49 protein-coding genes, 1 tRNA gene and 2 pseudogenes (1 of these 52 running past the window's edge) are annotated in these 57,671 nt (G+C 57.4%); 24 read left to right on the top strand and 28 right to left on the bottom strand.

From position 1 onward, the window contains the following. A partial coding sequence (locus B7444_RS17150) for a hypothetical protein (RefSeq protein WP_252365377.1) occupies positions 1-199 on the top strand: 199 nt, incomplete at its 5' end. Further along, a pseudogene (locus B7444_RS08890) lies at positions 135-1,556 on the top strand (FAD/NAD(P)-binding protein). The gene B7444_RS17150 and the pseudogene B7444_RS08890, both read left to right, overlap by 65 nt. 57 nt (positions 1,557-1,613) lie before the next feature. Here the strand turns inward: B7444_RS08890 and B7444_RS08895 are convergent. The 4 genes and pseudogenes from B7444_RS08895 to B7444_RS08910 form a co-directional block, all read right to left on the bottom strand. Then, a pseudogene (locus B7444_RS08895) lies at positions 1,614-3,147 on the bottom strand (carbohydrate porin). Between the two features lie 190 nt (positions 3,148-3,337). Then, positions 3,338-3,859, bottom strand: coding sequence for an inorganic diphosphatase (gene ppa / locus B7444_RS08900; protein WP_029495719.1), 522 nt, complete (start codon positions 3,857-3,859; stop codon positions 3,338-3,340). A gap of 158 nt (positions 3,860-4,017) precedes the next feature. Continuing rightward, on the bottom strand, positions 4,018-4,419 hold the full coding sequence (locus B7444_RS08905) for a hypothetical protein (protein WP_007281641.1): 402 nt from the start codon (positions 4,417-4,419) through the stop codon (positions 4,018-4,020). Between the two features lie 114 nt (positions 4,420-4,533). Further along, positions 4,534-6,672, bottom strand: a complete 2,139-nt coding sequence (locus tag B7444_RS08910) for an FUSC family protein (RefSeq protein WP_007281640.1) — start codon at positions 6,670-6,672, stop codon at positions 4,534-4,536. Positions 6,673-6,891: 219 nt separating this feature from the next. Between B7444_RS08910 and B7444_RS08915 the strand changes: the two genes are divergently transcribed. From B7444_RS08915 to B7444_RS08930, 4 genes are all read left to right on the top strand, one after another. Beyond that, positions 6,892-6,965 (top strand) — tRNA-Ile (locus tag B7444_RS08915). Between the two features lie 73 nt (positions 6,966-7,038). Further along, on the top strand, positions 7,039-8,718 hold the full coding sequence (gene ettA / locus B7444_RS08920) for an energy-dependent translational throttle protein EttA (RefSeq protein ID WP_007281639.1): 1,680 nt from the start codon (positions 7,039-7,041) through the stop codon (positions 8,716-8,718). A 74-nt stretch (positions 8,719-8,792) separates the two neighbouring features. Continuing rightward, positions 8,793-9,290 carry a GNAT family N-acetyltransferase gene (locus B7444_RS08925; RefSeq protein WP_007281638.1) on the top strand — a complete coding sequence of 166 codons (498 nt, stop codon included), beginning with the start codon at positions 8,793-8,795 and terminating at the stop codon, positions 9,288-9,290. 86 nt (positions 9,291-9,376) lie between these two features. Then, the gene (locus B7444_RS08930; protein WP_007281637.1) at positions 9,377-9,733 is read left to right on the top strand and encodes a pilus assembly protein N-terminal domain-containing protein; all 357 of its coding nucleotides are present in this window, start codon (positions 9,377-9,379) and stop codon (positions 9,731-9,733) included. 81 nt (positions 9,734-9,814) lie between these two features. On the opposite strand, the gene B7444_RS08935 is transcribed toward B7444_RS08930, so the two are convergent. Both B7444_RS08935 and B7444_RS08940 read right to left on the bottom strand, forming a co-directional pair. Next, a complete protein-coding gene (locus tag B7444_RS08935; RefSeq protein WP_007281636.1) occupies positions 9,815-10,411 on the bottom strand; it encodes an MlaC/ttg2D family ABC transporter substrate-binding protein in 597 nt (198 codons plus the stop codon). A gap of 10 nt (positions 10,412-10,421) precedes the next feature. Then, entirely contained in the window at positions 10,422-11,228 is an 807-nt protein-coding gene (locus B7444_RS08940) for an MlaA family lipoprotein (protein ID WP_035729404.1), read from the bottom strand. A 317-nt stretch (positions 11,229-11,545) separates the two neighbouring features. Here B7444_RS08940 and B7444_RS08945 point away from each other — a divergent pair, with 317 nt between their 5' ends. Continuing rightward, positions 11,546-12,706, top strand: a complete 1,161-nt coding sequence (locus B7444_RS08945) for an aldose epimerase family protein (protein WP_007281633.1) — start codon at positions 11,546-11,548, stop codon at positions 12,704-12,706. Between the two features lie 65 nt (positions 12,707-12,771). Here B7444_RS08945 and B7444_RS08950 read toward each other — a convergent pair whose 3' ends face one another. The 5 genes from B7444_RS08950 to B7444_RS16605 all read right to left on the bottom strand — a co-directional run bounded on the left by B7444_RS08950 (position 12,772) and on the right by B7444_RS16605 (position 20,715). After that, complete coding sequence (locus tag B7444_RS08950; RefSeq protein ID WP_007281632.1) at positions 12,772-15,717, bottom strand: TonB-dependent receptor domain-containing protein; 2,946 nt, start codon at positions 15,715-15,717, stop codon at positions 12,772-12,774. 246 nt (positions 15,718-15,963) lie between these two features. Next, a complete protein-coding gene (gene cysE / locus B7444_RS08955; protein WP_007281631.1) occupies positions 15,964-16,746 on the bottom strand; it encodes a serine O-acetyltransferase in 783 nt (260 codons plus the stop codon). Next, a complete protein-coding gene (locus B7444_RS08960) occupies positions 16,743-17,960 on the bottom strand; it encodes a UbiH/UbiF/VisC/COQ6 family ubiquinone biosynthesis hydroxylase (RefSeq protein ID WP_007281630.1) in 1,218 nt (405 codons plus the stop codon). Before B7444_RS08960 ends, cysE begins: the two co-directional genes overlap by 4 nt. 67 nt (positions 17,961-18,027) lie before the next feature. After that, positions 18,028-20,229, bottom strand: a complete 2,202-nt coding sequence (locus tag B7444_RS08965) for a TonB-dependent siderophore receptor (RefSeq protein ID WP_035729402.1) — start codon at positions 20,227-20,229, stop codon at positions 18,028-18,030. Between the two features lie 345 nt (positions 20,230-20,574). Continuing rightward, a complete protein-coding gene (locus B7444_RS16605) occupies positions 20,575-20,715 on the bottom strand; it encodes a hypothetical protein (RefSeq protein ID WP_155830630.1) in 141 nt (46 codons plus the stop codon). Between the two features lie 245 nt (positions 20,716-20,960). Here B7444_RS16605 and B7444_RS08970 point away from each other — a divergent pair, with 245 nt between their 5' ends. The 5 genes from B7444_RS08970 to B7444_RS08990 all read left to right on the top strand — a co-directional run bounded on the left by B7444_RS08970 (position 20,961) and on the right by B7444_RS08990 (position 27,114). After that, complete coding sequence (locus B7444_RS08970; RefSeq protein WP_007281628.1) at positions 20,961-23,486, top strand: TonB-dependent receptor plug domain-containing protein; 2,526 nt, start codon at positions 20,961-20,963, stop codon at positions 23,484-23,486. 149 nt (positions 23,487-23,635) lie between these two features. After that, the gene (locus B7444_RS08975) at positions 23,636-23,974 is read left to right on the top strand and encodes a P-II family nitrogen regulator (RefSeq protein WP_029495718.1); all 339 of its coding nucleotides are present in this window, start codon (positions 23,636-23,638) and stop codon (positions 23,972-23,974) included. After that, complete coding sequence (locus B7444_RS08980; RefSeq protein ID WP_007281626.1) at positions 23,974-25,317, top strand: ammonium transporter; 1,344 nt, start codon at positions 23,974-23,976, stop codon at positions 25,315-25,317. Before B7444_RS08975 ends, B7444_RS08980 begins: the two co-directional genes overlap by 1 nt. A 60-nt stretch (positions 25,318-25,377) precedes the next feature. Continuing rightward, complete coding sequence (locus tag B7444_RS08985; RefSeq protein ID WP_007281625.1) at positions 25,378-25,914, top strand: hypothetical protein; 537 nt, start codon at positions 25,378-25,380, stop codon at positions 25,912-25,914. Positions 25,915-26,070: 156 nt separating this feature from the next. Next, a complete protein-coding gene (locus tag B7444_RS08990; protein ID WP_231502816.1) occupies positions 26,071-27,114 on the top strand; it encodes a hypothetical protein in 1,044 nt (347 codons plus the stop codon). Positions 27,115-27,122: 8 nt separating this feature from the next. Here B7444_RS08990 and B7444_RS08995 read toward each other — a convergent pair whose 3' ends face one another. Then, positions 27,123-27,908 carry a meso-2,3-butanediol dehydrogenase gene (locus tag B7444_RS08995; RefSeq protein WP_007281623.1) on the bottom strand — a complete coding sequence of 262 codons (786 nt, stop codon included), beginning with the start codon at positions 27,906-27,908 and terminating at the stop codon, positions 27,123-27,125. A 73-nt stretch (positions 27,909-27,981) separates the two neighbouring features. On the opposite strand from B7444_RS08995, the gene B7444_RS09000 reads away from it, so the two are divergent. Continuing rightward, positions 27,982-28,257 (top strand): helix-hairpin-helix domain-containing protein, encoded by a 276-nt coding sequence (locus B7444_RS09000; protein WP_016737857.1) that lies wholly within the window; start codon positions 27,982-27,984, stop codon positions 28,255-28,257. Here B7444_RS09000 and B7444_RS09005 read toward each other — a convergent pair. Both B7444_RS09005 and B7444_RS09010 read right to left on the bottom strand, forming a co-directional pair. Then, complete coding sequence (locus B7444_RS09005; RefSeq protein ID WP_007281621.1) at positions 28,254-29,153, bottom strand: retroviral-like aspartic protease family protein; 900 nt, start codon at positions 29,151-29,153, stop codon at positions 28,254-28,256. The two genes, B7444_RS09000 and B7444_RS09005, sit on opposite strands and share 4 nt — an antisense overlap. Next, the gene (locus tag B7444_RS09010; protein WP_007281620.1) at positions 29,150-30,100 is read right to left on the bottom strand and encodes a tyrosine recombinase XerC; all 951 of its coding nucleotides are present in this window, start codon (positions 30,098-30,100) and stop codon (positions 29,150-29,152) included. The genes B7444_RS09005 and B7444_RS09010 overlap by 4 nt, the downstream gene beginning before the upstream one ends. 33 nt (positions 30,101-30,133) lie before the next feature. Here B7444_RS09010 and B7444_RS09015 point away from each other — a divergent pair, with 33 nt between their 5' ends. Together B7444_RS09015 and B7444_RS09020 are read left to right on the top strand one after the other, a co-directional pair. Further along, a complete protein-coding gene (locus tag B7444_RS09015; protein ID WP_035729400.1) occupies positions 30,134-32,374 on the top strand; it encodes a primosomal protein N' in 2,241 nt (746 codons plus the stop codon). Positions 32,375-32,484: 110 nt separating this feature from the next. Next, positions 32,485-34,686 (top strand): TonB-dependent siderophore receptor, encoded by a 2,202-nt coding sequence (locus B7444_RS09020; protein ID WP_231502814.1) that lies wholly within the window; start codon positions 32,485-32,487, stop codon positions 34,684-34,686. Positions 34,687-34,734: 48 nt separating this feature from the next. Here B7444_RS09020 and B7444_RS09025 read toward each other — a convergent pair whose 3' ends face one another. From B7444_RS09025 to ykgO, 3 genes are all read right to left on the bottom strand, one after another. Next, entirely contained in the window at positions 34,735-34,965 is a 231-nt protein-coding gene (locus B7444_RS09025; RefSeq protein WP_007281617.1) for a hypothetical protein, read from the bottom strand. Between the two features lie 64 nt (positions 34,966-35,029). Next, a complete protein-coding gene (locus tag B7444_RS09030) occupies positions 35,030-35,677 on the bottom strand; it encodes a tetratricopeptide repeat protein (RefSeq protein WP_231502812.1) in 648 nt (215 codons plus the stop codon). Positions 35,678-35,694: 17 nt separating this feature from the next. Then, complete coding sequence (gene ykgO / locus B7444_RS09035; protein ID WP_007281615.1) at positions 35,695-35,820, bottom strand: type B 50S ribosomal protein L36; 126 nt, start codon at positions 35,818-35,820, stop codon at positions 35,695-35,697. Positions 35,821-36,037: 217 nt separating this feature from the next. On the opposite strand from ykgO, the gene B7444_RS09040 reads away from it, so the two are divergent. From B7444_RS09040 to B7444_RS09060, 5 genes are all read left to right on the top strand, one after another. Next, positions 36,038-36,451 (top strand): hypothetical protein, encoded by a 414-nt coding sequence (locus B7444_RS09040; protein WP_007281614.1) that lies wholly within the window; start codon positions 36,038-36,040, stop codon positions 36,449-36,451. Between the two features lie 166 nt (positions 36,452-36,617). Then, positions 36,618-38,627: an FUSC family protein gene (locus B7444_RS09045; RefSeq protein ID WP_007281613.1), complete on the top strand. Its 2,010-nt coding sequence runs from the start codon at positions 36,618-36,620 to the stop codon at positions 38,625-38,627. Continuing rightward, positions 38,621-38,821 (top strand): DUF1656 domain-containing protein, encoded by a 201-nt coding sequence (locus B7444_RS09050; protein WP_016737852.1) that lies wholly within the window; start codon positions 38,621-38,623, stop codon positions 38,819-38,821. The genes B7444_RS09045 and B7444_RS09050 overlap by 7 nt, the downstream gene beginning before the upstream one ends. A 16-nt stretch (positions 38,822-38,837) precedes the next feature. After that, positions 38,838-39,788: an efflux RND transporter periplasmic adaptor subunit gene (locus B7444_RS09055; protein WP_007281611.1), complete on the top strand. Its 951-nt coding sequence runs from the start codon at positions 38,838-38,840 to the stop codon at positions 39,786-39,788. A 132-nt stretch (positions 39,789-39,920) separates the two neighbouring features. Beyond that, positions 39,921-41,108, top strand: coding sequence for an alpha/beta hydrolase (locus tag B7444_RS09060; protein WP_007281609.1), 1,188 nt, complete (start codon positions 39,921-39,923; stop codon positions 41,106-41,108). Positions 41,109-41,145: 37 nt separating this feature from the next. Here the strand turns inward: B7444_RS09060 and B7444_RS09065 are convergent, their stop codons facing one another. Then, positions 41,146-42,261 (bottom strand): CDP-glycerol glycerophosphotransferase family protein, encoded by a 1,116-nt coding sequence (locus tag B7444_RS09065; RefSeq protein WP_007281608.1) that lies wholly within the window; start codon positions 42,259-42,261, stop codon positions 41,146-41,148. Between the two features lie 227 nt (positions 42,262-42,488). Here B7444_RS09065 and B7444_RS09070 point away from each other — a divergent pair, with 227 nt between their 5' ends. Continuing rightward, positions 42,489-43,802, top strand: coding sequence for a lipopolysaccharide biosynthesis protein (locus B7444_RS09070; RefSeq protein ID WP_007281606.1), 1,314 nt, complete (start codon positions 42,489-42,491; stop codon positions 43,800-43,802). Positions 43,803-43,841: 39 nt separating this feature from the next. On the opposite strand, the gene B7444_RS09075 is transcribed toward B7444_RS09070, so the two are convergent. Further along, complete coding sequence (locus B7444_RS09075) at positions 43,842-45,953, bottom strand: S9 family peptidase (protein WP_197026266.1); 2,112 nt, start codon at positions 45,951-45,953, stop codon at positions 43,842-43,844. 233 nt (positions 45,954-46,186) lie between these two features. On the opposite strand from B7444_RS09075, the gene B7444_RS09080 reads away from it, so the two are divergent. Continuing rightward, positions 46,187-46,669: a hypothetical protein gene (locus B7444_RS09080; protein ID WP_007281604.1), complete on the top strand. Its 483-nt coding sequence runs from the start codon at positions 46,187-46,189 to the stop codon at positions 46,667-46,669. Between the two features lie 68 nt (positions 46,670-46,737). Here the strand turns inward: B7444_RS09080 and B7444_RS09085 are convergent, their stop codons facing one another. Next, positions 46,738-47,502 carry an SDR family oxidoreductase gene (locus tag B7444_RS09085; RefSeq protein ID WP_007281603.1) on the bottom strand — a complete coding sequence of 255 codons (765 nt, stop codon included), beginning with the start codon at positions 47,500-47,502 and terminating at the stop codon, positions 46,738-46,740. 105 nt (positions 47,503-47,607) lie between these two features. Between B7444_RS09085 and B7444_RS09090 the strand changes: the two genes are divergently transcribed. After that, complete coding sequence (locus B7444_RS09090) at positions 47,608-48,027, top strand: winged helix-turn-helix transcriptional regulator (RefSeq protein ID WP_007281602.1); 420 nt, start codon at positions 47,608-47,610, stop codon at positions 48,025-48,027. 40 nt (positions 48,028-48,067) lie between these two features. Here B7444_RS09090 and mdoH read toward each other — a convergent pair whose 3' ends face one another. The 7 genes from mdoH to B7444_RS09125 form a co-directional block, all read right to left on the bottom strand. Continuing rightward, positions 48,068-50,242, bottom strand: coding sequence for a glucans biosynthesis glucosyltransferase MdoH (gene mdoH, locus B7444_RS09095; protein WP_035729397.1), 2,175 nt, complete (start codon positions 50,240-50,242; stop codon positions 48,068-48,070). Beyond that, a complete protein-coding gene (locus B7444_RS09100; RefSeq protein WP_007281600.1) occupies positions 50,218-51,765 on the bottom strand; it encodes a glucan biosynthesis protein in 1,548 nt (515 codons plus the stop codon). The genes mdoH and B7444_RS09100 overlap by 25 nt, the downstream gene beginning before the upstream one ends. A gap of 165 nt (positions 51,766-51,930) precedes the next feature. Continuing rightward, the gene (bioD, locus tag B7444_RS09105; RefSeq protein ID WP_007281599.1) at positions 51,931-52,581 is read right to left on the bottom strand and encodes a dethiobiotin synthase; all 651 of its coding nucleotides are present in this window, start codon (positions 52,579-52,581) and stop codon (positions 51,931-51,933) included. Continuing rightward, positions 52,578-53,345 carry a methyltransferase domain-containing protein gene (locus B7444_RS09110; RefSeq protein ID WP_007281598.1) on the bottom strand — a complete coding sequence of 256 codons (768 nt, stop codon included), beginning with the start codon at positions 53,343-53,345 and terminating at the stop codon, positions 52,578-52,580. The genes bioD and B7444_RS09110 overlap by 4 nt, the downstream gene beginning before the upstream one ends. Further along, on the bottom strand, positions 53,338-53,964 hold the full coding sequence (locus B7444_RS09115) for an alpha/beta hydrolase family protein (protein WP_007281597.1): 627 nt from the start codon (positions 53,962-53,964) through the stop codon (positions 53,338-53,340). Before B7444_RS09115 ends, B7444_RS09110 begins: the two co-directional genes overlap by 8 nt. Then, positions 53,961-55,139 (bottom strand): aminotransferase class I/II-fold pyridoxal phosphate-dependent enzyme, encoded by a 1,179-nt coding sequence (locus B7444_RS09120; protein ID WP_007281596.1) that lies wholly within the window; start codon positions 55,137-55,139, stop codon positions 53,961-53,963. The genes B7444_RS09115 and B7444_RS09120 overlap by 4 nt, the downstream gene beginning before the upstream one ends. Next, positions 55,136-56,419 (bottom strand): adenosylmethionine--8-amino-7-oxononanoate transaminase, encoded by a 1,284-nt coding sequence (locus B7444_RS09125; RefSeq protein ID WP_029495715.1) that lies wholly within the window; start codon positions 56,417-56,419, stop codon positions 55,136-55,138. Before B7444_RS09125 ends, B7444_RS09120 begins: the two co-directional genes overlap by 4 nt. A gap of 195 nt (positions 56,420-56,614) precedes the next feature. Between B7444_RS09125 and B7444_RS09130 the strand changes: the two genes are divergently transcribed. Next, the gene (locus tag B7444_RS09130) at positions 56,615-56,818 is read left to right on the top strand and encodes a hypothetical protein (RefSeq protein WP_007281594.1); all 204 of its coding nucleotides are present in this window, start codon (positions 56,615-56,617) and stop codon (positions 56,816-56,818) included. Between the two features lie 4 nt (positions 56,819-56,822). Here B7444_RS09130 and B7444_RS09135 read toward each other — a convergent pair whose 3' ends face one another. Continuing rightward, positions 56,823-57,671: the 3' portion of a protein adenylyltransferase SelO gene (locus tag B7444_RS09135; protein ID WP_007281593.1), read on the bottom strand. Its footprint extends 606 nt past the window's final position; 849 of the gene's 1,455 nt are visible here — the last part of the coding sequence; its start codon lies beyond the right edge, outside the window; it ends in the stop codon at positions 56,823-56,825.

A 57,671-nucleotide genomic window follows, 5' to 3' on the forward strand; every position in this document is an offset into this window, starting at 1 on the left:
GGGTCGTGGGTTCGAATCCCATCACCCGCTCCAGTTTGAAAAAGCCGCCCTTGGGCGTCTTTTTTCGTTTCTGGCCTACTCTAAGGTCTGGATGCGGCGTTCTGTTACGATAAAAAATCGCATGGTCGCAGGAAATGCTGCGATCATCGGGGCCTTCTTCGGCTCTGAACAGGCAAGTCATCTTTGTGAAAAATTCTGATCCGGCCCGCCCGGTCATTGCCATTATCGGCGCCGGTGCCAGCGGTACGCTTCTCGCGTGGCGCCTTTGGAAAGTCGGGGTGGCGGCAAGGGGCGTCGTTATTGGAGATGGTCTGGAACCGGCGCTTGGTCTGGCGTATGGGACTCGCTGTTCCTCCCATTTTCTGAATGTCTGTGCTTCGGGAATGAGCGCAATGGCAGAGGACTCCGAGCATTTCCTGCACTGGGCACAATGCCATTATGACCCGGACGTTTAAGCTGAAAGCTTTGTTCCGCGAATGGTGTATGGGCAGTATCTGTCCAGCCTCTGGAAAGATACTGAAGCAGACTATGTGCATGGGCATGTTCTGACTTGCGACAAAGCGGCGTCTGGGTGGCGACTTACTCTGGCGGATGGGCAAATTCTGGGCGCATCATATGTTGTGCTCGCGACAGGGAATTTTGCGCCCGCCAGCCTCTCGGATCCACGGCGCCAGATACCAGGATACTACCCGTCTGCGTGGCAGAACGATCTTTATGCACGTATTCAGCCAGATGATGATGTGGCCTTGATCGGCACCGGTCTTACGGCGGTGGATGTTCTGATGCGTTTACGGGAGGAGGGGCATAGGGGGAGGATCACAGCCATCTCCCGGCATGGATGGTATCCGACGTCTCATGCAGCAGGTTTGTCGGGTGACTCTCACGTTGTCTTTGCCGAGACGGCTCCGACAGCGCGTGCCTATCTTGCCGCTTTCCGTCAATGCTTGCGGAGCGGCATTCCTTGGCGAAGCGTGGTGAATGCGCTGAGGTCTCATACGAATACCTTGTGGGATCGGCTTCCGTGGGAAGAGAAGCGGCGTTTCTCACGCCATCTCCAGCGACGCTGGGATATCGTGAGGCATCGTATGGCTCCGGCTCTTGGCGAGCAGCTTGATGTAGAGATTCGGTCTGGCACACTGACGACGCTTAAAGGGCGTGTGGAGCACGTGTCGGCAGTGGCGGATCGTGTGCAAATCGGGATTCAGGGCTCGAATGGGCTGTCGTCCCTGACGGTGGCTCACGCGGTGAACTGTACCGGCCCAAGCCGTGATTACAGGGCTGTGGGATCGGCCCTTTTAACAGGCCTGTTGGAGCAGGGAATTGTGCGGCAAACTTCTTTAGGGGGCTGGGTCTGCAATTCTGACGGTGCGTTGCAGGATAGAACCGGGAATTGGAGCACAACGCTTTATGCGCTTGGTCCCATGCGGTGGGGCACCCTGTTCGAGACAACGGCTATTCCGGAAATCCGTCAACAGGCTGCGGAACTGGCGCATATTCTGGCTGAACAGGTGGCTGGCCTCGGTGTGCGGTTTGAGGCCAGCAGCGGGACTGAATAAAAAACGGCCAGTCAGGAGAACCTGCTGGCCGCTTGTCCGGGACGTGTATGTCCGGCCTTAGAAGAACTGGATGTGGCTCTTGAAGCCAAGCATTGCTGCGTTATGCAGGGCTGACTGACCGCCTGGGCGGAAATAGTACTGGAAGTCAGGTGCGAAGGTCACGCCGCGCATCACATGGATACGGTAGTTCGCTTCAAGCACTTCACCGTAGTTCTGTATGCCGTAGGAGCCGTTCATCAGAGGCATTCCACGGGCAAGCTGAAGGCGCTGGGTGTCTGAAACGCTGCCAGCAACACGGACATTAGGTGAAGTTCACACCGATGCCATCCAGTGGGCGTGCGTTCCAGAAACCACTATCCACAAAGCCGATTTCGTACTGCTGGGCACGCGTCTGGGTGCGCGGGCTGTTGGCGTAGAAGCCACCCAGCACGATGAGGCCAGCATCCGGGTTGCCGGGTGTGTGGTGGCGCAGAAGCATCTGGTCGGCGAGGAACCAGGCTGCCCAGGAGTAGTTGACCGTCCGCTGGGGTAGGCCGGTTACGACATACGGATTTCCGTTGATGTCATAGTAATTGTCCTTGTGGGGAGCATTGTCGATGGCGTAGCCGACCTTGTAGTGGCCCGGCAGATGGTCCTTCCCGAACAGCGGTTCCCAGCCGGCTTCAACCGGCACGGCCTGACCATTGATGTCAGCGCCGTTGAACTTGAAGCCTGTCCGGTATTGGACGTTGTTGTAGATACCGGCCTGCGCAAAATACACACCCGTCTGGATGTAGGTGCTCTTGGTCGGGCGCACGCGGATACGCGCAGCCCAGACGGCGTCCGGGTATGAGGAATGGGTCGTGTTGTCAGACGATGCCTTCGGGTTACCGCAGAAGGCATTGTTCTGGAAGTTGCAATACAGTGGGTTGGCGGAGAAGTCGTTCAGGAACGGGATACGCCCGGCGGCGATATCAAAATGGCCGTTTCCGAGCGTTTCTTCACCGTAAGCATAAACAAGGTGAACGACTACGTTACCGCCTGCACCATAGATTTCGGAGCTGGGGTTGAGGTTGTCACCAAACATGCGGCTTGCGGGAATACCGTAACGGCCGACAACGACGGCATGGGTCGAGAAGCCGCGGATACCTGCGAGCTTTTCCCAGTCGATGTCATTTTCAAGACTGTACTGACCAGCATTGCTGCTACCCTGACGCAGTCCATAACCAGGTGTTGGTTTGGTAATTGCGCCGGTATATTCGTTTGTATTGTCCATCATCAGCGCAATACCACGGTCGCGCAGCCACTTGTTCCACCCGAAAGGATTGGTCAGCAGCGCTTCCGGTTTCGGAAGTGGCGGAACCTGTTCCTTGTCAAAGGATAGAATGGTGAGTGGTGTATTGACGCGCGCACTGGGATTTTCCGAGTTCTGATCTGGCCAGTCCATCACCGTGATCGGCGCCAGGACGTGGACTGTCGTGACCGTCTTTCCAGTCCCTGACTGGACAACGGTCGTGACAGGTGCAGGAGCTGTGGCCGCGCCTTCAGCAGCGGCGATAGCGGGCGTGAGCGAAACCGCACAGGCTGCGGCATAGAGATGCAGGCGAGACAAGTCTCTTATCCTCGGGTATCAGGTTGCGAGATCGTCGTAACACTTTATCGGGGATAAAGAACAGAGAATATGAGATAAAAATCTCAAAAATCACGTTCATATGATACGATTTGTGCTTTTTAAGGAACAAACACAGCTTGTACCAGAGAAAAGAAGTTGTGATCCGTATAAAACGGATCACAAAATCGTATTACTTTGCAGCTGCCAGTGCTGCTTCGATCACTTTACCAGCTTCTTCCTTGCCGGCCCAACCTGTCACCTTGACCCACTTGTTCGGCTCAAGGTCCTTGTAACGCTCAAAGAAGTGTTCGATGGACTTGCGGGTGATCTCCGGCAGGTCATCGATGGACTTAACGTCTGTGAACTGGGGATGGATCTTGTCATGCGGGACACAGATGATCTTTTCATCCTGGCCGCTCTCGTCTTCCATCTTAAGCATGCCGATCGGGCGTGCGCGGATGACCGCGCCCGGAACCACGGCAGCCGGTGCCAGTACGAGGGCGTCAGCCGGGTCACCATCAGCGGCGAGCGTGCCGGGAATGAAGCCGTAGGCTGCCGGATAGGCCATTGGCGTGAACAGGAAACGGTCTACGAAGATCGCACCGCTTTCCTTGTCCACTTCATACTTGACCTGAGAGCCCTGCGGAATCTCGATGACCACGTTAATGTCGTTCGGCACATCTTTGCCTGGCGAGATCTTGGAAACGTCCATGATGTTCATGTCCTGAACTGGTTTTAAGACGGAAGAACATTAACTGTCCTTCAGCTTTCTGCACAGTGCGGAAGAAAAACACTGACTGGAACGCAGAACGCCCCGGCGCGAGGCCGGGGCGTTCCCGTAGAAAACTGATGATTGGAAGATCAGCAGGATCAGAGAAGCGGTTGAGCGGCCTTCAGGGCGTTGTGGCAAGCTGCGCGGCGATCGTCTTCATTGGTGTAGGCTACGAGATAGTAGCGTTTGCCGTTGCTGTTGAAGAAGCCTGCCGTGCCAAGAGCATAGTCATCGTTGCCGACGGTCTGCTCGGTGGCCTTGTATTTCTCGCTCAGACCGTAAAGAGCCGGATTGCCTTCATCGTAGGACAGATACTGCAACTCGATGCAGTAGTTCATGATTCCTGCGAGGTTGGCGGGAGAAACGCCCGTGAAATCCTTGCCTGGCGTGCCCTGAACTGCTGGCGGCGGTGGCGGTGACTGTTCCTGTGCCAGAGCGACCGACGAAACCATACCGAGGCCAATTACGAGGCCAAGAGCGGGCACGATACGACGAAACATGGACGGTATCCTTTCTGAGACCCTGTCTTCCGCGGCACCCCGCGGTTGAAACGGAACACTTCTCCCGTTTGCGTGAAAAGAAAAGTCCATTGCAGAACATTTCTTCGTGAGCATTCAGGCAGGTGGGTCAAGATAAGGAGAGCGGGCGTCAAAGAACACCCGGTTTGTATTCAGTTCGGTGGAAATGACATCGAGAGCCGTCAGGGCGGCGATCAGAACAAATCGTTGTCGGGGACGCGATTCAGTTGTTTCACAGTCCCTGAGGCGCTGGATGGCCAGTAATGTGGCCCGGAGGGTTCTACCGTAATGCCCGTGATATCGGCCGCTGAAATGGCTCATGCGGGCCAGAACCAGGTCAACAGCCTGATGAGCGCGTGGGTTCAGGGCAGCGTCATGGCTGATGGCCCGCAAGCGCAGCAGGTTCAGCATGACGCGCATGGCGGACAGGATGCCCTGCAGATAGGCATGAACAACGGGAGAGGGGGTGTCCGCCGAGTTGGTCATGAGGCGCACAAAGCGATCCACGTTTCGTGAAACGATGACATCCAGTGTTGTGTTGTTTTTTCCATCCGCGATGTGATGGAGGTCCCGGAGAATATGTTCCCGCATGGTCCAGCGCTGATGGGCAGGATTGTAGGGCAGGAACACGCGATACATCCAGGTCGTGTAAAGCAGGCCCAGGACCAGCGGCAGGGCCGTATTGAAATAGACGATCTCATCCGTTCGGCCCTGATTGGAAGGGCCGAGCATGATAGGCAGGAACAGATTGTAGGAGACGGCAGGTAGTGTCAGGGGTGGATAGGCGAAAGCGAGCCCTCCCAGCATCATGGCGACGCCTGACCACATACCCAGCATTTCGAAGGTTGTGGGCTTGCCGAGCAGAAGCAGGTCCAGCACGCCGCCGGCAAGAACCGCACAGCACGCGCCATTCAGAAAAGCCTGTGTGGCAAGGGCTGGTCTTTCGAGTGTGGAAAACAGACTGCATGCAATTGCGACGAACATGATGAACGTCAGGCCGCTGGGCCATGCGGTTGCAATCCAGATCACACCGGCCCCGAAGACTGTCACGGAAGAGCGCAGACTGTTGACGATGGCCTGTCGCCAGTCCCGGTAAGATCGAATCGGTTCATGGAAATGATCGTGAGGCTGAGGGTTCCGGCTGGCCTCGAACTGACGCAGGGCCATGCGGAGGGCGTCAATCAGTTCCACGAGAGCCTGTTGCAGCATTCCATGACGCAGCATGGCTGCCCGATCCTCTGCACCCGGGAGGTTCGTCCCGAAATACTGGACAACGCGGCGGCGACAGTCCCCACGGATGCCTCGCAGTTCGTCCAGAATCCCATCCATGGGCTCGGCTCGTTCAAGCCTGTCGGGAAGGGTCAGAAACATGTGCCGGATGCACTCTGCCTGTTCAAGGAAAGCGTCATCCTGACTGAGTGGGAGGCGCATCAGCGTGGCCAGATCGAGCGCTCTGGCCAGCAGAACAGCAATATCCGCCAGTGCGGCGCGGGTGTGATCGCCTGCATGATCCTGACGGCCCAGTTCGACTTCTGCGAACTCGACCTGATCACCAAGGGTGGTGATGCGGGTAAAGACCGGCCGCATGGTTTCCAGCGCATCCACCTTGCCGACGAGAATATCGGCAATCGTGATGAGGGCCGGTTTCAGCGTGTCCTTGAAGGTGCTGGAGAGCTGCTGGCGGGTTCGTTTTGTCAGACCAAGCTGGAAAAGCCCGGACACCGAGGCCTCCAGAACAATGCCCAGTACGATATAGGTCGCACGGGACATGGCAATTTCGAAGATGTGGTGTGGGTCCGCGATTCCGTCCAGCGAGACGATGGCGTAGGTAAAGCCGGTCGCGCGCATGCCATGGATGCGATAATTGGTCATGGAAGCCGGGCCGGGCATGAAGGTCCCGATCAGACAGAACAGGCCGATTCCCGCCGCCAGTAGCAGAATGAACATCAGCGGTGCCTGCGGGCATACTGCGACGAGAACCACGCCGCAGACCACGCCCAGCACCATGCCGAACAGATGCCACTTCGCCTTGGCCAGACTGCGCCCGCGCGTGCCCTGTGCCACCATCCAGACGGTCAGGGCGGCCCATTGAGGGCTGCCCAGTTCCATCTTCAGTGCGATTCCCAGTGCCAGCAGGGAAGTCAGTGTTGTTCGGAGGGCGTATCCGGCCATGACCGGATCGGGAGCGTAGAGCCAGCGCAGCTTGCGCAGAAGAAGCGCGGGGCTGGCTGACATCACTGTTTTTGCCAGCCGCTACTATGGCGTGTGGTGTCTTCCATCATGTCTTCCCCCAGAGCGATACAGGCCGACAGGTGCCATCTCGAAACGGCGGCAGCGGCTCAGAAAGTCCTGTCGGAGACGGGAAGGCTTTAGACACATAATGCAAAAAAAGACATTTCACCATGTCAGGCCTTGCAAAAATGCGTCAGGTAAGCGATTTCGTGCAGCAACCGCGCGCCTGTAGCTCAATTGGTTAGAGCCGGCCGCTCATAACGGCTTGGTTGGGGGTTCGAGTCCCTCCGGGCGCACGGTGTTCTATTCTGTCTGGCGTGCCGTTTGCCGCCGCCCATTCCACGTTCCACCCCGTTCAGGAGACCTCGCATGGCCGCCTACCAGTATGTCTATGTCATGAAGGATCTTACGAAGGCCTATCCGGGTGGACGTGAGGTCTTCAAGGGCATCACCCTGTCCTTCCTGCCTGGCGTGAAGATTGGTGTTCTTGGCGTCAACGGCGCGGGTAAGTCCACGCTGCTCAAGGTGATGGCCGGGATCGACAAGGAATTCGGTGGTGAAGCCTGGGCGGCTGAGGGCGTCAAGATCGGCTACCTTGAGCAGGAACCAAAGCTTGATGAAACCCTGACTGTCGGGGAAAATGTCGCTCTTGGTTTTGGCAAGCTCAAGCATGCCATTGATCGCTTCAACGAGATTTCGATGCTCTTCGCCGAGCCGATGTCCGATGAAGAAATGACGAATCTGCTGTCCGAGCAGGCCGAGCTTCAGGAAATCATCGACGCAGGCGACGGCTGGGAGCTGGATCGCAAGCTGGAAATCGCTCTGGATGCGCTGCGCTGCCCGCCCGCAGACAGCCCGGTTGATAAGCTTTCTGGTGGTGAGAAGCGCCGTGTGGCCCTTTGCCGCCTGCTGCTGGAAAAGCCTGACATTCTGCTGCTCGATGAGCCAACCAACCATCTTGATGCCGAGAGCGTCAGCTGGCTTGAAAAGACACTGCGTGATTATCAGGGCACCGTCATGGTCATTACCCATGACCGTTACTTCCTTGATAACGTCACCAACTGGATTCTCGAACTCGAGCGTGGCCGTGGCTATCCGTTCGAAGGCAACTACTCGTCCTGGCTGGAACAGAAGCGCAAGCGTCTGGCCCAGGAAGAGAAGGAAGAAAGCTCCCGCCAGCGTGCGCTTGCTGCCGAGCAGGAGTGGATCAACAGCTCTCCGAAGGCGCGTCAGGCCAAGAGCCAGGCTCGTATCACCAAGTACGAGGAAATGCTTGCAGCCAACTCCGAAAAGGTTGGTGGTACAGCGGATATCGTCATCACGCCGGGCCCACGCCTTGGCGGTACGGTGATCGAGGCCGAGAACCTGACGAAGGGCTTTGGCGATCGTCTGCTGATTGATGGCCTGAACTTCAAGCTGCCGCCGGGTGGCATCGTAGGTGTGATCGGTCCGAACGGTGCGGGTAAGTCCACGCTGTTCAAGATGATCACGGGTCAGGATAAGCCGGATGGTGGCTCACTGAAGATCGGTGAGACCGTCAAGCTGGGGTATGTTGACCAGTCCCGTGATACGCTGGATGCCAACAAGACGGTCTGGGAAGAGATTTCCGGCGGTACGGACGTCATTCAGCTTGGCAAACGGACGGTTCCGTCCCGTGCCTATGTGGGAGCGTTCAACTTCAAGGGCTCTGACCAGCAGAAGCGCGTCGGCATCCTGTCGGGTGGTGAGCGTAACCGCGTTCATCTTGCCAAGATGCTCAAGGAAGACAGCAACGTTCTGCTGCTCGATGAGCCGACCAACGATCTTGACGTTGATACGCTGCGTGCTCTCGAAGACGCTCTGGCAGACTTTGCTGGCTGCGCCGTGGTCATCTCCCATGATCGCTGGTTCCTTGACCGTCTGGCCACGCATATCCTTGCCTTTGAAGGTGACAGCCACGTTGAGTGGTTCGAGGGTAACTTCCAGGACTACGAAGAAGACAAGCGACGTCGCCTTGGTCCGGATGCGACCGAGCCGAGCCGCATCAAATATCGCCCGCTGGCCCGCTAAGACGGACCTTTCCTTCTGCTCGTCACCGGGGCAGGGCCGTCTGTCCCGGTTTCTGACGGTTTGAGGAGGCCCGTTTGCTAGGGCGCGAACTCCGCACTGCACGTCTGGTTCTCACCCCGGTCAACTGGCCGGATCTTGAGGACATGATCGCTCTCAAGGCTGATGCCGGTGCTTTCGGGCAAATGCTGGGTGGCGTGCGAAGCCGCTTCGAGACGGAAAAGGAAATGGCCGAGGACGTTGCGTTCTGGGCCAGACGCCGGATCGGTATTTTCGCTATTCGCGAGAACGGGCGCTTTGTGGGCATCACAGGTGTTCATGAACGCCCTGATGGTCGTGGCATCGGGCTGAGGTTTTCAATTTTTCCATGGGCCACCGGACGCGGTCTTGCCCGCGAAGCTGCTGCGGCTGCAATTCGGTATGTTCTGGATGAAGGAGAGCCACGTATTGTGGCTGTGGCCAAAGAAGACAATCTGGCCTCCCGCGTTGTGCTCGGCAGTATCGGCATGCGGCATGTCGAGACCTTCATGCGTGATGGCAACACGATGTTTCTCTACGAAATAACCCCCGCATAATGCAGAAAGGGGCTACAGCATTTGTTTCCTGGGGCCTCAAGCATTACCGTTAAAACCATACGATATTATTCGTTAAGGAATACAGTGTGGTCGATTTTCTGAAAAATATGCGAAAAATGGCGCTTGCTACTGCAATTACGGGATTTGCGGGGACGGCAGTGGCGCAGACGGCAGACGTCAAGCCGCTCCAGTCCACCGTGAATGGCATGCATATTATTGATCGTACGCTTGTTCTGCCTGTGGGAGGGACGGAGATCGTTGCTTTGCCCCCTGATCTTCAGACGGCAACCCTCAGTCTGCCGGATGTTCTGCACGTCAATCTCGTGTCTCAGAAAGTCGCGGAGATTCTGGCTCACCATGAGGGGCAGACAGATGTTCTTTTCACGGGGAAGGACACGATCTATCGTTTCCACGTGACTGTCATGAAGCGGCCCGTTCGGTAAGGGCGGCGATCAGGACGGTGCAAAAAAAGGCCTCCCGTTAAGGAGGCCTTTTTCGTGATGTCAGTCCTGCAAATGCAGCAATCAGTGATGATTGCTGAGCTGATGCTCCAGAGCGGTGTTCAGAGCGCCGACATCGCCGCCGTGGCGGGAGAGATAGGAACTGTAGTCGCCGCGCTGGTTCATGCGAAGGCTGGCACCTTCACCATACATGTCCACAACCTTTGGCGGGTTGCCGCCAATGATGAGCTGCATGTTGACTTCAGGCTGGCCAGGCCGGTCGATCAGCGCATTGACGCGTTCGCCATCTGGCGTCGGGGTGGAGCCCGTCACACGGAAGCTGACGCCCTGATAATTACCGATCTGGTCAGTGATCGTGTTGACCAGAACCTGGTCGAAGAGTTGCAGATACTTCTGCTGCTGGGCCGGGGTCGCCGTGCGCCAGTAGCGGCCAAGGCAATACCGGGCGATGCCCTGAATATCCACGTTGGACTGAAGGAGCGGGAGAACTTCGCGCTTCTTTTCGCCCAGGGGCTTGCTGGAATTAACAATGCTGACCAGTTGGCCGCCAAAGGAATTCACGAAATCGGTGGCCGGGTTGGCATGGGCAACGCCAGCGCCGAACGTGAGGGCTGCAGCAAAGGCACCCAGAAGGGCGCGGCGCGAAAGGGCTTTAAGCATGCGTTTGTCCTCAGTTGTACCAGTCTGGGGTGGTGGCGCGATGATCGTTCTGCATTGCGTCAATCTGGCTCTGGCGGTTCTGCTGCCAGGCACTGCGGACGTAGGAGTACGGATCAAGGCTGTCCTGCTCCAGATGATCGATCTGATCCACACTGTTGGCAAAGCCATCAACCGTGCCCAGAATATTATAGGCCCAGTTGAATGTCAGCAGCCCGTAACCTCTTGGCACATAGTTGATCGGGGTCAGAGCCTGACCGAGCGCATAGCCTGCGCCATCCCGGAAGTTGCTGGGGCCAACGAACGGAATGAAGAGATACGGCCCGCTTGGCACGCCCCATGTTCCCATGGTCATGCCCGGATCGGTCTCATGCTGCTTGTAACCCACAAGACTGGCAACGTCGAAGAAACCGGCCACACCTGCACTCATGTTGATCGTGAAGCGCATGAACGAGTCGCCTGCGCGCCGTGGCTTTCCTGCCCCGACATCGGAGAAGAACACCGCAGGCTCGCGCCAGGTTTCATTGATATTGGAAATAGTATGACGCACCGGCTTCGGCACGGCCCACACCCAGGCCTTGGCCACGGGACGTAGCGCCACGTGGTAAGCCCACATCTGGACGTTATACATCTTCCGGTTCAGCGGTTCGTACGGATCGTTGGCAGCCTTGTAATCAGCCAGGTCGTCCGGATCTGTCGGCGGAGGATTGTGCAGGGAGCCGCAGGCCCCCAGCGTCAGCAGTGCCAACACCCCTGCAATGGCTCTGCCACGACGCGAACGCGTCGTCCTGATACCGATTCTGTCCTGCCGAGAGTCCATAACCATTCCTCAAAAACCCCACTCCGCGGGCGTGCTCACAAAGACTTCATCTGAAAACGGAAATTTTCAAAATCCGTTCCCATTCAATTGTCGTGCCGCCAGCAGAGCCATGAGCCGTCTGTCGCGGAAAACTGCGGAAGGCCCTAGTCATAGCCTATACTGTGCCAGGCCGCACCCCTCTATGTATCCAAATTACGACACAGGGAGGAGATGAGATCCTTTAACGATCCAGATGTCTGAAGGACACTCCAGCGACTTTGACGATTGAAATATTTTGAGAGCAGTGTGGCGGCAATTCAACACCAGGGAGTTTTTCGGTGTCCACATTTGCGCCATTCAAGGCCTCTCTTTTTGCCGCTGTCGGCCTCGTCGGATTGTCGCTTGGCGTCGCTCAGGCACATCCCGCTGTGAGTTCACAGCCATGGGGGACAACGCCGGATGGCAAGCCTGTCCGTATCGTGACGCTGAAGAACGATCATAACGTCACCGTTCGCGTCATCACCTATGGTGGTATCATCCAGTCCGTCGAGACGCCGGATCGAAGCGGCCATGTTCAGGACGTTGTTCTCGGGTTTGGCGATCTGAAGGGCTACACGGTCGACAGCGCCAAGGGGGGTCTGTTTTTCGGTGCGATGATTGGCCGTTACGCCAACCGTCTGGCGGGGGGCAGCTTCCCGGTTGAGGGTAAGATCTATCATACGGACATCACAGCTGGCCCGAATTCGCTTCATGGTGGCAAGAAGGGCTTCGACAAGAATGTCTGGACACTTGAAAAGACCGGCACCAATGGCTCGGGCGCTTATGTGACCCTCAGGCTGGTTAGCCCAAACGGCGATCAGGGCTTTCCGGGAACCCTTACGACGCACATTACCTATACCCTGGGCGATGATGATGCGCTGGCCCTGCATTACGTTGCGACAACGGATGCACCGACGGTTCTGAACCTGACGAACCACAGCTACTGGAACCTGAACGGCGAAGGTTCGGGCAGCATCGAGCCTGAAGTTCTGCAGCTCAACGCAGACAGCTTCACGCCGACCGACAGTACCTCCCTGCCAACCGGGCAGATCGCTCCTGTTGCAGGAACGCCTTTGGACTTCAGCAAGCCGACCGCCATTGGGGATCGTCTGCGTAGCAACGATCAGCAGATGATGTATGCGCGTGGCTATGACATGAACTGGGTTGTCAATGGTGTTTACGGGCAGGCTCCGCGCCTTGCGGGCAAAGTTTACGATCCTCGCTCTGGCCGTAGCATGGAAATCCTGACGAACCAGCCGGGTCTTCAGGTCTATACGTCCAACTCTCTGGATGGCGGCTATGCTGGCATTTCCGGGCGTGCCTACCGGCAGGCGGATGCTATTGCGTTCGAAGCTGAGCATTATCCGGACAGTCCGAATCATCCGTCTTTCCCGACGACAGAGCTGAAGCCGGGTCAGACCTTCGATTACACGACGATCTTCAAGTTCTCGAACAGGTAAGGCATTCAAAAGAAAGAGGGGCGGTCCTTTCGGATCGCCCCTTTTCGTTGTTCAGAGGAACAGGATCAGAAGTTCACACCTGCCTGCAGGAAGACGTACCGGCCCTGATACAGGCTGCCGTAAAGGGCGGCAGCGCTGTTTTCGGTGCTGCTCGCAACGAAGGGCGGCTTCTTGTCAAAGATGTTGGTGACGCCGGCCTGGAAGTTCCAGGTCCTCCAGCGATAGTTCACCGTGACATCATGAGAGAAGATACCGGGCGTGCTGGTGCGACCGTATCCGTTGGCGCGGGTCAGATCCGACGTTCCATCGTTCCAGCGCATACCGCCCATGTAGTTCATCATGTACGTGATACCGACGCGGCCATGCTGCCAGCCTACGGTCGCATAATCGCGAACGCGCGGGTTGCCGGTGCCGCTTTGGTAGAACATGCGGCCTGCATAGTTATACCATTTGCCGCCGACTTCGTTCTGCTGGAGATAGCTGACAAGCTGCTGGAAGTTGTTGGACAGCGTCAGAACGTCGTGCGACGTGATGCGGATACGGTAATCCAGATCGAAGTCGATGCCACTGGTTTTCAGGCCACCGATATTGGCATAGGTGGACGTGACAGAGTTGATCTGGCCCGTGCTGGCGACACGCGTGATTGCGCTGCAGTAGTTCGTATTCGCGCCCGTGTAGCACTGGTCCATGATGTACTGGCTGCTCAGATACGAGATCATGTTCTTGAGCGTGTAGTGCCAGTATTCCACGGAAGCAGACAGGCCCGGGATCCAGCGCGGCGTAATCACCGTACCGATTGTGTAGGTGCGGCCTGTTTCCGGCTTCAGCTTGGAGTTGCCGCCGTAAAGCGTTGGGGTCTGGCCTGAATAGGCTGATGTGAAGGACGACGAATTGATGCCCTGCTTGGCACAGGTTGCTGCGACCGTTGCAGATTTTGCACCATAGGAGGCTGCCTGAACGGAGTCACACGGGTCCGTTGCGGACGCGTAGCCGAGGGACTGACCGCCATACAGTTCATAGACGTTCGGCTGACGGTAAGACGTGCCAAGGGTTGCGCGGAAGCGGATATCCTGAATGGGTGCCCAGTTGATGGAGGCCTTCCAGTTCTTTGCGCCGCCAAACGTATTGTATGCGGAGTAGCGACCCTGTGCGTCGATCGTCAGATCCTTGGCCAGGAACGCGTTGTGCAGCAGCGTCGCCTTACCTTCGAGGTAGCCTTCCGTAACATTGAAGCCACCGCCCGTGTAGGACGCGGAGTTCGTCAGCGTCTGGCCAGATTCGACCAGTGCATCCGGGTGGTAGGCCAGTTGTTCGCCACGGTGTTCCATACCCAGTGCGATACCGAGATCACCGCCATGATTCCACGGCATGTGAACAACATGGTTGTTGTTGATGCGCAGGTTCAGGTCGCGAAGCTGATAATAGTAATGGTCATGCGCGGTGTAGTTGGAATAAGCCGCCGCAGCAGAGGAGAGCTTTGTGAACGGGCTGGAGAGAACGCAGCCTGCCGAAGCATTACAAACGGACGGGTTATAGACCAGCGCGCTGTCTGCGTTGCCAGGTTCAACCTGTTCAAGGCCGTAGGTCTGAAGCAGTTTGGAGTAGTTGCCCACGCCTGACAGCTGGTTCATGACCTGGTTCCACCCGTAGGTGTAGGACAGGTCATAGTTCCAGCCGTGCGTGATCTCGCCTTTGACGCCTGCGATGCCTGTGTAGGTATCGGAGGCGTTTTCGTTGCGGCGGTTCCCCCACTCGGCCATGCGCTTGTACATGTAGGCGTCTTCACCCGTCGGGTTGCCTGGGTAATCAGCCGGAATGTAAAGGGCTGTCGGCAATGTGGACGGATAGATGCTGCCGGAGACAGGCATCGGAGCCATCGTCGTGGAAGAATTACGATGGCTGTAGTTGAAGTTCAGATACGGCGTGAAATGTCTGTTGATGTCATAATGAGCATCAAAGCCAAGTGTCGCGTTCGTCAGGGAGTTCGTCAGGCTCTGGTTCTGGCCGTAGTTGTAACGGTCTGCCTTTGTGAAGTCACGAACGCCACCCGTGCCGGTTGCGACGTAATCCCCGCTATCCGTGATGAAGCGGCCTGCGGTTGGAATGGATGATCCGTAGGAGATGCTGGACGCATTCAGTGGGTCATTGACCTGAACCGGGTTGGCCCAGGACCGACTGCTCTGCTTGATGCCGCTTTGTGTCATGTACGAGCCGGTCAGGGTGACGTTGCCCTTGCCATGATCGAAATTCCAGCCCTTGTAGCCCGAGAGCATGCCCGTCTGGCCATCGCCTACGTCCGTGATGCCACCGCGGACTGTAATGTTGCCGTCACTCAGATTGTGCCTGAGCTTGATGTTGATGACGCCCGATACCGCGTCGGCCCCGTAGAGCTCGGAGCCGCCATCTTTCAGGATTTCAACGCTGGCAATCTGATGAACATTGATCGTGTTCATGTCGAAGCAGCTGTTGTTGCCGTTGATGGTGGCGCGTTTGCCGTCAACGAGCACCAGAACGCGGTTCTGACCAAGATTACGGATGTCGGTGCAGGAGGCGCCCCCCGTACCGTTGGTCTGGCTGTTGGTCGTTCCGGAAGATCCAATGGATGGCAGGCGTTGCAGATAGTCACCAAGCGTGGTGACGCCAGTCTGCTCGATCTGCTTGCTCGTGATGATCTGGACCGGATTGGCGTTCTGGTTGTTGGACGTGCTCAGGGCAGAACCCGTCACAACGACGCTTTCAGAACGACTTGAATCAATCGAGGCAACGGCACGACGGCGATTTACCTGAGCGCTCAAGACAGGCGTTGTCACAGCCGGTGTAACCGTCTGAACAGGTGCCTGTGTCGTAACCTTGGTTGTGGCCGCCGTTTTGGCGTGTGTGGGTGTGCGATGAGAGGACGCACCGTGATGCGTGCTCGTGGCGGTTTGTGCGTTCGCGGATGCGGTCGCGTCCAGTCCCATGGCGAGAACGGAAGCGCACAGAAGCAGCTCCCTGCGTCGATGAAGAATCATGTGGGCTCACAGTCAGACTATATTTCTGAGATCCCCTCACTAATGTTTTTGTCTCAGAACTTTGTCTATCCGGAAATACCTACGCTCTATGCCATTAGGTCACGCTGTTGCATAAATATCATACAACAATAACTCTACTATACTGTCTGTTTCTTGGTAATGAATAAAGTTAATTACTGATACAATCTCGTTTCATAGAGAAACAATTCTGTCGTGCAGGCAGGAGTAACCTGCCTGCTGCGCCCATCAGGAAACGGGATGAACAGGGCTGGGTGTGGCGACCGCGGCTTTAGCTGTTCCGATAATGCGTGCGGGGTTTCCGACAGCCGTTGCGTTGGCAGGAATATCTTCCAGAACAACGGATGCTGCACCGATACGAGCGTTTTCGCCAATAATAAGCCGTCCCAGAACCTTGGCGCCCGAGCCGATCATGGCTCCGCGACGGACGATCGGATGGCGATTTCCGCTCAGTTTTCCGGTTCCTCCAAGGGTGACATCCTGAAACAGCGAGACGTCGTCTTCGATGATGCAGGTTTCACCAATGACGATGCCTGTCCCGTGATCGATGCTCAGGCGGCGGCCCAACTGGGCGGCGGGATGAATGTCGATCGAGAATAGTTCGTTGATCCGGCTCTGGAAATGATAGGCCAGATGACGCCGGTTCTGCCGCCAGAGATAGTGCGCAATACGATGGGCCTGCAGGGCCTGCCAGCCTTTGAAGAACAGGAACGGTGTAACGAGATCCGGGCAGGCCGGGTCACGGTCCCGGGTAGCCAGAATGTCTTCGGCAGCCGCTTCGGCAATATCGGGAACGTCCTGAAGGATGGAGGCGACAAGGCGTGTGATGGCCGTGGCGGAAATCGAGCGATCGGCCAGTTTCGTGCCCATGAGGGAGGCCAGAGCAGAACTGAAGTCGGCGTGGTCTCCGATATTTGTCGCGAAAACATCCTGGATCAGCGGGTCATGGCAACTGCAGGCCTGGGACTGCATGTCCTGCCAGAGTTGAACGAGGTTAGGCGCTGTCGTCATACGCCCATCGCCCGGCGGACAAAGGCCTGTCTGAGGCGTGGGAAACGATGCACGCCCGCAATTCCAAGATCGCGCACCCGTCGCAGGATTGGATTGTCATTTCCGAACAGACGCTCGAGAACGTCCGTGGCGGCCAGCATGGCCATGTTGCCTGGGCGGGTTCGGCGCTGATAACGCGTCAGGAGTTCACGACTGCCCGGATCGGCACGATGGCTGTGGGCTTCGATCAGCAGGTCGGCAAGGGCAATGACGTCCCGGAAACCGATGTTCAGCCCCTGACCGGCAATCGGATGGATACCGTGTGCGGCGTCTCCGACAAGGGCCAGGCGTGGCGCAATGTAGGTCTGGGCGTATTGCGCGGAAAGGGGATAGATCCAGCGGCGACCGATAGGGGTAATCGCGCCGAGATCCTCGTCTCCCATACGGGCTTTGATTTCCCGCGCAAAAACGTCATGCGGGAGGCTATGGAAACGTTGCGCACGGCCTTCGCCTTCTGCCCAGACGATAGCGGAACGATGAGGGTGTTCCGGAGTGCCGGGCATGGGAAGGCGGGCGAATGGCCCTTCCGGCAGAAAGTGCTCCAGCGCCACGCCGTCATGCGGTTTCTCGTGGGCGATCGTCGCGACAATACCATACTGATGATAGGGGATTTTCGTCAGGCCAATGCGGGCCTGTTCGCGCAGGGGCGAACGACGACCTTCAGCCGCGATGGCGAGCTTTGCCGTGACGGTGGACCCGGACGCCAGACGGATGGAAACGTGATCCGGGTGGAACGTGAATGTGCCGGTATCGGGGGCGCGGACATCCAGGGTCTCATACTGTCCCAGTGTCTGGTTGATGGCCACGCGCAGATCGCGTGCCTCCACCATCCAGCCGAAGTTCATGCCTTCCGGCGCGTCTTCAACGCCGAAATGCAGAAAGAGTGGGGACGCGGCCTCATGCGGGCGCCCATCAGACACGCGGATTTCACGGATAGGCTGGGAAACGCCGGGAAGATTATCCCAGATGCCTGCTGCTTCGAGCATCTGACGTGACCCTTCAGCGATGGCGTAGGCACGCCCATCCAGAGAAGGATCTTCCATGCCAGGGAGAGGCGCACGGTCAATCAGCAGAACACGCACGCCCTCTGCGGCCAGCCGGCACGCGAGCGTCGCTCCAACCGGGCCAGCTCCGTTAATGCACAGGTCGTAATGTGTCTTCTTCATCGTGCTCATCTCCCTGCCCCCTGTCCTACTCCTGTGAGGTGGGGAGCGGAAGAGGGAAGGGGGGAGCCGATGTAAATCAGAGATCGAAGCGTGCGTTCAGGAAGACAGCCCGTGGCGTTCCGACGAAGAAGTAATCAGATGCCAGAAAGCCCCAGTAATGAAGGTTCGTGGCATTATCGAGTTCAGCGCGGAGCGTCACTTTGTGGTGGCCGATGCTGGTACGATAACTGGCCCGCAGGTTGAGCAGCGTATAACTTGGAACGTGATAGGTATTGGAACTGTCACCCCACATGGAGGCGGTATAGTGAACCTCGGCTGTGGCCGAGAGACCCGGTACGCCTGGGATACGGTCTGTCAGCTGGAACACGTTCTGGAACAGCGGAATGCCCTCGATCTTGTTCCCTTTGATAGTGGCATCTGCCTTGCTGTATTTCCCGCCTTCAGCGCCCAGACTGTCTGTGAGGGTAATGCCGAACGGCAGATCCACATGGCCGCTGAGTTCCGCGCCCTGATATGTGACTGTGCCATTCGAGACATAGACATTGTCCGCGTTGGCATACTGTGCGCCTCGCGTGATGCGATAAAGTGCGCCCGTCAGATCCCAGCTTGCCCGAGCAACTTTCGCACCGATTTCCACTTGGTCGGAACGAATTGGCGGAAGAGTCTCACGCGCGTTCTTATAGGTATCTCCCACGGTTCCACCGTTTTCCAGCGCCTGAACGTAGCTGGCGTAAATTGTGATGTCTTTCCAAGGATGGAACATCAGCGCGGCAGTTGGAGTGAGTGGCGTGGTACGCAGGGCTGTCTTCGCGGCAGAAGCTTTCCAGGTGAGCTGGTGGAAGTCAGTAAAGCGGATACCGGCCAGCAGCGACCAGTGTTTGTCGAACGTCAGGGTGTCGCTTCCGAAAAGACCGACTTGGTCTGAACGGTAATTGCGATAGGTCGCCGTGTTCCAGCTTCCGCTATAGGATCGGCTGATGACGGGCGCGTAGAGGTTCTGGCCTCCAATATCAACGTAATCCGAATCATAGGGCAGATACCGGCTCAGACCCTGCCATGCGGCACCCATTGTAAAGTCGTGCCGGATAAAGCCTGTCCGGAACTTCCCTTCAAGAATAGCCTGCACCTGATCGTACTGCGCCCAGCTTCCGGGATTGGTGCTCATGTAGGTGTTGTAGTTCCCGGCTTGATCCTGCAGGGACATCCATTCCCCGCGATAGCGGCGGTAATCCATGCTGTGACTGTAATCGATGCGGGCGGTCCAGTTTTTCGTGATGTCCCAATGCAGCCCCGTGGAAACGAATAGCGTGTGAGACGTGAACATGCTGGCGGGAGAGGCGGTCAGGTTTTTATGGCCGCTGATGGCATCGGGAAGACGGTTGCTACCATAGGCGGACGGATCATCAATAAAGAAGTCCTGCACGCCACCCTGCACCTTGCGGTCCTGATAAATGGCGTCGGCTGTCCACAACAGGTTGGGTGCAAGGCGCACATCCGTGGAAAGAGAACCTGAAAACCGGGTGACGTGAGAGCCGCTGTAGGTTTCGCCATTTTCATGCGTGAGGTTGAGGCGGTATCCGACGATGTCGTTTCGGAAGAGGCGTCCGCCTGTATCAATGTGCTGGCTGCCTACTGCGCCTGAGCTGTAGCCTGCATCAAACGAAAATGTGCGGGCATCTGTCGGTTTCTTGGTCTGGAAGTCGATGATGCCGCCGGGCGCATTGAAGCCGTACATGAAACCGGAGGCACCCTTGAGAAGCTGTACTGCCTCGAAAGATTCAAGCGGAAGCTCCACGGTCGTCATGAAGAAGGGCGTGCCGTTGATCTTGTAGCCGTTGTAATCGTCAAGCGGCACGCCGCGGACGGTGACGGAGTAGGCATTGAACGAATAGGTGTCACCGTTCGAAATGACGGATGCGTCCTGCGAGAAAACGCGGGCGAGGGATTTGACCTGACGTTCCTGAATCTCGGCTGCTGTAACAGTTCTGATCGAGAAAGGTGTGTCCAGAACGCGTTTGGTTCCCAATGCGCCGCCATTAACGGGATGGGCGTGACCACGGACTGTGAGGCTTTCGTCCGCCTCATCCTGATGTCTGCTTTTCGCATGGTTGGGGGACACATGACGCGATTTCTGTGTGTCATGGCGGGGGATGCCAGCGGGCTTATGACTGGTCTCCGATGGCTCTTCCTGCGCTGCTGCCCATGCGACGGCAGAGGTGCCGGACATGAGAAGAGTGAAGGAAAGTACGGAGGATAGAACTGAAGAGGTGGTCGCCATAGAACTGCACCGAAGTGTGAAATGTAAAAACTACGCAAATTCTAAGTTCAAAAAATAAAACATCAATATGGATAGTTGTTTATATATCATTCCGATTAAAAATTGAAAACGCGTTGTAAATTCAGGATTTTTGCCAAATCGCCTTCTGTGTGTGTTTGGATTTCAGGGCGTGTAGAAAAGGGTGGCTATGGTGTCTCTTTTTGGCAACATGGATCGTGGAAGGGTTTTAATAACAAAATAATATAGTGAAAATGAATGAAACCCTATTCGGGAACGGTTCGGTCTTACTGAGGTCATCGTTGGACGTTCCTTGGTAGATACGCCGTGAAACAGTGTTGCATTCGTTCAGGACCCGCCCTCGGTGTCATCTGGAATCTGTCCTGCGATATTCGCGAGTGCATGGTGTGTCGAATTCAGTCTGAACTGCCGGAATGTCTGCCGCATGGTCGTACGGGCTGTTGAGGCACCGTGGCCAGAAAGTCTCATGTTTCCCCCGTCAATCGTTCCGATGACGGAAAATGCAGCGGACTGGATTTGAAAAACCTCTTGCTATTTCGTGAAATTTCCTCAGGACGCCATGTCTGGGTTCATAAGTTTCGTTTGGAGTCCCTAAAGTGTGACATTTGTGCACTGGAAATCATATGATACATTTTGAGGAAGGAATAATTCTAGACACATTTTAAAACATTCCTAATCTGCGCTGAACACCGGATCTGATTAGGACTGCCTGAATGCGCCTCAAGTCACTTCTTCTCGCTACCACCATCGTTACGGTTCTGCATCCAGCACATCAGGCCTCTGCTGCCGTGCATAAATCGACCAGGGTCACAACACCTGCGAAGGGAACGGTCAAAACTACAGGGAAGAAAACTGTCGTTCGTCAGGCTGCCGCTGCGCCGCGTCGTGCCCATGCGGTTGATAGCAACAGCAATGAGCAGATGATCGTGACGGGTACGCATGCCTTTAACCGCCGCGCACGCGATTCCACGAGCCCGATCAGTGTTCTTACGGCGGCAACACTGCGCCGTTCCGGTCAGATGAATCTTGCGGATGCCATTGTCCGTACGGATCCGTCGATTACGGTCAACGCTGTGGGAGCCGATGCCGGTGCGCTGACCTCTTCGATCCGTATGCGTGGTCTGAACCCGAACGAAGTTCTGGTTCTCGTGGATGGAAAGCGGCGTCATACGACAGCCAACATCTATGCGGATGCTGGTCCGCAGCAGGGGTCAACGCCGGTCGATCTCAACATGATCCCGGCTTCCGCAATCGATCATATTGAAATCCTGCGTGATGGCGCGGCTGCCATGTATGGTTCGGACGCTATTGCGGGCGTTGTGAACATCATTCTGAAAAAGACACCGCATGGTTTGAACATGACCGCCCAGACGGGCGCGAACGCCTATAACGGCGATGGCTGGCAGTATCAGCTTGGCGCAGATGGCGGCTTCGGTTTCCTGGGTGATGGCTATGTCCATATCAGCGGACAGATGTACCACACCGACCATATGGTCCCGAACACGACGGATGTGCGAACTGTTCCGGGGAATCCTGAATACAAGGGCTATACGGTTCCGCATGATTCCAACAAGATCCTGAGTACGCCGGAAGAAACCCGCGAAAACCTCAGCATTGAATTCGGCAAGACGCTGACGGAAGGTGTGAAGGGCTATGGCCTCATCACCTATGCTCATCGTCATTCCGAGGCCTACGAAAACTATCGTATGCCGTCTGTGGCTCCGACGCTGTATCCGTATGGATTTTCACCGCTCGAAACCATCGAAGAGAACGACTATGCCGCAACTCTGGGTCTCAAGGGCGACAATTTCCTTGGCTTCTCATGGGATCTGAGTTCCACGTACGGTGCGGATGAAGATGATGTCGGGAACAAGAACACTGCCAACCCGAACCTGATCAAAGAGACAGGAACATCGCCGACGACGGTCCGCGCTGAAACGTATCGTTTGTCCCAGTGGACGAACAACCTCGATTTCCGTCGGCAGTTGAAGATTGCCGACCTCGTTCCGGTTACGGTTGCTTTTGGTGGCGAGCATCGTCTTGAGACCTATCAGATCTGGCCGGGTGAAATCGCGTCCTACACGCAGGGTGGTACGCAGGGTTATGCTGGTCTGATGCCAGAGAACTCCGGTAAATGGAGCCGTGACGTCTGGGCTGCTTATCTCGACGGTGACTTCCATCCGCTCAAGCACTGGGATCTCGATTTCGCTGGCCGTTTCGAGCATTACACGGACGTTGGCAATACCGAGAACGGCAAGGTTTCCACACGGTATGACATCACGAAGCGCATTGCCGTTCGTGCTACGATCAGCAACGGTTTCCGTGCTCCGACCCTGCCGGAAGAAAACTTCAGCTCCCTGAATGTGTCGCCGACGGGCGCATCCGGTCTGTTGTCCACATCCAGTGCTGCTGGCAAGAGCCTTGGCGCCCAGCATCTGAAGCCTGAGCGGTCCACGAGTGCTGAGGGTGGCATCATTCTTGAGCCGGTTGATGGCTGGCACATCTCGGCGGACGTCTATCAGATCAATATCCGTGACCGCATTTCCGGTGCAGGGTCTGTCTATGGTGACTCTGCCATCTCGGCGATTGCCATGACGGGTGCAACACTGCCAACCGGCATTACGACTGCTGACGTGTCTGCCAATTACTTTGCCAATGTGGGCAGCACGCGCACACAGGGCCTCGATATCCAGTCCGATTACCTGCTGCATATGCATCAGTATGGGAACCTGGATCTGACCATGGCACTCAACCTGAACCGCACCCGTGTCAATCACATCAACACGAACTCTCAGGGTAATCCCTACCTTAATGAGCAGAGCATTGCGTATCTGACGTCTACATCTCCGCGCAGCAAAATTATCCTGAATGCGTACTGGACGATCGGTAAGTGGGATGTGAACGTGCGTCAGACCCGTTACGGCGAGACCACGTCTATGCTGACCTATCAGGATCAGACGCCTGCAAGCCTGACCTGCAAGGGGCAGAGCCTTCAGTATTCCAATGTCTGCTGGGGACAGTTCAAGAATACACCGGTCTGGCTGACGGATCTTGAGGTTGGGTACCGCCTCAACCACATGTGGCACTTCGCCGTGGGTGCCAATAACATCTTCAATCAGCGTCCACGTCGCTTGAGCAAGTACCTCAACTATCTTGGGGCCAACATGTACGATACGGATTCTTCCGGTATCGGTATCGCTGGCGGCTACTACTATGGCCGTATCAACGCCACGTTCTGATCCTTCCGCAGGATACAGATGAAGCAGACACGCCCAGAGATGCCGGCTTTACGGTGTCTCTGGGCTGTTTCGTATATTGTTGTTGAACTGGTACAATCTGGGCCATACTGCCCGCCAGTCTGCTGATACCCAACGAGGATATGCCGTTCGTGAAGCTCGTCACCGCCATAATCAAACCCTTCAAGCTTGACGATGTCCGGGAGGCGCTGACGCCGCTGGGCGTGCAAGGCCTGACTGTCACGGAAGTCAAAGGCTTTGGCCGTCAGAAAGGCCAAACGGAAATCTATCGTGGGGCCGAGTACCACGTCAGTTTCCTGCCGAAGCTCAAGATCGAAATTGCGGTCGCGGATTCTGTCGTGGAAGACGTGATCGAAGCGATCATGACGGCGGCCCGGACGGGCAAGATCGGTGACGGCAAGATCATGGTCTCGAACCTCGATCAGCTCATTCGTATCCGTACGGGAGAGACCGGGGAGGGCGCTCTGTGATGAAAGGCTCCTGTCTTTCTGTCATGGCAGCGGCGATTTTGCTACCTGCCTCTGCAATGGCTGCGGACGCACCGGCGGCGATTGATACGGGCGATACAGCCTGGATGCTGATCAGCACCGCCCTCGTGCTGATGATGACCGTTCCGGGTCTGGCGCTGTTCTATGGCGGCATGGTGCGCAAGAAGAACGTGCTTGCCACGCTGATCCAGTCTTTTGCCATCTGCTGCATTGCCAGCTTGGTCTGGATGGTTGCGGGTTACAGTCTGGCCTTTTCGAACGGTACGCCATGGATCGGTGATCTCTCCCGCGCGCTCCTGAATGGTGTGGCAGCCAACTTCCATAATGGTGTGGATTCCGCATTTACGCTGGGCGCGGGTACGGCAGCTGCTGTGCCGATGACGATCCCCGAGAGCGTCTACATGATGTTCCAGATGACGTTTGCCGTCATCACCCCTGCGCTGATTACGGGTGCTTACGCAGAGCGCATGAAGTTCTCGTCGATGTGCGTTTTCACCATTCTGTGGCTACTCGTGGTTTACGCGCCGATTGCTCACTGGGTCTGGAGCCCGACGGGCTGGGTCGCAGGTCTGGGGGCTGTGGACTTTGCCGGTGGAACGGTCGTGCATATCAATTCCGGTGTGGCCGGTCTGGTTTGTGCTTATGTTCTGGGCAAGCGTCGCGGTATTGGCACGGATGACATGTCTCCGTTCAACCTGACTTACGCCATTATCGGTGCGTCCCTGCTCTGGGTTGGCTGGTTTGGCTTCAATGCCGGGTCTGCTCTGGGTGCCAACGGGCGTGCTGGCATGGCCATGCTGACGACGCAGCTTGCGGCCGCTGCAGGTGGGGTGGCGTGGATGATCGTTGAATGGGCGCGGACCGGCAAGCCAACGGCACTCGGCATCATTTCCGGTGTTGTGGCGGGTCTGGTGGCCATTACGCCGGCTGCCGGTTTCGTTCTTCCGGGCGGGGCGGTCGTAATTGGCCTGATCGCGGGTGCGGTCTGCTTCTGGAGTGCGACCTGGCTCAAGCATGCACTGGGCTATGATGACAGTCTTGATGCTTTCGGCGTTCACGGAACGGGCGGTATTATCGGTGCTCTGCTGACGGGTGTTCTGGCTTACGGTCCGTTGTCTGCAACGGATGCCAATCCAAAAGGAACGGTTGGCAGTCTGTCAGAGTTGCTGGCTCAGGCCGAAGCTGTCTGCGTGACGATTGTCTGGTGTGTCATCATGACGTTTGTGATTCTGAAGATTCTGGATCGGGTCATGGGTCTGCGCGTTTCTGCGGAAGAGGAGCTTGAAGGCCTCGATACGACAATGCATGGTGAGCGCATCAACTGATGCCGTAGTCACTGGCGTTTTCGGGCCGGGAGGCTGCGACCTTCCGGTTGACAGACAAGGATGTTTTTCATGGTTTCCAACCGTTTGCTGTCCCGCCTTTCCCTCGCCGCTGTTCTGGCGGCGGGGCTCGCCACTGTTCCTGCTCACGCCATGACGGCAAAGGAATGTCACGCCGCTTTCCAGTCAGCCAAGAAGGGCGGCACGCTGAATGGCCAGAGCTACAAGGCCTTCAAGGCCGCAAACTGTGGTACGGAAACACCTGATGCTGCTTCTGCCGCTGCGGCCCCGGCGGCAGCTACAGCACCGACGACGACTGTTCCCGTTACGACGGGTAAGGCCAACCCGCCTGACTCATCCGTAGCCGGTACAAAGGCTCCGATTGCGTCCAAGAGCGCACCGGTTACGTCTGGCAACGTCGTGTTCCCGAGTGCCGTTTCTTCCCAGTATTCCAGCCTGTCAGCTGGCAAGGCTCGGATGAAGACCTGCGTTGCCCAGTATAATGCGAACAAGGCCAATGGTGGGAATGGCAACCTGAAGTGGATCCAGAAGGGCGGCGGTTACTGGTCCCAGTGCAACAGCCGTCTGAAGGGCGAATAATCTTCGTCCTCCCGGATTGCAGAAGCCTCCGTTTCCAGTTGGAACGGGGGCTTTTTTTATGGCGGTTTATTTGTGAAGGGGGGTGGTGCAAAACCGGTTGCGCCACACCGGCCCATGCCTGACAAACGTTCTGTAATAAGCGTTATGAGACAGGTAATGACCTTGACGGCGTTGGATCGGAACGTCTGGCCTGGCGTGTACAGATGGCTTGCCTTCATGAAGTGGTTGGCCCTGTTTATGATAGTGGGGGCATTATCGAATGCCTTATCGTTTGCGGGAGACGGTTCCGACTGTGTCACGGCTCCGATCGTGCTGCCCTTGCTGGGGGGGGAAGGCGACGCGCCTCTGATCCCGGTCACGGTCAATGGCAAACGCGCGGCGATGTATGTCAGCCCGTCATTTGACAGCATCTATGTGAGGAATGCGCAGGGAATTACATTTCCTGACGGGGGCGAGCCCACCACCGTCCTCATGAATGGTACCTACAGGGAGCAGGCGTCACGCTCGCGGATTGATAAGCTTGTTCTTGATGAGACGCCTCTGAAAAACGTGGATGTCATTCGCCTCGACACGCCGAGTACCCAGGTCGTGGATGGGAGGCCCGTTGTGGGCGTTCTGAGACGAACCGCGTTGTCCAGCCTTGCCATTCTGCTTGATATTCCGGAGCGTCAGTTTGCTTATCTTGATTTCAGCAACAAGGAAGTCTGCAAAGGGACGATTGACGGATTTCTGGGAAAAGACAGTCATTCCGCTGAGATGGAAGATGACTTTACGGTTCACATCCGTATCGAGACCAGAAAGAAGCGCGTCAGTTTCGACCCGGATCTGACATACACGACGTTTCCCTCATTCTGGATGTCGTCCCTGAAAGACAATTTGCAGGTCTTGGAGACCCAGAAGAAATTTACCCATTACGATCGCTTCATGAGCGTTGGGCAGGCTGCACAGGTCAGGAACCTTTTTATGGGAGGCGTGCCGATCAGGGACGAGAAAGTGCTGTTTCAGGACGAGGTTGATATTGGCAACCTTGGACTACCCTTTTTCGCTGACAAGGTCATTCTCTGGAGCCTTGGTCGAAACCGGCTGTATTTCGTGCAGCCGGCACATATCAAACCCATGCCTAAAGGACAGTCCCTGCATTTTTTTGCGACCCATTCCGGCAGCGTTGCCGTTCGCGACGGGTCTGGGACTGTGCAGTAGGGCGGCCTTCAGTCCATCGGGAAAGGAGGCTGGCCGTTTGATGCCGTCACACCGCCATCAACCGGCATGATGAGGCCCGTGATATAGGCGGCATCGTCGCTGGCAAGGAATGTGATGGCTGCCGCCATGTCTTCCGGTTCTCCAAGGCGCTGGAGTGGAATGCGGTCTTCAACACTTTTGACAAAAGCCTGGTCCTTGACGGCGTCTGCCGTCATGGCAGTGCGGGTGACGGCTGGACAGATCGCGTTAATACGCACACCGTCTTTCCCATGGTCCATCGCCAGAACGCGTGTCAGATTAACAACGCCACCCTTGGCGACATCATAATAGGCCGTGTTCCAGTCGCCTCTCATTCCGGAAACCGAAGCCGTGTTGACGATGTTGCCTTGGCTCTCGATGAGCATGGGCAGGAAGGTCCGGCTCATATTCAAGGTGCCGGTCAATGTTGTGGCGCAGACCGTCTGCCAGGCAGAAAGATCACCATCCAGGACAGTCCCCATGGTGGTGACACCTGCGTTGTTCACCAGAATATCCAGTGTTCCAAAGGTCTGCTTCGTGAAAGCAAGAAGTGCGTCGACCTGATCGGGTTGTGAGATGTCCGTCAGGGAAGCCTTGGCTTTTGTCGGATCAAGGGATGTCATGACATGATTCAGTTTGTCTTCATCCCGATCGACCAGAAGAACATGGGCGCCTTCTTCAAGAAAACGAAGAACTGTTGCATGCCCGATTCCGGACGCTGCGCCCGTCACGAGGACCTTGCGGCCAGTGAACCGTGATAATCCGTGAAGCGTCATCAATCATGTCCTTTTGTTGCAAGGATATTAAGATGTCAGTGATGGTATGGTTGCTTGAATAAGGGACATGGGGATGAGCGATCTCGCAAAGCTGAAGAATGTGGGCAAGGCGGCTCTGGCCGATTTTGCAGTTCTTGGAGTCACCTCAACGGCGCAACTGGCTGCGTGCGATCCGGATGATCTCTATTTGAAACTCTGCGCGCTGACAGGACAAACGCATGATCCCTGCGTCCACGATGTGTTTGCTGCGACCATTCATCAGGCCCGGACCGGAGAAGCCCTGAACTGGTGGGCTTTCACACCTGCCCGGAAGGAGCGCATGAAAGCCGGGACGTTTTGTAAAGTTTAACGAATGAAAACCTGGCTCGTCGCGTAGGACAGCCAGATGTCATGCTTGGCGAACCAGTCTGATCCCAGAAGCATATCTGTCTGATCGTGGACCGGGGCTACGGTCAGCACCGGGTTGGCCCAGACCGTACCGCCCATGGAAAAGCGTTTGAAGCGATGCCAGTGGTAGCGGCGCTCATGCAGATCCACCCCGGCTGTCGTACCGCCGGGATCCAGCGCCAGAAGTTCATCTGTCAGACCTAGCCGATAGGCGAAATCGGTACTGACGATATGCGAGCGTGCACCACTATCCAGCAAGGCGGTTCCGCGGGTACCATCCAGCGTGAACGTAACCATCATGCGTCCGTCAATGACGCGGGCAGGTACCGTGCTCCATTTGCCTTTCCATGAGGGTAAAAGCTGGCAGTCTGGAGAACCGGGCAGGATTTTCCAGAACACGAGGCGCTGGTGAGGCGCGTCGAATTCCAGATCATAACCATCCAGCACATCCGCTCCCAACAGTCCCAGAATGGGTGGATGAATCATGGGCGAACCGGGCAAGGACCCGACCGGGATGGAGCCTGCTCCCAACGATAGCCGCCCGAGGCGCAGATCGGTGATGCGAATGTTGGGAACAAGCCGGGGGGCGCCGTTCGGTCCCTGCATGACGGTATGACGATCCGGGTCCTGCGGCAGATGAAGGACGGTAATCCCCTGAGGCGTCATCAGGCTGCCTTGTGAGCCGGTATCCACAATCATGGACGCAGCCTGTCCATTGATCTGGACGGGAACGCTCAGATAACCGCCATCGTCGCGCAGGGGCAGGACTGTGGCCTGTTCCATACGACAGGCATTTGCTTCAGCCCGTCCGGTCAGAGCCAGCAGGGCCGTCAGTACGCCCCCGATCAGTCGTTTCATTTCTGCTCCGCCCGTGGATGTGCCTTGCGCCAGACGTCCATCAGGTGCTTCTCGTCTACGAGTGTATAGGCCTGAGTGGTGGAAAGACTGGCGTGACCCATGAGTTCCTGAATGGCTCGCAGATCAGCACCACCTTCCATCAGATGAGTGGCAAAGGAGTGGCGCAATGCATGAGGGGTGGCGGAATCCGGTAATCCTTCCCCTTTGCGCCACTCCCGCATGGCGCGCTGCGCCACGCCGGGGTTCAGCCGGCCACCGCGCGTGCCGCAGAACAGCGGTGCATCGGGCGAGGGAGACGGATGGGCGGCTTTCCACGTTTCCAATGCTTCGCGCACAGCGGGAAGGAGAGGAACGAGGCGTTCTTTCCCACCCTTACCTAACACCCGAAGCATATTCTCGCCCGCGTTTGAAAGATCTCGTATGTCCAGCGCGAGAGCTTCGCCAATTCGTAATCCGGTGCCGTAGAGCAGCGTGAAGAGCGCCTTGTCCCGGAGCGCGGCAGCGCTGGTATAGGCGTCGTCGGAAATGCCCTCTGGGGCGGCGAGCGCCTGTTCTTGCCCAAGAGGGCGGGGAAGACGTTTTTTCAGGCGAGGGGTGGCCAGAAGTCCGGGAGCGGGATTCGACACATCAAACCGGACGGCCAGATACCGGTAAAACGATCGTAAAGCAGATACGCGGCGCGCTCTGGAGCGCGCCCGGGAGTCTGCGTTGGTGGCGCGGCGTGTGGGCTTTTCGCTGCGGGCGGTTTCATGGGCCAGCCACGCGCGCAGGTCGGCCAGGGACAGTTTTGCAAGGGATGTCAGATCAACGTCCCCGCCCAGATGCTGCTCGAAAAAGGCCAGTGCCAGAACAATATCGTGGCGGTAAGCCTCGACCGTTCGCAGGCTGGACCGCCGCTCATGGGTCAGCCATTCGGTCCAGTCGCGCAATGCGTCATGGGCCATCATGGCATTTCGGGCTCAGGGAGGTTAGACACAGGCATGGCATCCAGCAGCCTACCCAAGCCTGACCTCTGGCGAAAGCCACCCTCCGCCGGAACACGCGTTTCGGTGCTCGTTCCGCTGCCTTTTCCGGGGCCGCTGGATTATCTGGCGCCAATGCCGCTTCAGCCGGGCGATCTTGTCGCGGTTCCCTTGGGAAAGCGGGACACGGTGGGGTGCGTCTGGGATACGGCCAGTACGGTTTCCGCTGATTTTGCTACGGCACCGGGGCGCGAAGTTCCGCTGTCCCGTTTGCGTCCCGTTGTCGAAAAGCTGGATGTGCGTCCCTTGCCGGGGAGTCTGCGCCGGTTCATCGACTGGGTAGCAGCCTATACCCTGACGCCGCCCGGGCTGGTTCTGGCCATGGCAACCCGCATTCATCTGAAGGACGCACCAAAGCCTTCGCTTGGCTGGGTCCGTACGGATCAGCCCGAAGATGGCCTGCGCGTCACACCGGCCCGTCGGGCCGTTCTTGATGTGGCGTCCAGCACGCCGATGACGACCTCCGATCTTGCCGCAGCCAGCGGTGCCAGTTCTGCCGTTATCCGAGGTCTTGCGGCCGCTGGTCTTCTGCGGGAAGCAGTCATTTCCGTAGCGGCACCTTTCGCTACCCCTGATCCAGGCCACGGAGCGCCGAAACTTTCCGAGGAGCAGGCGGATGTCGCACAGCAGCTTTGCCGGCTCGTAAAAGACCATCGCTTTGATGTCACGCTTCTGGAAGGCGTGACGGGCTCGGGCAAAACGGAAGTCTATTTTGAGGCTGTGGCGGCCTGCCTGGCAGAAGGAAAGCAGGTTCTGGTCCTGTTGCCGGAAATTGCACTTTCCGCCCAGTGGACGGATCGGTTCATCCGCCGCTTTGGTGCTGAACCTGCCGTTTGGCATTCCGATCTCGGGGCCAAGCGTAGGCGTGAGACGTGGCGCGCTGTTGCTGATGGAACGGCGCGTGTTGTGGTCGGCGCACGATCTGCACTGTTCCTGCCGTTTGAAGATCTGGGCCTCGTCGTGGTGGACGAGGAGCATGAAAGTGCCTTCAAGCAGGAAGAGGGCGTCATGTATCATGGGCGGGATATGGCTGTGGTCCGCGCCCGGCTCGCCCATGCCCCCGCCATTCTCGTTTCCGCCACGCCCTCGCTGGAGACGCTGGCGAACGTGGAAGGGGGGCGCTATCGCCATGAGCTTTTGACGGCTCGTCATGGTGGGGCGACGATGCCGGATGTGTCTCTCGTCGATATGCGGTCTGACCCGCCGGAGCGGGGACTGTTCCTGTCTCCGGTGCTTTGCAATGCCATTGATGAGACGCTGAAGAACGGGGAGCAGGCGATGCTGTTCCTCAATCGCCGCGGCTATGCGCCGTTAACGCTCTGTCGTGCGTGCGGGCATCGGATGCAGTGCCCCAACTGCTCGACCTGGCTCGTGGAACATCGGGCGCGCGGTATCCTGACCTGTCATCATTGCGGCCATACCGAGAGTATTCCGTCAGACTGTCCGCAATGCCATGCGGAACACTCGCTGGTGCCGATCGGACCGGGGATCGAGCGTATTACGGAAGAGGCAAAGCTCCGCTTCCCTGATGCGAAGATCCTGGTCATGTCTTCGGATACGCTTGGGTCTCCAGCTGCAACAGCGGAGGCTGTGAGGAAGATTACGGATGGTGAGGTCAATCTTATCATCGGAACGCAGATTGTCGCCAAGGGCTGGCACTTCCCCAAGCTGACGTTAGTGGGGGTTGTGGATGCGGATCTGGGGCTCGGCGGCGGAGATCTGCGGGCAGCGGAACGTACGGTTCAACTTCTGCATCAGGTGGCAGGGCGTGCCGGGCGTGCTGAACGTCCGGGCCGGGTGCTGCTTCAGAGTTATGTGGGTGAACATCCGGTCATGACCGCGCTCGTCTCCAACGATTTTCAGACATTCATGGAGCAGGAAGCGGAGCAGAGACGTCCGTCTTTCTGGCCGCCCTATGGGCGCCTGGCTGCGTTGATTGTCAGTGCGGCGACAGCGGATGCAGCGGATGCACTCGCCAAGGAAATCGCTTTTGCGGCTCCAGAGCGGGAAGGGGTTCAGGTTCTTGGCCCCGCTCCTGCGCCGCTGGCGGTTCTCAGAGGGAGGCATCGACGGCGGCTCTTGCTGCGGACAATGCGGGGAATTGCGGTGCAGCCGATCCTGCGGGACTGGTTGAAAGACATCAAGCCCAAAGGAAGTGCCAAGATCGACGTCGATATCGATCCGATCTCGTTTCTCTGAGGCGGTGATCGCTGCAATGGGAAATTATGACAAAAAAAGTCTGGGTACTTGTTTTTGTTAAGAATGACTCGCATTAGCATCAAATTCTTACTTTCTGAGATGCGAGTCAAATGAGCCTTACAACAGCCGGCCTTGGTCGAGGTGCGTTTCGTTGCACCCAGCCAATGGCGTTGATGATCGTTTCCCAGTTGCTGCTGTCGTCCTCTGCCAGTGCAGGCTCTGTGGTGGAAAAACCGGAAAAGCAAAAAAGCTCTTCTGCAACCCATGCTCGCAAAAGCAGCCCTTCTGCTGCGGCCAAGCGCCGAAAGCAGGATATTGTCACGGTGGTTGGACAGCAGCAGGCCGTCTCTGTAAGCGCGGCCAAAATGGCCATTCCGTTTCTGGAAAATCCTCAGATCATTTCCGTCGTTTCCCGCAAACTGATGGATGAGCAGAATGTCATCCGCCTGTCGGATGCACTGCAAAATGTGGCAGGCGTCTCGCATGCAGACAGCTACGGCCTGTATGACAGCATTCGCGTGCGTGGCTTCAGTACATCCGGCATGACCTATCTTGATGGCATGAAAACCATCGACAGCCTTTCCATGAACGAGACTGTGGGCCTGTCCTGCATGGAAGTCATCAAAGGGCCGGCGTCGGGTCTGTTTGGGCAGGGACCACTGTCCGGCATGGTCAACATGGTCAGCAAGAGGCCGACAGACAGTAATTTTGCCAACTTCACAGCTCAGGGCGGATCGTGGTCCTATTATGAAGGGCGCGCGGATATCAACAGGAAGCTGACATCCAACGGGATGATCACAGCCCGGGTCAATGCCGTCTATCGAAAGCAGGATTACTTCGTCCGTGCCTCGGATATGGAGACGCTTTATATCGCGCCATCCATTTCAATTCGCCCGACAGATCATACCGACCTGACACTGCTGTTTCGCTATAACCGGACGAGTGGCCACCCTTATACGGCGATCCCTGCATACGGGACGGTTCTGCCGTCTCCCTGGGGGAAACTGCCCAGGGATTTTGCCATCAACGATGTTGAAAACCCTGCCCAGCAGCGACAGACCTATGTTCATCTGGGCTACATGTTCGATCACAAGTTCAATGAAAACATCGGTTTCCATCAAGGGTTTCGGTATCAGGTCTACCGTCAGACCTATAATAGGTGGCTGTTTGCAACGACGGGATTTTCGAACGATCTCTCAGAAGTCGGCCGGTATTACTATGGGCCATATAATAATCACGGAACTGATCTCAGGATTGATACGAACGTTAATTTTAAATTCCATACAACACGCCTGATCTCGCACTACGTTCTGGTCGGAACAGACTATGGTCAGAATGGAACCAACTCCACCACCGGCTTTGCAACCACCACAAATCTCAATCTCGCCAATCCGGTTTATGGGGATGTTCCCGACTATGCGAGCAGTGGTGTCATTTCCAAAACACGGCAGGACCAGTTCGGAGCCTACGTTCAGGACCATATGAAGATCGGCCGTCAGGTTGCGGTGACATTTGGTGTGCGCTGGGATCGGGCGACCAGTGGTCGTGGTGGGGACAATCCCCCGACAACGGCTTTCAGTCCGCGCGCAGGCATTACCTGGGCCTTTACGGACTGGATGTCTGCGTATTTCAACTGGTCCAAGGCTTTCCTGCCAACGACGTCTGTTGATTATCAGCAGAAGATCCTGCCTCCACAGAGAGGAACGGATTACGAGGTTGGCCTCAAAGCACAGACCCGAAACGGTGTGCTGACGGGTATGGCTACCCTTTTCGATCTGGCGCGGACAAATGTCGCGACAACAGATCCACTTCATCCGCTCTATTCAATTGCTCAGGGCGAACAGACGAGCAGAGGGTTTGAACTGGAAGGCAATCTCAGAATTCTTCCAACCTGGACTGCCAACATTGCCTATACTTATCTCGATACCAAAATTACCAAAGACAACCGGCTCCTGCCGAACGGCGGAACTCTGTGGCTTTCGGGCGTTCCGCACCATATTTTCAATGTCTGGACAAAGTATTCCATCCCTTCAGGGATGCTAAAGGGGCTTGGTATTGGGGCAGGTGTTCATTTTGAAGGGGCCAGCCCTGCTGACAATTATACGCCACGCGATCCCATTTACGGCCTGACGTACAAAACGTCTGTCTATGCTCTGGTCAATTTGGCTGCGTATTATGAAAGAGGGTCCTGGAGCGCTCAGGTCAACGTGCAGAATGCGGCCGACAGGCGATACTTCCCGTCTGCCTCTCTAAGCCGCACGGTGGTCGGAACCCCACGAACAGTCATAGGTGGTCTGACAAAGCGATTCTGAAGAGGGTTCTGGCCAGAGATCCGGATTGGAGTCTGGCCAGAGAAAGGGTCAGCCTTTCCGGTTACGGAAGAACTGGATGGTCGCGGCAACGACGGAAATAACAGCGAGAGCCTGCTGGAAATAGGGGCGAAAACGCTTCGGGCCGATGGTCGCCATGGCCGTCATGCCTGCAAGGCCGATTTCGCGAGCACGACCGGCATGCTTGCAACAGGCTTTGACTTTGCTGCAGCAGCCCTTTTTGGCGGGTACCTGTTCAACGGGAACGGTTTTGGTCTTCATGAAAATCCTCCTGAATAGAGTGAATCAGGGATTGAACGCTGACAAATACAAGAGGTTGTGTCCGTCAGTCTTCCTGTCCGTCTTTCTCTTTCTGAAGGATCTTGAGCTGCTTGTCTGCATCCGGGGCATGTGGATCAAGCAGCATCATCTGCTTGTAGGCGCGTAGGGCAGCGTCCGGCTCATGCCGGTCCCGCTCAGCCTCGGCCAGCATTCCCCACGCTGTTGCGTCCCCTGGATCAGCCTGAATCACAACGCCCAGATCAGAGATCGCCCCGTTATTGTCACCAGCGGCTGAACGGATGGCGGCGCGGTAACGGCGCAGGATGGGTTGATCGGGCTGAATGGTGATGGCGGAGGTCAGATCGTCTTCGGCTGCCTGGAAATCATGCTTGCCGAGAGCCTCCTGCGAATCGGTCAGGAGCATCCGCACGGCCCCGGTCAGGCTGCGGTTCCGCAATGTCTCCGCCTGATCGGCGAGCTTGCGCGCATCCTTGTCGTTTCCAGCCAGAGCGAGAGCCTTTTCCGCTTCGACAAGCCGTTCCTGAACGGTCTTGCGGTGCGGACGTGTCTTGCTGGAATCGGTTTTTCCAGGATCGTTTTTGACGGAGGAAGGGGGTGCCGGAGTGGCAGGCACAGGAGCAGCAGAAGCAGAAAAAACCGAAGTACAAAGCAGAACGGCGCCAGCCATCAGCCAGCGCCGTCCGTTTGTCATCCGGCGGATCAAGGCAATTAGCCCTGACGTGCCTTCATACGCGGGTTCTTCTTGTTGATGATGTAAACGCGTCCACGACGGCGGACAACGCGGCAGTCCTTATCGCGGACCTTTGCGGACTTCAGGCTGTTGCGGATCTTCATGATGTTTCCAGGCTCTCGACTGTGTGGCCCATGATGGACCGGGTAGCGGGCCGGAACGCCCGCAAAAGGATGGCCTCGCTTAACGACCGTCCTTCAAGGAGTCAAGGTCAACAGCGTCCCGGAGCGCGGAAAAGCTGCCGGAACGCGTTCTGCAACGGTGTGTGACTGCTCTGCCGGAAGGCTTGTCCGGAGATTATTTTCCCTTAATCATGATCTCATGATCAAGCGTCGCTTTGTGGCCACCCTGCTCCTGGCCGTCCCGCTCTCCTTTCCCGTCCTGGCTTATGCTGCGGACGGAGGGGCTAAAACCAACGATGACGATCCGTCGATCAACGCTCTGGGGACCGGGGTTAACCAGATTCTCAAGGTTCTGCAGGTTCATCCGGATTCTGCCAGTGATTCCTGTATCAACGCGCTCAAGGAGATGCATGCAGCGCAGGATCAGCTGAGCAAGGAAGAAGGGCACGAAAACAATCAGGACGTCGAGGTCGCACGTGACGTCACGGCGTCCAGTATGGAAGATGTCACCACCATTTGTGGAACAGATGCGCGGACCCTGTGTCGGGAGTCTGCTGGACAGAATCCGGCTCTCGCAGCGGCATGCCATGCGCTGCCTCATGAAGACGACTGAGAGAGTCGGGCCTCACAACATGCGGATAAATTCCGTCAAATTATGTCACAGTCCTTCGGGGACTAACCATCGTATGGTTGGAGGAGTAGGGTTTTCAGTCTAAGTTGACGACAGGAACTGTAGACTGCTCTGGAATGACCCGTTTGCCTGGCAGGGATAGCCTTTCTTGACCGCCGCGTTTCAGTCGGTCTTCCGTCCGGGATGGATCCAGTTCAGTTTAAGAACATGGGTTGCGCTTGTCCTGGCGCTGGCCACGGCATTCTGGGCCCAGGTCGATACACCTGCAGGTGCTGGCGTAACCGTCATGATTCTTGCCCAACCCCTGAGAGGGCAGGCGCTGTCCAAGGCGCTGTACCGTTTTCTTGGGACCCTGCTGGGTGTGGGCGTTTCCATTCTCCTGATTTCCATGTTCAGTCAGGATCGTGGCCTTTTCCTGGGGGGTGTTGCCCTCTGGATGGCCGGATGTGCCTTTGTGGGGACGCTGGAACGGGATTTTCGGGCCTATGGTGCTCTTCTGGCGGGCTACATGGTGGCGCTTGTTGCCGTCGCCAGCGTCGATGCTCCCCAGAACATCTATCATGTCAGTGTCGCCCGTGCCTCGACCGTTGCCATTGGCGTGGCGTCCATCGCGGTCGTGAATCTTCTGTCCGGTTCTCCGCAGGCCTGGCGTAATCTGGCCAAGGGGCTCCAGAATCTGGGCCATAGAATCCGTGGCCTGAGTCATTCTGCCATCATGGGGGACCCACCTTCCTCGGCTCAGGGCACAACGGCCCTGGCGTCTGAAATTCTTTCCCTGATGACGCAGATTTCCTATGCGCGGACGGAGCTGGATCGAAGCCGACTACGCATGGCAGGAGCCAAGCTCAGCATTATTGGCATGCTGACGGTTCTGACCTGTAGCCGTGCTATTTCTGTCTTGCTGAAAGAAGGGGGTGTAACGGATATTCTGGTCCGTTATGTGCGCCAGTGGCACGAGCGCGTTGAAGACGGCACAAACCGTCAGGAAACCATGGGCACCATCCTGTCCAATATCCGGAAGGAAGATCCGGAGTATTTCCCGACCCCGCGCGATGCCTGGTTTCTGGAACGTGCCGCGACGCTGTTAAGTAACCGGCTTCATATTCGCACAGGCATCAGTACCCTGATGAAGGCGACCCCTGCCGGGGAAGCCCTCAAGCTTGCAACGCTCTCGAACAATCCGGATTATATTACAGCCTTCATCAACAGCATGCGTGTGCTGCTGGGCTTCAGCTTCGTGGCAGCATTCTGTGTGGGAACGGGGCAGCCGGCTTCGGCGACAGCGCTGTCCCAGTGTGCCCTGGTTCTCGTGCTGGCGTCGTCTTCACTGGATACGGCCGTGTTTGGTAAAGGTGCGATGATCGGGACGCCGCTGGGAATTCTCGCCGCTGGTTTCCTCTCCTTCTGGGTACTCCCCTACGTTTATACGCTTCAGGGGCTGGCCTTTGTCCTGCTCCCCCAGACCGTGATCGCCTGCCTTCTTCTGATGAACCCGAAAACTACGGCCGTCGGCTTCCATTACGGGGCGTTCTTTCTGGTCTTTGTCGGGTTGGGCAATCATCACAGTTACGATCCGGCCGCGTTCCTTGAACGGAACACATTCTATTTCCTGTCAGCGGTGCTGTCGTTCGTTCTGCTGGTTTTGCTGTGGCCACCGACGGCCCGGCGGCATCGCTTCCGTATTGCGGTTGCGATTTCGTCTGATCTGGAATCGCAGTTGGGTGGCCACGGGGAGGCTATGGGGCCAGCCCTCCTGAGCCGGAAGTACGACCGCCTGAGTCAACTCCTGCTCTGGACGAAGCGTCTTCCCAAAGGGGGGACGTCGTCCGAGCATGTTTTCGAACGTCTGGTGGCGCTGGAGGATCTGTCCAGCACGATTGCGCGTGTACGGCTGTATCTTGATCAGGCGGCGCGTATGCCGTCCCTCAGGCATCTTGTTCGCCCGGCCCGGAAGGCTCTTGCGCAGGACAGTCTGGCCCTTCTGGAAAGCGAACTGGCCGACATGACACAGGAATTTCTTGATCGGCTTCGTCTTGGCGCGCCCAGTGAGGAAATTCTGATCCTCAACTGCGTGGGAGGGCTGGAAGCCGTACGCGTCATGCTCCTGCGGAACCGGACGGCTGTCCATCATTATGGAATAGGACGCAAACGATGGTGATGAGACAGGTCGTAGACCTCGGCGGTCTGCTCGTATCCGCATTCGTCGTCAATCTGGCGCTGTCGCTTCTGACGCTGGCCATTCTTCGCTGGCTTATGGGCTGGTTCGATCTCTGGCGTTTTGTCTGGGACCCGCCACTGGCCCAGTTCGGTATTCTTATCTGCCTTCTCGGGCTTTATACCCTGATTCTCTGATACAAGGCCGCTCCACGTGCTTTCCAGTGTCCATCGTCTGATCCGCCTGACCATTACCATTTCCATCCTTGTGGTGGCTGCTGTCGTGGTGGTCATTTTGTGGGACTACTACACGGCCTCTCCCTGGACCCGGAACGGACAGGTGCGTGTTCAGGTCGCTAATATTGCGCCGCGCGTTTCCGGGCAGATTCTGCATGTGAATGTCCATGACAACCAGCCTGTCCATCGGGGGGATGTTCTGTACGAGATTGATCCGTTCGATTTTCAGGTGGCCGTGGATGCTGCCAAGGCGAAGGTGGCCGAACGCAAGGCCGATATGGAGTTCAAGGAGATTCAGGCCGAGTGGCGTCAGGCAATCCCCGGTGTGGCGGTTTCAAAGGAAGAAAAAAAGCAGTATGTCGCCCTCGCCCAGCAGGCGGCGGCACAATATGCATCCGCCCAGGCAGATCTGCGTCAGGCGGAGATCAATCTTGACCGTACGAAGGTCCGCAGTTCTCTGGACGGAATCGTTACAAACCTGATCATGCGTCCCGGCGATTTTGCGACAGCGGGCGTTGTGAACATGCATATCATCGACACAAGCTCATACTGGATTGATGGGTATTTCGAGGAAACCAAGGTCCATGATCTGGACGAAGGTGATCTCGTCCGTATGGATCTGATGGGGTATCACGACCCGCTTTTCGGCCATATCGAGAGTATTACGCGCGGTATTGCCAGCAACAATGCTCTTGTGAACGAGCAGGGACTGCCGACGGTCGATCCGGTTTATACATGGGTCCGTCTGGCGCAGCGTATTCCCGTGCGCGTGAAAATCGACAAACTTCCGGATGATCTGACACTTGCGGCGGGTATGACGGCGACCGTGACTGTCGTGTCTGCTTCCGGCAACCGTCGTCATCGCTCGACACAGGATGCATTCCAGCACTTCGGCGACGATATCCGCCATCTTTTTGGTCATAAGTGAGGGATTGTCTCGCGATTTTCACAATCCCTTTTTCCTGTCAGCCGTTAGCATGCCGGGTAGAGAAAATCTGGTATTTGAAAACAGGGCTTCTGTCAGTCTGTCCTGATTTCCGCAAACTGAGAAGGAAGAACTGTGCGCGCATCCCTTTCCTGCCGGACACTGGGCTTCGTCCTGGGTGGCCTGTGTTTTGTCGCGGCGTCATCAACGGCTGAGGCCGCGACTACAGATAAAGCTCGCAAAGCTGGAACACTTGTCAGCTCGGCGCCTCTGGCGGATGCACTGAGTCTGCCTGATGCGGGCAAATCTCTGCGCATCACCTATCTTTCGACTGATGGCGTGACGGGGAAAGGACTTGTGCCCGTGACGGCAGAGGTGATTGTGCCTGCTGGCGAGGCTCCCGCCGGTGGCTGGCCGATTGTCGCCTGGGCACACGGGACCGTTGGTAACGATGACAGTTGTGCGCCGTCCCTGAACCCGTACAGCGCCCGGAATACTCATTATCTGTCTGAGTGGATGAAGCGTGGCTTTGCGATTGTCGCGACAGACTATCAAGGACTGGGAACGCCGGGCGTTCACCCTTATCTGAATACCCGCGCTGAAGCCTACAGCGTTTTGGATTCCGTTCGGGCAGCGCTGAAATCGGTTCCGGGCCTTCAGAACAAGATCATGATTGTCGGTCAGTCGCAGGGTGGTGGGGCTGCTTTTGCATCGGCAGCGTTTGCACCTGCCTATGCGCCGGATCTCAATATCCGTGGAACTGTCGCAACGGGTATTCCTTACCTGACGTCAGAAATCCTGTCGGGCATGCTTGCGGAAGCGGGCAAGGCGAAAGGTTACAGCCCGCTTGTGGCCTATACGCTGCTGATTGGCTCGTCCTATTCTGGCCTGAACCCGCATTTCCGTCCGGAAGAGGCGTTTACGGCCAAAGCCATGCCAGCCTTCAAGGCGGCAGAAACGTCATGTCTGACCGGTCTGTCTGATCTGGCAGAGAAAGACGGCCTGACGCTGGCGAACGCTCTTCAGCCGACCTATGCCAAGGCCATGTCCCCGGCCATGAAGGGCATGATGTATCCGACCCTGAAACTGGCACAGCCTCTTTTTGTCGGCACCGGAACCGTCGATGAAGACGTACCAACGCAGTTGCAGGTCGGTTTGGTCAAGGCGGCCTGTGCGGCTGGAACCGTGGTGCAGGCGCATCTGTACAAGGGGCTGGATCATTCGCAGACGGTGAACGCGTCCCTGCCGGATTCAGCGGCCTTTACCAGGGCGGTCATGGCGGGTGAGCCTGTGACGCCGCAGTGCACACCAATCCCACAATAATGTCGTCAGCCCCGTATGCTTGTCAGCCGGGGCTTTTTCATGCGTCCGACATGAAGCGGACAATCGCTTCTGCGGCACGCTGTGAAGCGCCAAGCAGAGGCTGCCCGAACGTTTCCTGAAACAGCTTTTCCTGAGCGGACCTGTAGCGCGCATGGCGTTCCTGCGCCTGTGCCACAGCCGTCATGATGTCTGCCGGCTCATCCACGACATCGCCTAGCGTCCAGTGCAGGAAATAGGGATCATCCCGCCAGGGTATCCGTCGTGGGTTTAGAAAGATGCACGGACGGGGAATCGCCAGAAACTCGTAAACCTGACTGCTGACATCCCCGATATAGAGAGCGGCCTGGGACGTGTAGGTCATGTCGAGCATGGCGTCCGAGCCTGTATCAACCAGAACATCCGCGCTCTGTTGCCGTTTGAGCTGACGCTCCCGGATGCCGAAGCCTTTGTGGAACATCTTGATATGCGGAGCCACAACCAGATTGTATTCGCTTTGCTCTTTGAAGCCCTTGATGAGAGGGGTCATGCAGGCCGGTGCGGAGGTTAGGGCGCGCTGATAGTGGGGGTTGTAGAGTGCAAAAGGTCGACCATTTGGGAATGAGATGGCGTTCTCTTTGCGAACAGCTTCGAACACGTCGAACTTTGGGTATCCCACGATACGAGACACGCCCGTCTGGAACAGGCCCTTGTCCCGGAAATACGTCTCCACCTTCGGGCCCGGAACCAGCGTCAGATCAAACTCCCTTACGAGATGTTCGTCATTGACGTATCGGTCTCCTGCGCCGTGCATCAGAAGAACAAGTTTCGGACCATTCAGCCCCATTTCCTTCAGAACACCCGCCGTATATTCCGTTGCGACCACTACGTCATACCGGTTCAGTTCAGCCACGTTTTCACGCAGAACCAGCAGTCGTTCCTGATCAAGCCGCCGGGCCTTCTTCAACGCTTTTGCTTTCCATGATTTGGGAAAGGGCCTGAGCGGCAGAGCTGGAACACCGAGGGCCCGACGGATACGGGTCAGATGAGTGACAGTCTCTGGGAAACTGTAGTATTCCGTGACCTCACATCCAGGGGTTGTCGCCAGAGCGCTTGCGACAGACGCGGTGTGGTAGCACTGATAGGGTTCGGCAATGTAAATGAAGGCGATGTTCATGATCGTCTGTTGCGTCCTGACGTCACCGCGATCTGCGGCTTATCCCGGGATGACGTTTGCGGAAAGCGGAAGCCAGGCCGGGTGCGAATGCCAGTGAAGCGCTTCACTGACACGGTATAGGGCCTCGTTCATAATCTTCGCCCCCTGACTGTCAAGGAATCGGGCTAGAGGTGAAGATATGGCTTCCAGCATGGACACCCGGAGGGCTTTGTGGTCAGAAAGCCCGCATGTCCGCTGAACACTCCGTTTTCAGATCCATTTTCCGAAATGTCAGTGTTCTCACCATCGGCCGTATCGTCAATGCGCTGTGCAGCTTCGTCTACATCGCGGTTACGGTACGGGCGCTGGGTCTGTCTGACTTCGGACTGCTGATCCTCATTCATTCCCTGGCCTCTACGGGGTCTGTGCTGTCGCGCATGCAGTCCTGGCAGACGCTGATCCGGTTCGGCAGCGATGCGTTCACGAAGAACGATACGGATCTGCTGCGGAAGGTGGTTCATTTCTGTATCCGGCTGGATACGTTGTCGGCGGTCTTTGCCATTCTGTTCGGGCTGATTGCCGTGCAGGTCTATGGCGTGACGGCGCAGTGGTCCCGGCATGTGCGGTTTCTGGCGGATCTGTACGTGATTGTGAGTCCGCTCATGTATTCGGGCTGGGCAAACGGCATCCTGCGTATGGCAGGGAAATTCCATCTGGTCCCCATCATCGACACCTGTGCCGCTGTTGTGAAAACGCTTGGTGTTCTGCTGGGATATGTCCTGCATCTGAAGCTGGGATATTTCCTTGCGATGTGGGCGCTCGCCATCATCATCGATTACGGGTTCTACTTCTATTACGCGATGGACATCCTGCGGCAGAAGTTCCGGTTCCGCTATTTTCAGGCCTATCGAAGCTGGCGCTGGCAGATCCCTGGAATGTGGCAGTTTACCCGTGCGGCCAGTGTGAACCAGACGCTCGGCAATATTTCCGGCCATGTGGCAACGCTTCTGGTGGGGAATGGTCTTGGTCCGGCGGAGGCTGCTGTTTTCCGTGTGTGCCGTCAGATCGCAGAAGGAATAGTTACACCTGCTCAACTCATCTCGCCGGTGCTTTACCCGGAACTGGTCAAGATGAGAGACCAGCAGGACTGGAAGGGTCTCAAGCGCGTCACATGGAAGATGTTTGGCGTGCTGACGGCGCTGTCCCTGCTGCTTCTGCTGCTGTCTGCAGTGTTTGGTTCAAAGATTTTCAGGCTGATGCTGCATGTTCATGTGCATCACACGTCCCTCTATATTTCCATCATGCTGATGGCAGCGGTCTTCAGTTTGCTGGTCATTCCGCTGGAGCCGCTGCTGATCGTCGTGGGGCATGTGAAGTTTTTGATGACCAGTCGCACGGCCATCATGGCCATCTATTTCCCGGCCCTTTACGTGCTGACCATGCAGTTCGGGCTAGCGGGAGCCTGCCTGACGACAGCGGCCTGCAACGCGGCCATCCTGCTATCACGGTTTGCGGGCGTCTTGATATTTGGGGGGCGGATCGGGAAACCGAAAACGGAGTGAGGTCTGGCCCATGTTTGGTGTGGGCCAGACCTTCATCTGTTAGCGCAGAGGTGCGCGGTCCATGGCCCAGATGGCAAAGGCCTGCACCAGCGCAACTTCTTCCAGCCTCTTGAAGCGGCCGGATGATCCGCCATGGCCTGCGTCCATATTAATGCGGCACAGGAATGGCCCACCGGATGCAACTTCACGTAGTTTGGCAATCCATTTCGCAGGTTCCCAATACGTGACACGCGGGTCGGAAAGGCCACCCATGGCGAGAATGGGTGGGTAAGGGCGTGCCTGAATGTTGTCGTAAGGCGAATAGCTGGCGATGAGATCGTAAGCATCTTCGTCTGCCAGCGGATTTCCCCATTCCGGCCATTCCGGGGGCGTGAGGGGGAGGGACGTGTCAGACATGGTGTTGAGCATGTCCACGAACGGGACCTGCGCAGCGATTCCGGCAAAAAGATCCGGCGCCATATTGGCGACAGCACCCATCAGCAGCCCGCCTGCCGAGCCACCATGAGCGACAATGCGGCCTGCGGAGCCATAGCCTTCCTTTACGAGATAGTTCGCTGATGCGATGAAATCCGTGAAGGTATTGGGCTTGGTTTTGCCGCGTCCCTGAAGGAACCAGTTCCAGCCTTTTTCGGAGCCACCGCGGATATGCGCGATAGCGTAGACCCAGCCACGATCAACAAGGCTGAAGACCGTTGTGGAGAAGCTGGCGTCCATGGCGATGCCGTAAGAGCCGTAGCCATAAAGCAGTAAGGGCGCGGACCCATCCAGAGCCTGTCCCTTGCGCATCAGGACCGTCAGGGGAACCTGCTCCCCGTCTGGGGCGGTCGCGAACAGGCGACGTGTCTCGTATTTTTCCGGATCATGCCCGGAGGGGACGTCACGAACCTTCTGGAGCGTGCGCTCTCCGGTTGCCAGATCGTAGTCATACCAGTGTGCCGGGGTGGTCGGGGACTGATAGACGTAGCGCAGAACGGAGCCTTCATATTCCAGAACGCCCTGAAGCGTCAGGTCGTAAGCCGGTTCGTCCATGCCAATAGTGACAGCCTGACTGCGGACATCCCCGCTGACACCGGCCTTCACCACGCGGATATGAACGTTGCCGTCCTTCCGCTCTGACCACGCCAGATAGTTGCGGGACGCCGTCGCACCCAGAATGTAATGGCCTTCCAGATAGGGCACGAACGGTGCCCAGTTCTCCCGTCCCGTAGCAGTATCTGGCGTCTGCATGAGCTGGAAATCGACAGCGCCACCGGCATTGGTGAGGATGATGAAGCGGTCGTTCCAGTGCGTGAAGGAGTAGCGTTCTCCACGGATCAGCGGGGCTGCCACGACGGGCGAGGCGGTCGGATCAGAGGCCGGAATCAGCAGCGTTTCGTTCGTGTCGTGGTCACCGCGTTCAATGACAATCCACTTGCGGGATGCGCTGGTGCCGATGCTCAGGAAAAAGCCGGGGTCGGTTTCGTCAAAAACCAGAACATCCTCACCACCCGTCAGTGGGCGGCGATAGATGCGGGATGGGCGGCCATTGTCGTCGCGGAAAATCCAGAACAGCCATGCGCTATCTGGCGAAATGGCGAAGCTGCCGGTCGTGCTTTCGACTGGTTCAGCGCAAAGTTCACCGCTCTCCAGGTCCTTGACCTGAATGCGATAGACTTCTGATCCCTGCACGTCTTCTGAATACACGAAATAGCGATGATTGGCGGAGTGTGCCGTTCCGCCGAGGGCGTAGTAATCGAACTGTTTGGCGCGGGCATCCACATCCAGAAGAACCTGCTCAGCCCCGCCTTCACGTGGGCGGCGTGCCCGAAGGGGGTGCTGGGCGCCGTCTTCAAAGCGGCTGTAATATGCCCAAGGCCCATCCGGAACAGGTACGGATTCTTCAGCCGGCGGGATACGGCCGATCATTTCCTGCAGAAGCTCTTTGCGAAGCGGCTCCATGCTGGCCAGAACACCCTCGGCATAAGCGTTTTCTGCCTTGAGGTGCTCCGTAATGTCCGGGCGCAGGACGGACGGATCACGCAGAACCTGCTGCCAGTTCTCGTCCTTCATCCAGGCGTAGGAGTCGGTGCGGGTCCGGCCAAGCTGCGTGGTCGAAACGGGTTCCTGCTTTGGAACCGGCGGAACGGGGAGGGAATGCTGGGTCTCTGACATATCCGAAACCTTGGCGCAGAAACGCAGGCGACTCAATCCACGTGGACAGGCGCGGCCAACTGATGCGGATTCCGGAGTGTAAGATCAGTAAAAATAATTGAAAAAGAAACTGGAGGGCTGTTCAGATGTTTCTCATGCAACGGCGGGTGACCTCTCAGGACAAAGCATGTCTCTGAAATGTCCGCTCACAATAGCCGTAATGTAATCGTATCAAACATGGAAAGATTCCATCCATGAATACCAATAAGTATTTCGCCGCTTTCGCTGCTCTTGGCCTTGCTTTCTCTGGCGCTGCTGTCGCCCAGACTGCGCCGCAGCCAGGTCAGCCGATCGTTCCTCCGGGAACACAGGCCGTTATCACGCCAAATCATGTGCAGGCCGTTGGTGGCCTCAATGGCATTGCAACAGCCGCAACGCCCGGCACGCTGGGTGACAATGGCATGCCGTCCATCGACAATGCACAGGCTGGCAATGTGGCAGGCCTGACGTCCTACTGCATCCACAAGAAGCTGTCGTTGGGCACCGGGCCGCGTTCTGCGTCCCGTAATCTGGCCAAGCGCGCCGACGTGCAGAACGACCAGTATTACTCGCTGGGTGGCCGTGGTCTTCTCCAGACCAGCAGCAACACGCCCTTCGATATTTCCACGCTGCCGAAGGACAAGCAGGTTCTGGTCTGCCGTGATCTCTTCAAGAAGGCCCAGAGCCTCGGTAACTGAAACTTCTGAGGTTTCGTCCTGAAAAGGCCCCGGGGGGTTATCCTCCGGGGCTTTTTTTGTGTCTGGCGTTAGCCGTTCCGGGCCTGCGCGGCGAAGGCGTTCAGCTTGATCAGTGTGTCGTCAAACTGCCCGTTGGCTTCGGCAAATCGCAGGAAGCGGACACGTTCCACAAGGATTTCCGGTGGTGTTGGCTGCTGGGAGAGGAGCGCCATGACTTCATCGGAAAATTCATCGAGAGGCTGATAGCCCGGACGTGTTTCCTGACCTGGCGTTAGTCCCGTCTGGACCGCAGGCGGGGCCAGTTCAATGACTTCGACTTTCCCTTTCAGGATTTCGCGAAGAGCGATCGTATAGGAATGGATCGCGGCCTTCGTGGCGTTGTAGGTTGGCGTGGTGGTCAACGGGACGAAGGCTAACCCGGATGTCACGTTGATGATGACAGCATCCTGCTGCTTCACCAGATGATCGGTCAGGGCGTTGATGAGGCGGATCGGGCCGAGCAGGTTCGTCGTGATCGTGGCTTCGGCGTCCGTCAGATCATGGGTCTTGGTGAGATCTTCAAACCGCATGATCCCGGCGTTGTTGATGATGACATTCACATCTGGATAGGCTTTCAGGAGACGATCCGAAAAATCGGCAATGCCTTCAGCACTCTCAATATCCAGCGTCAGGGCGTGCATATTGGGTCGCCCTGCAATGGCGCTCTCCAGGGCATCCTTCCGCCGTCCAGCGACAATGACTGTATTGCCCGCGTCATGCAGTCGATGTGCAAGGGCCTGCCCTATGCCCGAGCCGCCGCCGGTCATCAGGATCGTGTTTCCAGTCAGTTTCATCGGAGTTGCTCCATCTTGAATTGGAACACTCTATCTAGCGGGCTATCGTCGATCCGGAAGAAGGCACCCCAAAGATTTATACGCACCAGAAAGAGAGTGACCCCCATGACGGATAACCCTTATGAGGCGTCTCCCGAACGCCGCGCCCAGCGTTTGGCAGAGACCGCCCCTCCGGAGTGTGACGCGCGTGTTGAGCAACTGGTGACGGAACTGATCGGGCGTGTGGCTGACAAGTGGACGATGATCATTCTGGAAGTGCTTGAGGAGCACAGGGAACTGCGCTTCACGGAACTGGCGAGGAAGGTTGAGGGGATCAGCCAGAAAATGCTGACGCAAACGCTCCGTCATATGGAGCGTGACGGCATGGTCATCAGAACCATTCACCCCGTCATCCCGCCACGCGTGGACTATCGTCTCACGCCGCTGGGTCTGAGCCTGGGCGCAGCATTCTGTGGGGTATGGATCTGGGCAGAGAAAAATCTGACGGAAGTGGAAGCGGCCCGGACCGCCTTCGATGCCAGATAAGGCCCATGCCTGACAGGATATGTCAGGCATGGAAAAGAGCTTACTCGGGCAGCTGCTCGAGCAGGGCCACACCTTCGGCAGACCCGAGGACGGCGGCTTTTTCCTGACGGTTCAACTTGGAAAGGGCCGTTTTGAGGGACGAGGCTTCCTTCAGCTTGACCAGACCAACCAGCAGGTTTGCATCAATCGCACTGCCCGGTTTGCGAGCGGGAGGAAGCGCACCAAGATGCGCGTCGAGAAGGGCGCGATCTGTCCGAAGCAGTGCAAATGCTTCGTTGGGTGGCTGGTGCGGCGCACGCATGGCCTCGGTCCGCAGGCGGTCATTCTCTGCCGCAAGGCGGAGGATCGGGGGCGGGGCTGTTTCTTCCTCGATCAGCAGTAGTCCGGCCGTGCGCAACCCAAGACCGACATCGCGGCTCGCCGTCAGGGCAGCAAGCGGAATAGCCAGGACAAGTCCCAGCAGCACAGGCGTCATCCACAGGAAGAGTGCCTGCGACACGGACCATGCCGCTGCCGCCAGAAGGAGACCGAACACCGTATAGACCCAGTATCCACGCGCCACTTCACGGAGTGACACGCGGCCATCTTCGCGGTTCTGGGCATTCCAGCCTGAATCGCGGCCCAGCAGGATGGAAATCACGCCGGACGTCTGGATCAGCATGGCAATCGGGGCAATGAGGCCGCCAATCAGCGTTTCCAGAATGATGGACAGGAACAGCCGTATGACACCGCCCGATCCGCGGAGTGCCGCCCGATCAAAGAGCATGGCGATGAAGGCCAGCCCCTTGGGAGCCAGCAGAATGCCCATTGTGCCAATGAACACGAACTTCGCCTGCACCGGATCGACCCGTGGCCAGTGCGGGTAAAGCGTCGGCTTCGTGCCGAAATATTCCGGATGATAGAAATGCGACTGAAGGGAAATCAGGATTCCGAACAGCAGGAACAGCAGCCATAGCGGGGACATGACATACGAGCCGATGCCCGTGAGCATATGGGTCCGGCTGACCCAGTGCAGGCCCTTTGTTCCAAGGATCTTGGCGTGCTGGAGATTACCCTGACACCAGCGGCGGTCGCGGATGGCCACGTCCGTCAATGAAGGTGGGCTTTCTTCATACGATCCAAACAGCCCTGGCACCATGTGAATGGCCCAGCCGCCACGGCGCATCAGAGCCGCTTCAACGAAGTCATGGCTCAGGATGTGGCCACCGAAAGGTGGGCGTCCCTTCAGATGTGGGAGACCAGCCTGTTCAGCAAAGGCGCGGGTGCGGATGATAGCGTTATGGCCCCAGTAATTGCCTTCGGAACCGTGCCACCAGGCAATGCCATGTGCGATGAGCGGGCCGTAAACACGTCCGGCAAACTGCTGCATCCGCGCAAAAAGCGTACGGCCACCAACGATTACCGGCAACGTCTGGATCAGGCCAACGCCTTCGTGGTTCTCCATGGCGGATACGACACGGACGATCAGGCTGCCATCCATGACGCTATCGGCATCGAGCGTGAGCATCTGTTGGTAGGAGCCACCAAAACGCGTCACCCAGTCATGCAGGTTTCCGGCCTTGCGGTCCGTATTCTGGTGGCGGCGACGGTAGAAGATGCGTTGATGGTCGCCGGTAGCCTGACGGAATGCCAGAAAAGCCCGTTCTTCCTGCAGCCAGACATCCGGATTGGTCGTGTCAGAGAGGAGAAAGAAATCAAACGCATCGATCTGGCCAGTCGCCTGAATGCTGTCGTAGATAGCTTTCAGGCCCGCAAGGACCCGTGTGGGGTCCTCGTTGTAGGTGGGCATCAGGACGGCTGTTTTGGCCTTCAGCTGCGGCAACGCTCCGGTGCGATGGATGCCCAGCCCCAGGCCACCACGGCAGATCAGGGACACAAACCCGCCGAGACTGGATGTGAAGGACAGCGCAATCCAGAATCCCAGAATGGCAAACAGCACCAGAACAATCACGCCGAGTGTTGAGACACCCAGCGAGTTGAAGACCTGGTTGATTTTGTAAACGCCGAAGCCCGTCAGCAGGATGGCCGTGCCGAACACGAACAGCCGACGCAGCCAGAGCAGCTTCGGTGTTGTGTCCAGAATGCGGAAAGGTCGCCCGTGGCGATCCGGCTGCTGATGGAGGTTCTGAGGCTCCATCTTGAGAGGGGCCTCACGGGGAAGAAAAGGGGCTTCGGACGGGGAAAAATCTGTCACGGCGTCCAACGGTACATCCATTTTTCAGAAATCGGGCCCTGATCGTTTGCAAGCTGGGCCTGTAGTTCGGAGGCCTTGGCATCTCCTGGTACAAATTCGAACGTTGTCCGCCAACCCTTGATATTCGGATTGGGCTCTACGACGACATTGCGGATTGTGCCGGGCGTGCTCTGTGAGATCAGATGAAAGTGCGCATCCTGTGGGACATTCTGGAAGGGAGCGCCCGTAAAGTCGATGACAAACATCCGGGCTTCCGAATGATCTGTCACGGCGCCAATCCGGGTTCCCCCTACGCGGGCGAGAGGGGTTGGCCACGGCGTGTCCCAGCCCCAGTACATGCGGTAGGTAAAGCTGTATTCCTGCCCCGCCTTGAGGGGTGCCTTCGGGCGCCAGAAGGACACGATATTGTCGTTCACTTCATTCGGCGTTGGAATTTCCACCAGATCGACAGCACCGTCGCCCCAGTTGCCGATCGGCTCAATCCATAGGGACGGCCGCTTCTCGTAATTGAGGGCCAGATCCTCATAATCATGGAACGACCGCTTGCGCTGCATCAGGCCAAAGCCATGCGGGCTGCTGTCCTGAAAAGCAGAGAACTGAAGATCGGTCGGGTTGACGAGCGGGCGATAGAGCTGCTGGCCAGAGCCAGTCCAGACCTGAAGTGCCTCGCTGTCATGGGCAGCCGGGCGCCAGTCATCGACGTGATTGTGCTCGTTGGCATCGAAATAGAACATGCCGGTCAGCGGCGCGATGCCGGACTCGGTAATATCCTGTCTTGGGAAAAACGATGACTGAACATCGAAAACAGTCGTGTCGCCGGGGCGGATCGTGAAGCGGAAAGCACCGGTAACGGATGGACTGTCGAGAAGTGCGTGGATTACGACGGATTCAACGCCCGGCTCAGGTTTTTCCAACCAGAATTCCCGGAAAAGGGCAAATTCCTCGCCCTTTGAATTACCCGTACCATTCCCGAAGCCGCGCGCTGAAAGGCCATAATTCTGGCCTTTGGCGACGGCACGGAAATAAGAGGCGCCAAGGAAAACGGCACATTCTTCCATCACGCCGGGTGTATTGATGGCGTAGCGCAGCCGCAGACCGGCAAAGCCCAGATCATCCGTCACCCGCAGCATTGAGTTGGCGTAGGTGAAGAGATCCGGATCATAGGCGATAGGTGTCGATTGACCGCCAATGACTTCGTTCATTCCAATCCGGGGCTTGTAAAGAAAGCCACGTGGAAAGAACTCGACTTCAAAAGCCAGGTTCTGTCCGTGCCACAGGGCGCGGTCTGGATTGAACACGATGCCACGGAACTGATCGAAATCGAGATTGGCAATTGCCGAGGGCAGACTCTGGGGGGGAGGAGCGTAAGGCGATCTGGAAAGTTTTTCTGCAATGGCGCGCACGGTCCCGTTGTCAAACGGAACAGTTTTCGGAGCCTGCTTTACAGCAGGCGGCGCGGACTGAGCATAAGCCATACGACCGGAAGCACCCATAAGGGACATCCCAGCTCCAAGCTTTACCAGATCACGACGCAGGATACTCATACTTTTCCCTACAGTCCCAGTTTCTGCCGAACTCCCGAAATCGGAGTGGTCATTACCTACCGATACGCCGGAAGCAGTTCGTTGCGAAGAGACGTTCTATGATTGGAGAGTTATTTCACAAGGGTTGGACATGTCCTTTTCATGGCATCACCGGGACAGGACACATCATTGTGAACTCTGTTGCTGACAGAGATGAAAGGGTGGAACGCGCTCGGACATTTCGGAAACAACCGTCTCGTTTATGGACTCAAGCTGAGGAACGCTGAACAGTATCCGGACGTTCCCGAACCTTGCGATATCCCGTGCATTTCCTGGATTTTCAGGGCCGCTGAGCACCACTCCAAGAACCGGGATGCCGCGTTTGCGCAGGGCTTCCAGGCTCAGAAGGGTATGGTTGATTGTGCCCAGCCCACTCCGGGCGACCAGAACGACCGGCAGATCCATTTGCTGAACCAGATCGATCATCAGCATGTCTTCCCGAACTGGCACCATCAGGCCGCCCGCCCCCTCAACCACGAGGGGGGATTGTACGGCAGGAAGCACCAGACGGCCCGGGTTGATGGTCATGCCCTCCAGATTGGCGGCGGCCAGAGGCGCCAGCGGGGCTTTCAGACCGTAGGCCGGGGCGATGATCCGGTTGGGAGTCAGTCCGGCCAAGGTGCGGACAGTCGGCGTGTCTCCTGCTTCGTCGGCCAGACCGGTCTGAAGTGGTTTCCAGTAAATGGCGTTCCACGCTTTCGTCAGAATCGCGCTGACGAGTGTTTTGCCAATTTCCGTGTCTGTTCCAGTGACGAACACGCCGCGAAAAGTGCTCATGGAGTGTCCTTCCTGAAAATTCCGAGACCAATCCTGTAGGTCACAGTCTGATGGTGTCTGTCAAAGTGCCGCATGGCCCGACGCAGGCCGCCTAGACTTGCCGGAGTACTGCCAGACTGCGGCAGGGAGGCGCCGATCTGGCGAAGTTTGCGCAGGAAAACGCGGGCATTTGGTACTGGATCATGAAGGGTGATGACGTCCCAGGTTCCAGAACCGCCGCTGGGCCATTCCCGCTGAAGGGTTGATGCGTCCGCATAATGAGGAACGCCGCAGGGCGCGCTTTCCTGTTCGCAGGACGAGCGCCATTCCCCGAGGCTTCCCGGCAGAAGTGTCGTGAGCATGAGCGAGCCGCCGGGTGCGAGTTTCTGGCACAGGCGCTGAAGTGCGACCGGGCGGTTTTCAAACCACTGGAAGCAGAGACTGGATGCGATCAGATCGAAGAGGCCGTCCACGTCTGGATGTTCGCCATCCATGATGCGGAAGGTGACAGGCCGGTCTGTCAGCCGTTCCTGTGCCCGGGCGATCATGCCGGGGGCCAGATCCGTAGCGATCAGGGGGCTGTCGGGAAAGGTAGCGGAGAGCTGTTCGGTCAGGAAGCCTGTGCCGCAGCCAAACTCCAAGATTCGTGACGGGTGTGAAAGTGCCAGTTCTTTGCGGATACGTTCGGCCAGAAGCTCGGCGCAGCGATACTGGATATCTGCCGCGGCATCATAGTCCTGCGCGGCGTTGAACCGTTGAGCAATCTGGTGCTTGCGCTCATCCATGGCGTGCGAACCATTGTCGGATAGAGTCGGCGCAAAGAGCGGGTTCCGCCAGAGGCAGGAGGTGTCCTCCGTCCACGATTGAGCCGGGGCTGGAAAAGCCGAGCCGGGCTGGTGGGAACGGGTCTGACTGCCCTGTCATCCAGTGCAGGCGATCACCCCATCTGGCGGCCTGCTCCCGTGCGTCGTCCAGCAGCAGTTTTTCCAGTCCAGCATCAAGCCGTTCGATAGCCGGCGGCCCAGGCACAGGCTCATCCGTGCCGCACCGGTTTCGGAAGTCGGCCAGGACGGTTTCCGGGGATTTCTGAAGCTGGCGCCTCATCCGTTCCAGAACACGTGCCGGAACGCCGTCTGGATAGTCGCCGGCAGCGGAGAAACGGGCAAATCCGTTAAAAAGGACAAGGCCTTCGCACCCTGGAAGATCCTGCTCCAGAAGTGAGAGGCTGCCTGCTGAATGTCCGACGGCAAGATAAGGCGTTTGGGGCAGCGGCGGATGGGATGGGGCGCCGAAATAGCCAGCGTCCACGACGTAAGCTTCGACGCCCGGCAAGTGGTCCAGCATGGGGTTCCAGAACGACGCATCAAATCCCCAGCCATGCACCAGATAGAGGGGAAGACTCATTGCTCCTTGCCCACCAGTCGAATGATGGCGGCGGCCAAACGCTCGACGTCGGCATCCTGGAGACCGACATGCAGGGCAATCCGCAACCGCGCCGTTCCAGCCGGAACAGTGGGAGGGCGGATTGCCACGGTCAGGAACCCTTCGCCCTCCAGAGCTGTCGCAACATCCAGTGCACGTTGAGCCTCCCCTATCAGAACAGGGACGATCTGCGTCGTGGATTCGGCGGTATCGAACCCGGCGTTGTTCAGGATGGTCCGCAACGTCCCGGCCTGCCCCAGCAGGGTTTTCCGCTCCGTGTCCATGCCAGGAATGACGTCCAGGGCGGTATCTATGGCCCCGAGAACCGCTGGAGGAAGGGCCGTACTGTAGATGAATCCAGAAGCGTGATTGATGAGATAGTCGCAGAGCAGTCGGGAGCCGGCGATATAGGCGCCCATTCCGCCGAGTGCCTTGCTGCATGTGCCCATGGTCAGATCGGCCAGACCGCCGGAAAGACCCTCCCCCTGCGGCCCCAGAACGCCAGTGGCGTGCGCTTCGTCAACATACAGAAACGCGTCATAACGGTCTGCCAGCGACCGAAGGGCCGGGATGTCCGCGCGGTCTCCGTCCATGGAGAACACGCTTTCCGTCACGATCATTCGCAGGCCGGGCGTGGCAGCTTCGCGCTTCAGGAGTGTTTCCAGATGGGCAAGGTCGTTGTGACGGAACCGGACCTGCCGAACGCCCGCAGCTGCGCATCCATGATGAAGGCTGGCATGATTCAAACGGTCCGAAAAAACGATCATCGGATGGCCGGTCTGGGCCACCGAAAGGGCGCAGAGTGCCGGGACGACGGAGGCATTCGCCTGCCAGCCTGAGGCAAACAGGAGCGCTGCGTCACAGTGCTTGAACCGGGCCAGTTTTTCTTCGACAGCCTGATGCAGATCCAACGTGCCACTCACCAGCCGGGATGCCCGCGCTCCGGTTCCATATCGAAGGGCCCAGTCTGCTGCCCGTTCCCGCAACAGGGGATGATCCGCAAGGCCCAGATAATCGTTGGAGGAAACGTCAATCAGACGCTGTCCATCGCGCAGGATTGCTCCTGTCTCGCGGGTGACGGGTCGTAGAACCCGGCGGGTACCGACCGCATCACGTTTCTGAAGAGCCGCAGCGAAATGGGCGTCAAACAGGGTCATGCGTTGTCCTGAAGAACGGTCACGATGCTGGATGTCAGGCGGGAGAGGTCTTCGGGTGTGATCGTGAAGGCCGGTGTCAGGTACACGATATTGCGGAAAGGTCTGATCCAGGTGCCATGCGTGACGAAGGCTCGGCGCAGGACATCGGGGTTTTCGATCTTCTCAAGCTCTACGACGCCGATTGCGCCCAGAACGCGCACATCCCGGACGCCCGGTATCGTTCGACAGGGTTCCAGTTCGCGTCGAAGCTGTTCGGAAATGCGTGCCACCTGCTCCAGGCGCGGTTCCTGTTCGAACAGGTCCAGCGATGCATTGGCAACCGCACAGGCCAAAGGGTTTGCCATGAAAGTTGGGCCGTGCATGAGCGCTTTGCCGCCATCCGTCGACAGAAAGGCCTCGAAGACGCTCTTTCTTGCAACAGTGGCTGCCAATGCCATGGTTCCGCCGGTCAGGGCTTTGGAGAGGGCCACGATGTCGGGCACGATGTCGGCCTGCTGACAGGCAAACATGGTCCCGGTTCGGCCAAAGCCCGTAAAGATCTCGTCAAGGATCAGCAGGATGCCGTGCCGATCGCAGAGATCCCGCAGGCGACGCAAGACTTCGGGGCTGTGGAACAGCATTCCGCCTGCGCCCTGAACCAGAGGTTCCGTGACAATGGCGGCAACGGTGTGGCCTTCTTTTTCCAGAAGCGCCTCAAGCCGAGCCATGCTCGCGTTATCGACAGGCAGGTCAGCCAGAACCTGCTTCGGCAGAACCCCGGCGAACAGGCTGTGCATGCCCTCCTCAGGATCACAGATGGACATCATGCCCAACGTGTCCCCGTGATAGCCGCCGCGGAAGGAGAGTATTTTCGTGCGTCCCTCTGTTCCGCGATTGATGTGGTATTGCACCGCCATCTTGACCGCGACTTCCATCGCGACCGATCCGGAATCGGTGAAAAACGTCCGCTCCAGATCTCCGGGAAGCAGGGCTGCCAGCCGCGCGGCCAGCCGGCGGGCCGGTTCATGGACCATCCCCCCGAACATGACATGCGGCATTACGCTGGCCTGCTGGATGAGCGCCTGCTGGATGTGCGGATGGCTATAGCCGTGACAGGCGGTCCACCAGGCAGCCACACCGTCCACAAGCTCGCAGCCATCCGCCAGCGTGATGCGACTTCCAGATGTGCGAACGGCTTCCACGGGGAAGGGCGCGGTCTGCATCTGGGTATAGGGCAGCCAGAGATGGGGAAGGTCGGCCGCGGACCGGTTCGCCCCGGCGGATGAGACTGTGCAGGACATTCCAGCGTTTTCCCGCATGGTCCGGGGCAAGTCCATCCCCCCGTCCATGATGCTGTCAGCGGATATCATAAAAAGGTCATGCTTTAACGGGAAACAATCTGGCATGAACCCCGTTATTGCACCGCCCTGACCTGTGTCGGTGGCGGCGGAAAGGACGTTCTTTCGCAGTTGGAAGGACAATCAAGGTCAGGATCGATGCTGAATTCCAAGGTCATTCATGTCAACGGCGTGTTTTTAGGCACGGCCATCATGAACAGCAGCATGAGCACTCTGCGATTCTATGCCACTCATGAGAGTGTGCGGGCGTTGCATAATGCCTGTATGCCGGATCTTCTGGCACTTTACTGTCAGGTCAGGCGTCTCTTCAACAGCAGCCGACTGACCCTTCAGGGCGCCTGATCCGTCAGGTGCCACAGAACGTGTTCTGAACCCGCTCATGTTGGGCGGGAGGCTGGTCGAACCCATCGTCTGCATCGTCAAACGGATGCGACAGAGCTTCTGTCAGGCGATGGAAAGGCTCATAATTTCCCCCAACGGCTGCTGTAATGGCAGCCTCGATCTGATGGTTGCGGGGAATGATCCTTGGGTTAACGGCTTTCATGGCTTGTGCGCGATCCTCTGCACTCATTCCATCCATTGTCAGGCGTTGTTGCCAGTCCTGTAGCCAGATGCCCGCGGCGGCCTGATCCTTGAAAAGACTCAGGAATCCAGAGGTGTCGCCAGTCTGCGCAACGTTGCAAAGCTGGCGGAATGTCCGGGTGAAGTCTGCTTCATCACGGTGCATCAGGGTGAGAAGTCTGGAAATCAGCGTGGTATCGGCTTTCTGTTCCGTATTCAGGCCAAGCTTCTGACGCCAGCCTGAGAGATAGGCCTCCCCAAAGACATCGTCGAAGCGGGCCAGAGTCTCCGTCGCTATTTTGACGGCATTGTCTGTGTCTTTATCAATGAACGGCAGAAGTGTTTCCGCAAACCGGCCCAGATTCCATAGCGCCATATCTGGCTGCTGGCCGTAGGCGTAGCGTCCGTTCTGGTCGATGAAGCTGAAAACCTTGCCCGGATCATAGGCATCCAGAAAAGCGCACGGACCGAAATCGATCGTTTCTCCGGCGATGGACATATTGTCCGTATTCATCACGCCATGGATAAAGCCGACGAGCATCCATTGGGCGACCAGTTTTGCCTGACGTTTTACAACGGTTTCCAGAAGGGCCAGAGCGCGGTTGGGACTGTTTGTCAGTTCGGGATAGATGCG

The sequence above is a fragment of the Gluconobacter thailandicus F149-1 = NBRC 100600 genome (genome assembly GCF_000964465.1).
GTDB lineage: Bacteria > Pseudomonadota > Alphaproteobacteria > Acetobacterales > Acetobacteraceae > Gluconobacter > Gluconobacter thailandicus.

Coding starts and splice junctions, on each gene's coding strand:
- ppa (WP_029495719.1), bottom strand. CDS start 3,859: ATGGACGTTTCCAAGATCTCGCCAGGCAAAGATGTGCCGAACGACATT.
- B7444_RS08905 (WP_007281641.1), bottom strand. CDS start 4,419: ATGTTTCGTCGTATCGTGCCCGCTCTTGGCCTCGTAATTGGCCTCGGT.
- B7444_RS08910 (WP_007281640.1), bottom strand. CDS start 6,672: ATGTCAGCCAGCCCCGCGCTTCTTCTGCGCAAGCTGCGCTGGCTCTAC.
- ettA (WP_007281639.1), top strand. CDS start 7,039: ATGGCCGCCTACCAGTATGTCTATGTCATGAAGGATCTTACGAAGGCC.
- B7444_RS08935 (WP_007281636.1), bottom strand. CDS start 10,411: ATGCTTAAAGCCCTTTCGCGCCGCGCCCTTCTGGGTGCCTTTGCTGCA.
- B7444_RS08940 (WP_035729404.1), bottom strand. CDS start 11,228: ATGGACTCTCGGCAGGACAGAATCGGTATCAGGACGACGCGTTCGCGT.
- B7444_RS08950 (WP_007281632.1), bottom strand. CDS start 15,717: ATGATTCTTCATCGACGCAGGGAGCTGCTTCTGTGCGCTTCCGTTCTC.
- cysE (WP_007281631.1), bottom strand. CDS start 16,746: ATGACGACAGCGCCTAACCTCGTTCAACTCTGGCAGGACATGCAGTCC.
- B7444_RS08960 (WP_007281630.1), bottom strand. CDS start 17,960: ATGAGCACGATGAAGAAGACACATTACGACCTGTGCATTAACGGAGCT.
- B7444_RS08965 (WP_035729402.1), bottom strand. CDS start 20,229: ATGGCGACCACCTCTTCAGTTCTATCCTCCGTACTTTCCTTCACTCTT.
- B7444_RS16605 (WP_155830630.1), bottom strand. CDS start 20,715: ATGAGACTTTCTGGCCACGGTGCCTCAACAGCCCGTACGACCATGCGG.
- B7444_RS08970 (WP_007281628.1), top strand. CDS start 20,961: ATGCGCCTCAAGTCACTTCTTCTCGCTACCACCATCGTTACGGTTCTG.
- B7444_RS08980 (WP_007281626.1), top strand. CDS start 23,974: ATGAAAGGCTCCTGTCTTTCTGTCATGGCAGCGGCGATTTTGCTACCT.
- B7444_RS08985 (WP_007281625.1), top strand. CDS start 25,378: ATGTTTTTCATGGTTTCCAACCGTTTGCTGTCCCGCCTTTCCCTCGCC.
- B7444_RS08990 (WP_231502816.1), top strand. CDS start 26,071: ATGACCTTGACGGCGTTGGATCGGAACGTCTGGCCTGGCGTGTACAGA.
- B7444_RS08995 (WP_007281623.1), bottom strand. CDS start 27,908: ATGACGCTTCACGGATTATCACGGTTCACTGGCCGCAAGGTCCTCGTG.
- B7444_RS09000 (WP_016737857.1), top strand. CDS start 27,982: ATGAGCGATCTCGCAAAGCTGAAGAATGTGGGCAAGGCGGCTCTGGCC.
- B7444_RS09005 (WP_007281621.1), bottom strand. CDS start 29,153: ATGAAACGACTGATCGGGGGCGTACTGACGGCCCTGCTGGCTCTGACC.
- B7444_RS09010 (WP_007281620.1), bottom strand. CDS start 30,100: ATGATGGCCCATGACGCATTGCGCGACTGGACCGAATGGCTGACCCAT.
- B7444_RS09015 (WP_035729400.1), top strand. CDS start 30,134: ATGGCATCCAGCAGCCTACCCAAGCCTGACCTCTGGCGAAAGCCACCC.
- B7444_RS09020 (WP_231502814.1), top strand. CDS start 32,485: ATGAGCCTTACAACAGCCGGCCTTGGTCGAGGTGCGTTTCGTTGCACC.
- B7444_RS09025 (WP_007281617.1), bottom strand. CDS start 34,965: ATGAAGACCAAAACCGTTCCCGTTGAACAGGTACCCGCCAAAAAGGGC.
- B7444_RS09030 (WP_231502812.1), bottom strand. CDS start 35,677: ATGACAAACGGACGGCGCTGGCTGATGGCTGGCGCCGTTCTGCTTTGT.
- ykgO (WP_007281615.1), bottom strand. CDS start 35,820: ATGAAGATCCGCAACAGCCTGAAGTCCGCAAAGGTCCGCGATAAGGAC.
- B7444_RS09040 (WP_007281614.1), top strand. CDS start 36,038: ATGATCAAGCGTCGCTTTGTGGCCACCCTGCTCCTGGCCGTCCCGCTC.
- B7444_RS09050 (WP_016737852.1), top strand. CDS start 38,621: ATGGTGATGAGACAGGTCGTAGACCTCGGCGGTCTGCTCGTATCCGCA.
- B7444_RS09065 (WP_007281608.1), bottom strand. CDS start 42,261: ATGAACATCGCCTTCATTTACATTGCCGAACCCTATCAGTGCTACCAC.
- B7444_RS09070 (WP_007281606.1), top strand. CDS start 42,489: ATGTCCGCTGAACACTCCGTTTTCAGATCCATTTTCCGAAATGTCAGT.
- B7444_RS09075 (WP_197026266.1), bottom strand. CDS start 45,953: ATGTCAGAGACCCAGCATTCCCTCCCCGTTCCGCCGGTTCCAAAGCAG.
- B7444_RS09080 (WP_007281604.1), top strand. CDS start 46,187: ATGAATACCAATAAGTATTTCGCCGCTTTCGCTGCTCTTGGCCTTGCT.
- B7444_RS09085 (WP_007281603.1), bottom strand. CDS start 47,502: ATGAAACTGACTGGAAACACGATCCTGATGACCGGCGGCGGCTCGGGC.
- B7444_RS09090 (WP_007281602.1), top strand. CDS start 47,608: ATGACGGATAACCCTTATGAGGCGTCTCCCGAACGCCGCGCCCAGCGT.
- mdoH (WP_035729397.1), bottom strand. CDS start 50,242: ATGGATGTACCGTTGGACGCCGTGACAGATTTTTCCCCGTCCGAAGCC.
- B7444_RS09100 (WP_007281600.1), bottom strand. CDS start 51,765: ATGAGTATCCTGCGTCGTGATCTGGTAAAGCTTGGAGCTGGGATGTCC.
- bioD (WP_007281599.1), bottom strand. CDS start 52,581: ATGAGCACTTTTCGCGGCGTGTTCGTCACTGGAACAGACACGGAAATT.
- B7444_RS09110 (WP_007281598.1), bottom strand. CDS start 53,345: ATGGATGAGCGCAAGCACCAGATTGCTCAACGGTTCAACGCCGCGCAG.
- B7444_RS09115 (WP_007281597.1), bottom strand. CDS start 53,964: ATGAGTCTTCCCCTCTATCTGGTGCATGGCTGGGGATTTGATGCGTCG.
- B7444_RS09120 (WP_007281596.1), bottom strand. CDS start 55,139: ATGACCCTGTTTGACGCCCATTTCGCTGCGGCTCTTCAGAAACGTGAT.
- B7444_RS09125 (WP_029495715.1), bottom strand. CDS start 56,419: ATGTCCTGCACAGTCTCATCCGCCGGGGCGAACCGGTCCGCGGCCGAC.
- B7444_RS09130 (WP_007281594.1), top strand. CDS start 56,615: ATGCTGAATTCCAAGGTCATTCATGTCAACGGCGTGTTTTTAGGCACG.